Source organism: Mycolicibacterium sp. MU0053 (genome assembly GCF_963378095.1).
In the GTDB taxonomy this organism is placed as follows: domain Bacteria; phylum Actinomycetota; class Actinomycetes; order Mycobacteriales; family Mycobacteriaceae; genus Mycobacterium; species Mycobacterium burgundiense.
Map to the genome: position 1 here is coordinate 4,550,295 of NZ_OY726397.1, position 57,671 is coordinate 4,607,965.

At 69.3% G+C, this 57,671-nt stretch carries 48 protein-coding genes and 1 pseudogene (2 of these 49 cut by a window edge); 26 read left to right on the forward strand and 23 right to left on the reverse strand.

Annotated elements, in window-relative coordinates; translation table 11 throughout:
- Together RCP80_RS21675 and RCP80_RS21680 are read left to right on the forward strand one after the other, a co-directional pair.
- Positions 1-994: the 3' portion of an FAD binding domain-containing protein gene (locus tag RCP80_RS21675; RefSeq protein ID WP_308479636.1), read on the forward strand. It extends 227 nt beyond the left edge of the window; 994 of the gene's 1,221 nt are visible here — the last part of the coding sequence; its start codon lies beyond the left edge, outside the window; it ends in the stop codon at positions 992-994.
- Between the two features lie 32 nt (positions 995-1,026).
- Positions 1,027-1,461, forward strand: coding sequence for a cupin domain-containing protein (locus RCP80_RS21680; protein WP_308479637.1), 435 nt, complete (start codon positions 1,027-1,029; stop codon positions 1,459-1,461).
- A 12-nt stretch (positions 1,462-1,473) separates the two neighbouring features.
- Here RCP80_RS21680 and RCP80_RS21685 read toward each other — a convergent pair whose 3' ends face one another.
- On the reverse strand, positions 1,474-2,658 hold the full coding sequence (locus tag RCP80_RS21685) for a glycoside hydrolase family 3 N-terminal domain-containing protein (RefSeq protein ID WP_308479638.1): 1,185 nt from the start codon (positions 2,656-2,658) through the stop codon (positions 1,474-1,476).
- 174 nt (positions 2,659-2,832) lie between these two features.
- Here RCP80_RS21685 and RCP80_RS21690 point away from each other — a divergent pair, with 174 nt between their 5' ends.
- The 5 genes and pseudogenes from RCP80_RS21690 to RCP80_RS21710 all read left to right on the forward strand — a co-directional run bounded on the left by RCP80_RS21690 (position 2,833) and on the right by RCP80_RS21710 (position 10,145).
- Positions 2,833-3,294: a universal stress protein gene (locus tag RCP80_RS21690; RefSeq protein WP_308479639.1), complete on the forward strand. Its 462-nt coding sequence runs from the start codon at positions 2,833-2,835 to the stop codon at positions 3,292-3,294.
- 58 nt (positions 3,295-3,352) lie between these two features.
- On the forward strand, positions 3,353-3,526 hold the full coding sequence (locus tag RCP80_RS21695; protein ID WP_308479640.1) for a DUF2613 domain-containing protein: 174 nt from the start codon (positions 3,353-3,355) through the stop codon (positions 3,524-3,526).
- Between the two features lie 73 nt (positions 3,527-3,599).
- A complete protein-coding gene (locus RCP80_RS21700; RefSeq protein ID WP_308482971.1) occupies positions 3,600-7,811 on the forward strand; it encodes an alpha-(1->3)-arabinofuranosyltransferase domain-containing protein in 4,212 nt (1,403 codons plus the stop codon).
- Between the two features lie 60 nt (positions 7,812-7,871).
- On the forward strand, positions 7,872-8,849 hold the full coding sequence (locus tag RCP80_RS21705) for a phosphotriesterase family protein (RefSeq protein WP_308479641.1): 978 nt from the start codon (positions 7,872-7,874) through the stop codon (positions 8,847-8,849).
- A pseudogene (locus RCP80_RS21710) lies at positions 8,849-10,145 on the forward strand (AMP-binding protein). The gene RCP80_RS21705 and the pseudogene RCP80_RS21710 overlap by 1 nt, the downstream one beginning before the upstream one ends.
- Here the strand turns inward: RCP80_RS21710 and RCP80_RS21715 are convergent.
- Positions 10,111-11,307, reverse strand: a complete 1,197-nt coding sequence (locus RCP80_RS21715; protein WP_308479642.1) for an acyltransferase family protein — start codon at positions 11,305-11,307, stop codon at positions 10,111-10,113. The pseudogene RCP80_RS21710 and the gene RCP80_RS21715 sit on opposite strands and share 35 nt — an antisense overlap.
- Positions 11,308-11,450: 143 nt before the next feature.
- Here RCP80_RS21715 and pgfA point away from each other — a divergent pair, with 143 nt between their 5' ends.
- Positions 11,451-12,677 (forward strand): cell envelope lipid trafficking protein PgfA, encoded by a 1,227-nt coding sequence (gene pgfA / locus RCP80_RS21720; RefSeq protein WP_308479643.1) that lies wholly within the window; start codon positions 11,451-11,453, stop codon positions 12,675-12,677.
- A gap of 5 nt (positions 12,678-12,682) precedes the next feature.
- Positions 12,683-14,398 (forward strand): MmpA family trehalose lipid delivery protein, encoded by a 1,716-nt coding sequence (locus RCP80_RS21725; protein ID WP_308479644.1) that lies wholly within the window; start codon positions 12,683-12,685, stop codon positions 14,396-14,398.
- On the opposite strand, the gene RCP80_RS21730 is transcribed toward RCP80_RS21725, so the two are convergent.
- On the reverse strand, positions 14,382-15,542 hold the full coding sequence (locus tag RCP80_RS21730) for a glycosyltransferase family 4 protein (protein ID WP_308479645.1): 1,161 nt from the start codon (positions 15,540-15,542) through the stop codon (positions 14,382-14,384). The genes RCP80_RS21725 and RCP80_RS21730 overlap by 17 nt on opposite strands.
- Before the next feature lie 57 nt (positions 15,543-15,599).
- Between RCP80_RS21730 and RCP80_RS21735 the strand changes: the two genes are divergently transcribed.
- From RCP80_RS21735 to RCP80_RS21745, 3 genes are all read left to right on the forward strand, one after another.
- On the forward strand, positions 15,600-16,373 hold the full coding sequence (locus RCP80_RS21735; protein WP_308479646.1) for a class I SAM-dependent methyltransferase: 774 nt from the start codon (positions 15,600-15,602) through the stop codon (positions 16,371-16,373).
- A 44-nt stretch (positions 16,374-16,417) separates the two neighbouring features.
- Positions 16,418-17,899, forward strand: coding sequence for an aldehyde dehydrogenase (locus tag RCP80_RS21740; RefSeq protein ID WP_308479647.1), 1,482 nt, complete (start codon positions 16,418-16,420; stop codon positions 17,897-17,899).
- Between the two features lie 179 nt (positions 17,900-18,078).
- Positions 18,079-19,266: a thiolase family protein gene (locus RCP80_RS21745; RefSeq protein ID WP_308479648.1), complete on the forward strand. Its 1,188-nt coding sequence runs from the start codon at positions 18,079-18,081 to the stop codon at positions 19,264-19,266.
- A 62-nt stretch (positions 19,267-19,328) separates the two neighbouring features.
- Here the strand turns inward: RCP80_RS21745 and RCP80_RS21750 are convergent, their stop codons facing one another.
- The 3 genes from RCP80_RS21750 to RCP80_RS21760 all read right to left on the reverse strand — a co-directional run bounded on the left by RCP80_RS21750 (position 19,329) and on the right by RCP80_RS21760 (position 21,755).
- Positions 19,329-19,628 (reverse strand): hypothetical protein, encoded by a 300-nt coding sequence (locus RCP80_RS21750; RefSeq protein ID WP_308479649.1) that lies wholly within the window; start codon positions 19,626-19,628, stop codon positions 19,329-19,331.
- An 11-nt stretch (positions 19,629-19,639) separates the two neighbouring features.
- Entirely contained in the window at positions 19,640-21,139 is a 1,500-nt protein-coding gene (locus tag RCP80_RS21755) for a class I adenylate-forming enzyme family protein (RefSeq protein ID WP_308479650.1), read from the reverse strand.
- Between the two features lie 91 nt (positions 21,140-21,230).
- Entirely contained in the window at positions 21,231-21,755 is a 525-nt protein-coding gene (locus RCP80_RS21760; protein ID WP_308479651.1) for a dihydrofolate reductase family protein, read from the reverse strand.
- Positions 21,756-21,904: 149 nt separating this feature from the next.
- On the opposite strand from RCP80_RS21760, the gene RCP80_RS21765 reads away from it, so the two are divergent.
- Both RCP80_RS21765 and RCP80_RS21770 read left to right on the forward strand, forming a co-directional pair.
- Positions 21,905-23,062 carry an acyl-CoA dehydrogenase family protein gene (locus tag RCP80_RS21765; protein ID WP_308482972.1) on the forward strand — a complete coding sequence of 386 codons (1,158 nt, stop codon included), beginning with the start codon at positions 21,905-21,907 and terminating at the stop codon, positions 23,060-23,062.
- A 28-nt stretch (positions 23,063-23,090) separates the two neighbouring features.
- On the forward strand, positions 23,091-24,161 hold the full coding sequence (locus RCP80_RS21770) for an acyl-CoA dehydrogenase family protein (protein ID WP_308479652.1): 1,071 nt from the start codon (positions 23,091-23,093) through the stop codon (positions 24,159-24,161).
- 9 nt (positions 24,162-24,170) lie between these two features.
- Here the strand turns inward: RCP80_RS21770 and RCP80_RS21775 are convergent, their stop codons facing one another.
- Positions 24,171-25,037 carry an arylamine N-acetyltransferase family protein gene (locus RCP80_RS21775; RefSeq protein ID WP_308479653.1) on the reverse strand — a complete coding sequence of 289 codons (867 nt, stop codon included), beginning with the start codon at positions 25,035-25,037 and terminating at the stop codon, positions 24,171-24,173.
- 66 nt (positions 25,038-25,103) lie between these two features.
- On the reverse strand, positions 25,104-25,889 hold the full coding sequence (locus tag RCP80_RS21780; protein ID WP_308479654.1) for a crotonase/enoyl-CoA hydratase family protein: 786 nt from the start codon (positions 25,887-25,889) through the stop codon (positions 25,104-25,106).
- A gap of 108 nt (positions 25,890-25,997) precedes the next feature.
- Between RCP80_RS21780 and RCP80_RS21785 the strand changes: the two genes are divergently transcribed.
- Together RCP80_RS21785 and RCP80_RS21790 are read left to right on the forward strand one after the other, a co-directional pair.
- Positions 25,998-26,819 (forward strand): 1-acyl-sn-glycerol-3-phosphate acyltransferase, encoded by an 822-nt coding sequence (locus tag RCP80_RS21785; protein ID WP_308479655.1) that lies wholly within the window; start codon positions 25,998-26,000, stop codon positions 26,817-26,819.
- 2 nt (positions 26,820-26,821) lie between these two features.
- Entirely contained in the window at positions 26,822-28,072 is a 1,251-nt protein-coding gene (locus tag RCP80_RS21790) for an alpha/beta hydrolase (RefSeq protein ID WP_308479656.1), read from the forward strand.
- Here the strand turns inward: RCP80_RS21790 and RCP80_RS21795 are convergent.
- Together RCP80_RS21795 and RCP80_RS21800 are read right to left on the reverse strand one after the other, a co-directional pair.
- Positions 28,069-29,493: a WS/DGAT/MGAT family O-acyltransferase gene (locus RCP80_RS21795; RefSeq protein WP_308479657.1), complete on the reverse strand. Its 1,425-nt coding sequence runs from the start codon at positions 29,491-29,493 to the stop codon at positions 28,069-28,071. The genes RCP80_RS21790 and RCP80_RS21795 overlap by 4 nt on opposite strands.
- Positions 29,494-29,546: 53 nt before the next feature.
- Positions 29,547-30,770, reverse strand: coding sequence for an alpha/beta hydrolase (locus RCP80_RS21800; protein WP_308479658.1), 1,224 nt, complete (start codon positions 30,768-30,770; stop codon positions 29,547-29,549).
- Between the two features lie 172 nt (positions 30,771-30,942).
- Here RCP80_RS21800 and RCP80_RS21805 point away from each other — a divergent pair, with 172 nt between their 5' ends.
- From RCP80_RS21805 to RCP80_RS21815, 3 genes are read left to right on the forward strand one after another with little or no spacing between them, the layout of a single operon-like run.
- Positions 30,943-31,848, forward strand: a complete 906-nt coding sequence (locus RCP80_RS21805; protein WP_308479659.1) for an alpha/beta hydrolase — start codon at positions 30,943-30,945, stop codon at positions 31,846-31,848.
- A complete protein-coding gene (locus RCP80_RS21810) occupies positions 31,845-32,945 on the forward strand; it encodes an acyl-CoA dehydrogenase family protein (protein WP_308479660.1) in 1,101 nt (366 codons plus the stop codon). Before RCP80_RS21805 ends, RCP80_RS21810 begins: the two co-directional genes overlap by 4 nt.
- Positions 32,945-34,093 (forward strand): acyl-CoA dehydrogenase family protein, encoded by a 1,149-nt coding sequence (locus tag RCP80_RS21815; protein ID WP_308479661.1) that lies wholly within the window; start codon positions 32,945-32,947, stop codon positions 34,091-34,093. Before RCP80_RS21810 ends, RCP80_RS21815 begins: the two co-directional genes overlap by 1 nt.
- Here RCP80_RS21815 and RCP80_RS21820 read toward each other — a convergent pair.
- The 3 genes from RCP80_RS21820 to RCP80_RS21830 are packed head-to-tail and all read right to left on the reverse strand — an operon-like array spanning position 34,082 to position 37,439.
- Positions 34,082-35,428 (reverse strand): amidohydrolase family protein, encoded by a 1,347-nt coding sequence (locus RCP80_RS21820; protein WP_308479662.1) that lies wholly within the window; start codon positions 35,426-35,428, stop codon positions 34,082-34,084. The two genes, RCP80_RS21815 and RCP80_RS21820, sit on opposite strands and share 12 nt — an antisense overlap.
- Positions 35,422-36,510, reverse strand: coding sequence for a CoA transferase (locus tag RCP80_RS21825; protein WP_308479663.1), 1,089 nt, complete (start codon positions 36,508-36,510; stop codon positions 35,422-35,424). The genes RCP80_RS21820 and RCP80_RS21825 overlap by 7 nt, the downstream gene beginning before the upstream one ends.
- A gap of 20 nt (positions 36,511-36,530) precedes the next feature.
- Positions 36,531-37,439 carry a hotdog family protein gene (locus RCP80_RS21830; RefSeq protein ID WP_308482973.1) on the reverse strand — a complete coding sequence of 303 codons (909 nt, stop codon included), beginning with the start codon at positions 37,437-37,439 and terminating at the stop codon, positions 36,531-36,533.
- Positions 37,440-37,586: 147 nt separating this feature from the next.
- Here RCP80_RS21830 and RCP80_RS21835 point away from each other — a divergent pair, with 147 nt between their 5' ends.
- On the forward strand, positions 37,587-38,738 hold the full coding sequence (locus tag RCP80_RS21835; RefSeq protein ID WP_308479664.1) for an acyl-CoA dehydrogenase family protein: 1,152 nt from the start codon (positions 37,587-37,589) through the stop codon (positions 38,736-38,738).
- Between the two features lie 2 nt (positions 38,739-38,740).
- The gene (locus RCP80_RS21840) at positions 38,741-39,469 is read left to right on the forward strand and encodes a GntR family transcriptional regulator (protein ID WP_308479665.1); all 729 of its coding nucleotides are present in this window, start codon (positions 38,741-38,743) and stop codon (positions 39,467-39,469) included.
- A gap of 31 nt (positions 39,470-39,500) precedes the next feature.
- On the opposite strand, the gene RCP80_RS21845 is transcribed toward RCP80_RS21840, so the two are convergent.
- From RCP80_RS21845 to fadD4, 3 genes are all read right to left on the reverse strand, one after another.
- The gene (locus RCP80_RS21845; protein WP_308479666.1) at positions 39,501-40,343 is read right to left on the reverse strand and encodes a type IV toxin-antitoxin system AbiEi family antitoxin domain-containing protein; all 843 of its coding nucleotides are present in this window, start codon (positions 40,341-40,343) and stop codon (positions 39,501-39,503) included.
- 92 nt (positions 40,344-40,435) lie between these two features.
- Complete coding sequence (locus RCP80_RS21850) at positions 40,436-41,374, reverse strand: enoyl-CoA hydratase/isomerase family protein (RefSeq protein WP_373693390.1); 939 nt, start codon at positions 41,372-41,374, stop codon at positions 40,436-40,438.
- Positions 41,374-42,891, reverse strand: coding sequence for a fatty-acid--CoA ligase FadD4 (gene fadD4 / locus RCP80_RS21855; RefSeq protein WP_308479667.1), 1,518 nt, complete (start codon positions 42,889-42,891; stop codon positions 41,374-41,376). The genes RCP80_RS21850 and fadD4 overlap by 1 nt, the downstream gene beginning before the upstream one ends.
- Before the next feature lie 139 nt (positions 42,892-43,030).
- On the opposite strand from fadD4, the gene RCP80_RS21860 reads away from it, so the two are divergent.
- A complete protein-coding gene (locus RCP80_RS21860; protein ID WP_308479668.1) occupies positions 43,031-44,218 on the forward strand; it encodes a mechanosensitive ion channel family protein in 1,188 nt (395 codons plus the stop codon).
- 130 nt (positions 44,219-44,348) lie between these two features.
- A complete protein-coding gene (locus tag RCP80_RS21865) occupies positions 44,349-44,993 on the forward strand; it encodes a Crp/Fnr family transcriptional regulator (RefSeq protein WP_308479669.1) in 645 nt (214 codons plus the stop codon).
- On the opposite strand, the gene RCP80_RS21870 is transcribed toward RCP80_RS21865, so the two are convergent.
- The 5 genes from RCP80_RS21870 to RCP80_RS21890 all read right to left on the reverse strand — a co-directional run bounded on the left by RCP80_RS21870 (position 44,895) and on the right by RCP80_RS21890 (position 50,902).
- Positions 44,895-45,404: a S26 family signal peptidase gene (locus tag RCP80_RS21870; protein WP_308479670.1), complete on the reverse strand. Its 510-nt coding sequence runs from the start codon at positions 45,402-45,404 to the stop codon at positions 44,895-44,897. The genes RCP80_RS21865 and RCP80_RS21870 overlap by 99 nt on opposite strands.
- A 3-nt stretch (positions 45,405-45,407) precedes the next feature.
- Positions 45,408-46,010, reverse strand: a complete 603-nt coding sequence (locus RCP80_RS21875; protein WP_308479671.1) for a DUF6448 family protein — start codon at positions 46,008-46,010, stop codon at positions 45,408-45,410.
- A 159-nt stretch (positions 46,011-46,169) separates the two neighbouring features.
- A complete protein-coding gene (locus RCP80_RS21880; RefSeq protein WP_308479672.1) occupies positions 46,170-47,990 on the reverse strand; it encodes a phosphoenolpyruvate carboxykinase (GTP) in 1,821 nt (606 codons plus the stop codon).
- A gap of 390 nt (positions 47,991-48,380) precedes the next feature.
- On the reverse strand, positions 48,381-49,916 hold the full coding sequence (locus RCP80_RS21885) for a hypothetical protein (protein WP_308479673.1): 1,536 nt from the start codon (positions 49,914-49,916) through the stop codon (positions 48,381-48,383).
- Positions 49,913-50,902: a hypothetical protein gene (locus RCP80_RS21890; RefSeq protein WP_308479674.1), complete on the reverse strand. Its 990-nt coding sequence runs from the start codon at positions 50,900-50,902 to the stop codon at positions 49,913-49,915. Before RCP80_RS21890 ends, RCP80_RS21885 begins: the two co-directional genes overlap by 4 nt.
- A gap of 123 nt (positions 50,903-51,025) precedes the next feature.
- Between RCP80_RS21890 and trmB the strand changes: the two genes are divergently transcribed.
- The 3 genes from trmB to mmpL3 all read left to right on the forward strand — a co-directional run bounded on the left by trmB (position 51,026) and on the right by mmpL3 (position 55,664).
- Positions 51,026-51,802: a tRNA (guanosine(46)-N7)-methyltransferase TrmB gene (gene trmB / locus RCP80_RS21895; RefSeq protein WP_373693391.1), complete on the forward strand. Its 777-nt coding sequence runs from the start codon at positions 51,026-51,028 to the stop codon at positions 51,800-51,802.
- A gap of 43 nt (positions 51,803-51,845) precedes the next feature.
- Positions 51,846-52,562 carry an NYN domain-containing protein gene (locus tag RCP80_RS21900; protein ID WP_373693551.1) on the forward strand — a complete coding sequence of 239 codons (717 nt, stop codon included), beginning with the start codon at positions 51,846-51,848 and terminating at the stop codon, positions 52,560-52,562.
- A 105-nt stretch (positions 52,563-52,667) separates the two neighbouring features.
- Entirely contained in the window at positions 52,668-55,664 is a 2,997-nt protein-coding gene (gene mmpL3, locus RCP80_RS21905) for a trehalose monomycolate exporter MmpL3 (protein WP_308479677.1), read from the forward strand.
- Positions 55,665-55,735: 71 nt separating this feature from the next.
- Here the strand turns inward: mmpL3 and RCP80_RS21910 are convergent, their stop codons facing one another.
- The gene (locus tag RCP80_RS21910) at positions 55,736-56,587 is read right to left on the reverse strand and encodes a fumarylacetoacetate hydrolase family protein (protein WP_308479678.1); all 852 of its coding nucleotides are present in this window, start codon (positions 56,585-56,587) and stop codon (positions 55,736-55,738) included.
- A 189-nt stretch (positions 56,588-56,776) separates the two neighbouring features.
- A protein-coding gene (locus tag RCP80_RS21915) for a DUF3500 domain-containing protein (protein ID WP_308479679.1) crosses the window boundary here: on the reverse strand, positions 56,777-57,671 show its 3' portion. Its footprint extends 278 nt past the window's final position; only the last 895 of its 1,173 coding nucleotides appear in the window; its start codon lies off the right edge, out of view — the gene reads right to left on this strand; its stop codon occupies positions 56,777-56,779.

Genomic DNA, 57,671 nt, shown 5'->3' on the forward strand with positions numbered 1-57,671 from the left:
TCCCCAGCAGGTCAGCACCTCCACCCACTACGTGCAGTACCTCGACCGTTCCAACGGGATCATCCACCGCGACCCCACCCCTTGGAGTTACACCTCGTGGGGCACGTTCTATCGGGCATTGCTCGCCGATTTCGGCACCGACGACTATCACCTAGGGCAATACGCGGCCGGATTCGATCAGGACGCGGACGGCGTCGAGGTGCGGTTCGCCTCCGGTCGTCGTGAACGCGGCGACCTGGTGGTGTTCGCCGACGGAATCGGCTCCCCGAGCCGCCGACGCATTTCCCCGGGAGCCGAACTCGAATACTCCGGTTACATCGGCTGGCGGGGCACGGTTCCCGAAAGCGAGATGTCCCCGGAGGCATTTGAGCTCTTGCACGATTCGATCACCTACAGCGTGGCGCCCCATACCCACATCAACGTGTATCCGATTCCGTCGCCCGATGGTGGTTTGGTCGCCGGCGAACGACTGCTGAACTACGTCTGGTACCGCAACGTGCCGGAGGGCCACGAACTCGACGAACTGATGACCGACAAGCGCGGCTTCGTCGCCAAGGTATCGCTACACCCGGGTGCTGTGCAGGGTCGGTTCATCGACGAAATGCGCGTGGCCGCAGGCCAATTGCTGGCTCCGGCCGCGGCTGAGGTGGTCCAGCGCACCGAGCAGCCGTACCTGCAGGCGGTGTACGACGCCGGGGTCGACCGGATGGCGCTGGGCCGGGTCGCCCTGATCGGGGACGCCGCCAGCGCCGCCCGGCCACACGCGGCGGCGGGCACCGCGAAGGCCGCGGCCAACGCGTGGGCGCTGTACGACGCGCTCGCGCGGGCCGACGACATCACCGAAGCGCTGCAGAAATGGGAGCCCGGCCAGCTCGAACTGGGCAAACGATTGCTGCGCCGGGTCAAGGAGATGGGCACCCGTTCCCAGGTCGACTGCACCTGGACCCCGGGCGACCCCGATCTGCGCTTCGGTCTGCACGGCCCGGGCCGCTGACACCGTTGGAACCGAGACGACTGGAGAAGATGATGACGAATGTTCAACCGCACCTGACGGACGCGCCGCTGGCCGGCACCCGCGTGGGCACGGACTACAACGGTTGGTCTCCCGAACTGCGCGCCGAATTCGAAACCTACGCGTACGACGGACATGTGGGCTCCCGCCTGCTGTCCGCGAACGACCGGGTCCGGGTCTGGGAGATCCGGCTGGGCCCGGGCGAGCGGTTCCACGCCCACCGGCATGTGCTCGACTACTTCTGGACCGCCGTGAACGCCGGGCGCAGCCGACAACACACTGCGGACGGCACCACCCGAGAGGTCGCCTACGAGGCCGGCGAAACCCGACATTTCACCTTCGGTGCGGGCGAGTTCCTGCTGCACGACATCGAGAACGTCGGGACTCAGGAACTCGTGTTCACCACCGTCGAGCACCTCGACTCGGCGAACCCACCGCTACCGCTTTGAGGCGTGCCGCCACTAGCAGCGAGCGGGCCCCTTGATCCCCGCGACCCGGTGCAGCGACGCCTCGACCGCCGGCAGCTGCAGTTCGCCGGCGGCCACCGCCGCTTCGAGGCGATCCAGGACCGCCGGCACCTCGCCGGTGCTCACCCACAGCGCGACGTCGACCCCGGCCTGCAGGCTGCGCAGCACCGCCTCCGGGACCCCGAAGCGCTGGTTGATGGCCCCCATCGAGGACAGGTCGTCGCTGAAGACCGGACCGTTGAAGCTCGGTCCGCCGTACGCGCCGTTGCGCAACAGCGCGACCGCGGCGCCGCTGAGGCTGGCCGGGTCAGCGCCGGTCAGGCCCGGGACCTGCATGTGGCCCATCATCACCCCGACCGGGCCCTGTGTGGTCAGCGTGCGGTACGGCACCAGATCGGTGGCCTTGAGTTCTTCCAGTGGCGGGGTGACCACGCCGCTGACATGCGAGTCGCCGGAGGCGTTGCCGTGGCCGGGGAAGTGCTTGAGGACCGGCAGCACGCCGCCGTCGCGCAGGCCGCGGGCATAGGCACCCGCGTACTCGGTGACGACCGCCGGATCGGACCCGAAGGACCGGTCGCCGATCACGGTGTTGTCGGCGGCGTCGGTCACGTCCACCACGGGTGCGAAGTCGACGGTGATGCCATGGCCGCGCATCTTGCGGCCGCGCTCCAACGCGATCTGATAGACCTCGTCGGGGGTCTTGGTGTCGGCCAGCACCCGCGGCGAGGGTTGGCTGCCGATCAGCGCGGACAGCCGTTGCACGCGCCCGCCCTCTTCGTCCACGCTGACCGCCAGCGGCAACGGTTGCGCATTGGCCGCGATCTCGGCGAGCGTGCCGTCGGTGAGCATCGACCGGTCCGTCCAGCTGCCGATGAAGATGCCGCCGACGCGGTGGTCGGCGACCACGGCCCGGGCGTCGGCCCCGCTGGTGACCCCGACCATCAGCAGTTGTGCCAGCTTGTCGCGGGTCGACAGCGTCGACAGGTCGCCGCAGATCGCCGGCGCCTGCGGAATCGGGTTGCTCAGCGGCACCGAGGCCGGCGACGACTGCGCCTGGGCCCCGGGTGCCGCCGCGGGCTCCGCGGCGGGCTGCTGGGTTGCCGGTGCGCACGCCATCAGCAAAGCCGGGAGCGTGGCCACCGAGACGACTGCGCGGGTGAGCGTCGAGGAGAAAGCCATACCTCATGCTTTCATGTGATCTGCGTCCAGTCAGCGTCCGGTTGCTGTTCGCCGATCGGTTAGGGTGCGGAAACGGCTCGGAAGCGCGCGACACGCCGTTTTATTCTTGGGCGTCCAGCCGATGAATTTCGCAGTCCTGACCGGAGCCGCGCCGCCAGAAGGGGATCATGGGGCATGTCTGTCGTACTGATCGCCTACGACGGAACCTCCAATGCGCGCCGGGCCGTCAACTATGCGGGGCGCTTCCTGAGCGCCAAGCGCGTGGTGGTGCTGACGGTGTGGGCGCCGATCCGCTCGGGCCCCGACCCGATCAGCGTCGATCTCGACGGCCCGCCCGATCCGGTCGATGATCCCGATGACGAACACGACATCGCCTACGCCGACGCGCTGCGCACCAACGCCGAGGGCACCGAACTCGCGGCCGCGGCCGGGCTCAACGCGGAACCGATGTGCGTGCCCGTCCAGGGCACCGTGTGGCGGGCGATCATCGACGCCGCCGACCGCATCGACGCCGACCTGGTGGTCTCCGGGACGCGCGGCACCACCGGATTGCGTTCGTTGCTGCAGTCCAGCGTCGCCGACCATGTGCTGCGGCACGGCCGGCGCCCGGTGCTCATCGTGCCCCCGGGACACTGATCCCGTCGTGCTAGGTTGGCGGACGAACAAAACCGATCCATCACGCTGAGGAGCCCCCATGACCCGGTTCGTGGTGCCTGCCGCCGCCAGCATTGTGGTCGGTCTGCTTCTCGGCGCAGCGGCCGTGTTCGGGGTCTCCCTGATGGTTCAGCAGGACACCAAGCCGCCGCTGACCGCGGGCGACCCGGGGTCGTCGGTGCTCAACCGCGTCGAATACGGCGACCGCAGCTGACCTGAGCGCCTCACCGGTAGCGACCCGTCCGGGAGGGTCGATCGCCGTGCCGCACACCAGCACCTTCGAGCCGCTGTCCCGCCGCTGGTTATGGGTCGCTGGTCTGATCGCGCTGCTGCTGACGCTCGCGCAGTCGCCCGGACAGATCGCGCCGGACACCAAACTCGACCTCACCGCCAATCCGTTGCGGTTCCTCAGCCGCGCCGCCGACCTGTGGAACAGCGACCTCCCGTTCGGGCAGGCGCAGAACCAGGCCTACGGCTACCTGTTCCCGCACGGGGCCTTCTTCCTGGCCGGCGATCTGTTGGGCGTGCCGAGCTGGATGATCCAGCGACTGTGGTGGGCGATCCTGCTGACCGCCGGATTCTGGGGCATCCTGCGGGTCGCCGAGGCGCTCGGCATCGGCACCACCTCCTCGCGGGTACTGGCCGGTGTCGCGTTCGCGCTGTCCCCGCGGGTGCTCAGCACCCTGGGTTCGATCTCCTCGGAAACCCTGCCGATGATGCTCGCCCCGTGGGTGCTGCTGCCGGTCATCCTCGCGATGCGCGGCGGACACGGGCACTCGCTGCGCATCCTGGCCGCGCGCTCGGCCGTCGCGGTCGCGCTGATGGGCGCGGTGAACGCCGTCGCCACGCTGACGGCGTGCCTGCCCGCGTTGCTCTGGTGGGCCTGTCACCGGCCCAACCGGCAGTGGCTGCGGTTCAGTGGGTGGTGGCTGCTGGCCACCGCGCTGGCGGTGACCTGGTGGGTGGTGGCGCTGGCCTCATTGGGCCGGATCAGTCCGCCGTTCCTGGACTACATCGAATCCTCCGGGGTCACCACGCAGTGGACCTCGCTGATCGAGGTGCTGCGCGGCACCGACAGCTGGACGCCGTTCGTGGCGCCCAACGCGACCGCCGGCAGCTCGCTGGTCACCGGTCCGTTGGCAATTCTGGCCACCACGCTGGTGGCCGCGGCCGGGGTGGCCGGTCTGGCGCTGCGCACGATGCCGGCGCGCGGGCGCCTGGTGACCATGCTGCTGGTCGGGGTCACGCTGCTGGCGGTCGGCTATTCCGGTGGCCTGGGCTCGCCGGTGGCCGGCTATGTGCAGGCGTTTCTGGACGCCGAGGGCGCCCCGCTGCGCAATGTCCACAAGCTCGAGCCGCTGGTGCGGATCCCGATCGTGCTCGGCATCGCCCATCTCCTGGGCCGCATCCCGCTGCCGGGCAGCGCGCCCCGGCCGACGTGGCTGCGCGCCTACACCCATCCCGAGGACGACAAGCGCGTCGCGGTCGGGATCGTGGTGCTCGCTGCACTCACCGCCGCCACGTCGCTGGCCTGGACCGCGCGCCTGACCCCGCCCGGGTCGTTCTCGGCGATCCCGGACTACTGGCACGAGGCCGCGGGCTGGCTCACCGAACACAACACCGGTGCGCCGACGCCGGGCCGGGCGCTGGTGGTCCCGGGCGCCCCGTTTGCGACGCAGATCTGGGGCAACAGCCGCGATGAGCCGCTGCAGGTACTCGGCGAAAGCCCCTGGGGAGTACGCGATTCCATTCCGCTGACCCCGCCACAGGCCATCCGCGCGCTGGATTCGGTGCAGCGGCTGTTGGCCGCGGGCCGGCCCTCGACGGGCCTGGCCGACACCCTGGCCCGCCAGGGGGTGTCCCATCTGGTGCTGCGCAACGACCTGGATCCGGAGCACTCCCGCTCGGCCCGCCCGATCCTGGTGCACCGCGCCATCGAGGGGTCACCGGGCCTGACGAAGGTCGCCGAATTCGGCGATCCGGTGGGACCGGGAACGCTGGAGGGATTCATCACCGACAGCGGTCTGCGCCCCCGCTACCCCGCGGTCGAGATCTTCCGGGTCGAACCCGCCCACACCGGCGTCGAGAACCCCGGCGCGCCCTACCTCGCCGACACCGCCGACCTGGCGCGCATCGACGGCGGTCCCGAGGTGCTGCTGCGTCTCGACGAACGCCGCCGGTCCGCCGGCGACTCCCCCTTGGGGCCGGTGCTGCTCACCCAGGACGCGCGCGCCGCGGGCCTGCCGACCGAGTTGGTCACCGTCACCGACACCCCGGTGGCCCGCGAAACCGACTACGGCCGGGTCGACGACCATTCCTCGGCGGCGCGCGCCGAGGGCGATGAACGACATACCCACAACCGGGTGCCAGACTATCCGAGCCCCGGCGCGCAACCGCGCCACGGCGCGTGGACCGGCGGCCGGATCACCACCTCGAGTTCGGCCGCGGACGCCACGGCGCTGCCGCATGTCGCGCCGGCCGCCGGTGCGGCCGCGGCGATCGACGGCGACTCGGCCACCAGTTGGGTGTCCAATTCGTTGCAGGCCGCGGTCGGCCAGTGGTTGCAGATCGACTTCGACCACCCCGTGACCAACGCGACCATGACGATGACCCCCAGCGCCTCGACCATCGGCGTCCAGGTCAGCCGGATCGAGATCGCCACCGCGGGCGGCACCACGACGCTGCGGGTCGACGAACCCGGTCAGCCGGTGACCGTGGCGCTGCCCTACGGCGAGACACCGTGGGTGCGGATCAGCGCCGCGGCCACCGAGGACAACTCCGGGGGCGTGCAGTTCGGCATCACCGACCTGGTTGTCAACCAGTACGACGCCGCCGGATTCGCGCATCAGGTCGACCTGCGACACACGATGGAAGTGCCCGGCCCGCCGCCGGATGCGGCGGTGGCCCGCTGGGATCTCGGTTCGGAGTTCCTGGGCCGGTCCGGATGCATCGCCGGCGTCGAGGCCGTGCACTGCGCCTCGGCGCTGGCGCTGGCACCCGAAGAGCTGGTCAACCTGAGCCGCACCCTGACTGTCCCGCAGCCGATTTCGGTCACACCGGCGATCTGGGTCCGGCCCCGGCAGGGCCCGGCGCTGGCCGAGCTGGTGCGGGAGCCCGAAACCACCCGCGCCGACGGCGATTCCGACTCCTTCGACGTACTCGGCACGGCCTTCGCCGCCACCGATGGCGACCCCCGCACGTCCTGGACCGCGCCGCAGGGCGTGATCCGCAACCACGGCGCGCCGACGCTGACGATCACCCTGCCCGAGCCGACCGAGGTGGGCGCGCTGCGGCTGACGCCGAGTTCCTCGGACCTGCCCACCACTCCCACCCTGGTGGCGATCGACCTCGGTCACGGTCCGCAGGTGCGCCCCCTCTACGGCGACGGCCGGCAGACGCTGCAGCTGCACCCGACCGTCACCAGCTCCATCAAGCTGAGCATCCTGGAGTGGGAAGACGTGATCGACCGCACCGCACTGGGTTTCGACCAGATCAAGCCGCCCGGGCTGGCCGAGGTGCAGGCGTTGCGGCCGAACGGGACGCCGATCGCGGCGGCCGACGCGGCACGCAACGGAGCGCGCGCGATCACCATCGGCTGCGACGCCGGCCCGGTGCTCGCGGTCGCCGGCCGGTTCGTGAACACCTCGGTTTCCACCACGGTCGACGAGCTGCTGGACGGCGGCCCCTTGCGGGCCACGCCGTGCGAGTCGACGCCGATCGCGCTGCCCGCCGGTCAGCAGGAGCTGTTGGTCAGCCCGGGCGCGGCGTTCATCGTCGACGGTGTGCAGTTGTCCGGCCCGGCGGCCGGGCAGCTGCGGGCCGCAGCCACCGCCGCCGCGCCCGCTGCGCAGTGGTCCGCCGACAGGCGCGAACTGCACGTGCCGGGCGGCGCGGCCGAGCGGGTGCTCGTCGTCCCCGAGAGTGTGAACCCGGGCTGGACCGCGCGCGCCCCCGACGGCACCGCGCTGACGCCGGTGACCGTCAACGGCTGGCAACAGGGCTGGGTCGTGCCGGCGGCCACGGCGGGGACCGTGACACTGAGCTTCGCCGCCAATTCGCTCTACCGCGCCGGGCTGGCGGGCGGTCTGGCGCTGCTGCCGCTGCTGGCGGCGTTGGCGTTGCTGCCGAGCCGGCGACGACGCACCGAGGAGCCGGTGCCGACGTGGCGGCCCGGCCGGTGGACGGCGGTCGCGGCGGCGACGGCGGCCGGCACGCTGATCTCCGGGGCCGTGGGTGCGGTGGTCTTCGCGGCCGCGGCGGGCCTGGTGTACCTGCTGCGGGATCGTCCCCGCGCGGACCGCTGGGTGACCCTGGGTGGCTCGTCGGTCGCGCTGACGCTGGCCGGCGCGGCGCTGTCGCGCTACCCGTGGCGTTCGGTCGACGGCTACGTCGGCCACTCGCCCGGCGTGCAACTCCTGGCCCTGCTCAGCCTCGCCCTGCTGGCCGCCACCCTCCCCCGCTTCGCCCAATCTCACCGTTCGGCCACAAAGGTCGAGTAGCTTCCGGCATTACGTCGGTTTCGGCGCCCCGCGTCGGGCCTGCGCCTAGCATCTGCCGTTGTGACACAAGTCAACACCGTGCGTGGTCCCCTCGACGTCGACGGCCTCGGCGCCACCCTGATGCACGAGCACGTCTTCGTGCTGTCGCCCGAGATGATGCAGAACGATCCGCAGGTGTGGGGCGACGAGCAGCACCGTCAGGCCGACGCCGTCGCCCGGCTCAACGAGCTCAAGGCGCGCGGGGTGGACACCATCGTCGACCTGACGGTGATCGGCCTGGGCCGCTACATCCCCCGGATCGCCCAGATCGCGGCGGCCACCGACCTCAACATCGTCGTCGCGACCGGCGTGTACACCTACCACGACGTCCCGATGTACTACCACTTCCAGGGCCCGGGCACGGCACTGCCCGGACCGGACCCGATGGTCGACCTGTTCCTGCGGGACATCACCGAGGGCATCGCCGGCACCGGCATCAAGGCCGCGATCCTCAAGTGCGCCACCGACGAGCCGGGGCTGACCCGCGACGTCGAACGCGTGCTGCGCGCCGTGGCCCAGACGCACCGGGAGACCGGGGTGCCGATCTCCACCCACACCCATGCCGCCACCCGGCGCGGCCTCGATCAGCAGCGCGTCTTCGTCGAGGAGGGCGTGGACCTGACCCGGGTGGTCATCGGTCACTGCGGGGACACCACCGACCTCGACTACCTCGAGGAACTCATTGCAGCCGGGTCCTACATCGGTATGGACCGCTTTGGCGCCGACGTCTATCTGCCGACCGCCGAGCGCGTCGACACCGTGGCCCGGATGTGCGAACGCGGCCACGCCGAGAAGATGGTGCTCTCCCACGACGCCTCCTGCTTCATCGACTGGCTGCCCGAGGAGATGCTGCCGGTGGCCCTGCCCAACTGGCACTATCTGCACATCCACAACGACGTCCTGCCGGCGTTGCGCGAACGCGGCGTCACCGAGGCGCAGATCCACGCCATGCTCGTCGACAACCCCCGCAAGATCTTCGCCACCCAGGGCGGGTATTGATGACCACGATGACCACGCCCCCGATTCCCGTCCAACTCGCCGCGCTCGCGCGCGCCGCTCCCCAGGCCCCGGCGCTGACGTGTCAGGGCGTCACCGTCAGCCGCGCCGAGCTGGACACCTCGACGAACCGGCTGGCCCGCGCGTACGCCGAAAAGGGCGTCGGCCCCGGCGATTACGTCACGATCATGCTGCCGAACTCGATCGAATGGATTCAGGCGGCCATCGCGTGTTGGAAGCTCGGCGCCGTTCCGCAGCCGCTGACCCCCGCGCTGCCGGACGCCGAACTGGCCGAGATCCTCGACCTGCGGCAGCGCGCACTGCTGGTCGGTCGCGACGACCCGCGGCCAAGTGGACAGTGTCCCAGCCGGTTTCGCTCCCGACCCGACGCTGCCGGCCGAACCGTTGCCCGAGGCGGTGTCGCCGGTGTGGAAGGCGATGGCCTCCGGCGGCAGCACCGGGCGCCCCAAGTTGATCGAAGCCGGCGGCGACAGCCGCGTCACCTTCATGGCGACGGTGCCCACCATCATGCAGCGCGCGCTGGCGGTGTACCGCACCGATCCCGGCGCCTACGACCTGTCCTCGATCCGGCGGCTGTGGCATCTGGCCGCGCCGTGCCCACCGGCGATCAAACAGGCCTGGATCGACCTCGTCGGACCCGAGGCGGTGTGGGAACTCTACGGCGGCACCGAATTACAGGCCCTGACGTTCATCTCCGGCACCGACTGGCTGACCCACCGCGGTTCGGTCGGCCGGGTGGTGACCGGCCAGATGAAGGTCCTCGACGACGAGGGTCACGAATGCGCGCCCGGCGAAGTCGGCGAGATCTATCTGCGTCCGGACCCGGGCAGCGGCCCCACCTACCGCTACATCGGGGCGACCGCCAAGAGTCGAAACGGTTGGGACTCCCTGGGCGACCTCGGCTATTTCGACGACGAGGGCTACCTCTACCTCTCGGACCGCCGCGTCGACATGTTCACCGTCGGTGGCAAGAACACCTATCCGGCCGAGATCGAGAACGCGCTCAACACCCACCCGGAGGTGTTGAGCGCCCTGGTGGTCGGCGTCCCGCACGACGACCTCGGGCAGGTGCCGCACGCCCTGGTGCAACTCGCGGCGGGCACCGCACCGGATGCCGAGGGGCTGCGCGAGTACCTGCGGCAGCGGTTAGAGGCCCACAAGGTGCCGCGCACCGTGGAGTTCGTCGACCATCCGCTGCGCGACGACGCCGGGAAGGCCCGCCGGTCGGCGGTGCGCGCCGAGGTCATTTCGCGACGACAGGCTCCGGCTGGTCGGTGACCGAACTGTCCAGCGGGGGAACCGGATTGGCGCGGCGGTACTCCCAGTTGCGCAGCGCCTGCCGACACGGGTTCTCCACCAGCGCATAGCTCACGGCGGCCATCGCGATGCCGAACACCAGGGTCAGCAGCAGCACCACCGGCATGGCGCCGTTGAACACGAACTTGCCCACCAGCGGGAAGGCCATCGCCAGCGCCGCGAGGTGCCACACGAACAGCCCGTAGGACCAGCGGCCCAGCGTCACCATCACCGGGCTGCCCAGGAACCGGTGCGGCGTGTCGGGCCGGTCCAACACCAGCGGCGCCAGGAGGCCCCAGGCGATCACCGCTCCCATCGCGGTGCGCACCACGAACTGGTCCAGCCGGGCCGGGGTCATCCCCTCCGGCCCGGCCAACGGCGAGGCGGAGATCAGATAGGCCACCACCACGATGCCCGCCATCAGGACCCGGCGCTGCGCGAGCCGGTGCATCCAGCCGGGCGGGCTCACGGTCCATTCCGCGAGCAGCATCCCGGCCGCGAACCACGACGCATAGGCCGGCGGCCAGTTCAACGGGTTGACGCCCTCAGGGGTGTCGATCGGCAGCAACCCCCAGGCCAGGCTGGCGGCCGCCACCCCGGCGATGACGGGAATCCGGGCCCGTACCGGCAACCGCCGCGCCAGCAGGGCCAGCAGCGGCAGCGCCAGATAGAAGGTGACCTCGACCGACAGGCTCCACATCTGGGTCAGTCCCGGGGTCAGCGTCAGCGGCACATAGATCTGGGTGAGCGTCAGATTGGCCAGCCACACCGTCGGACTGGCGCCCATCGCGTCGGGCAGGAACAACAGGATGATCACGACGGCCAGCAGGTAGCCGGGCATGATGCGCACGATGCGGGACCGCAGATAATGCCCGGTCGGGGGCCGGTCCCGCAGGTCGCGGGCCGCCGCGGCATGGCCCCGCCACAGCAGAAAGCCGGACAGCGCGAAGAACACCGCGACCGCCAGATCGAAACGCGCCCAGAGCCGCCCGGTGATCCCGCCGGACTGCGCGGTCTGAAACGCGACGTGGGTGATCACCACCCCGATGGCGGCGCAGGCCCGCAACCCCTCGACGGCCGGCAGGAAGCTGCGCGTGCCGCCGACCTCCGCGGGCGCGGGGTGCCGACCGGATACCTCGTTCACCCGAACCAGTCTGCCCGCACCGCCGCGATGAGATTCGCCGAACCCCGGGTAGAGCGATGGAATTGGTGGGCACTCTAGTGTCTGCTGTTAGGGTCGAACGGGTTTGCCTCAGCTGCCCGGACCGGAAGGAAGGTACGCGCGCCTTGAACCGAGCAGTCATGTTGCGTGTCGCCGCGTGCGGCCTGCTGGGGCTGGGTGCTGCCCTGCTGGTCGCGGCGTTGCTGCTGTCCACGTACACCGCGGGCAAGATCAAGAAGATTCCGCTGGATCTGGATGCCACGCTGGTCAGCGACGGCACCGGCACGGCACTGGATCCGGCATCGCTGGCCGGCGAGGTGTTCGTCGTCGACCAGGGGGTGCCGGTGGTGTCCCAGCAGCAGATCAGCGTCGAGTCCCCGGCCAACGCCGATGTGGTGACGTTGCAGGCCGGCACTTCGGTGCGTCGGACCGACCAACAGAAGGACACCGGCCTGCTGCTGGCCATGGTCGACACCGTCACCGTGAATCGGTCCACCGCGATGGCGGTTTCCGACGACGCCCATCCGGGCGGGTCGGTGCAGAAGCCACGTTCGATGGAGGACACCAAGGCGCCGACCAACGTCGCGCTGCCGCATGAGGGGTTGTCCTACCGCTTCCCGTTCAGCACCGAGAAGAAGACCTACCCGTTCTTCGACCCGATCGCGCAGAAGCCGTTCGACGCCAACTACGAAGGCGAAGAAGACGTCAACGGGCTGACCACCTACAAGTTCACCCAGAACGTCGGCTACGACGCCGACGGCAAGCTGGTGAAGCCCATCCGGTACTCCTCGCTATACGACAACGACGAGGACGCCGAGGTGACCGCCCGCGCCATGCAGTGGGGCGTGCCCGGCGAACCCGAAGACCCGGTCACGATGACGCGGTACTACGCGGCCCAGCGCAACTTCTGGGTGGATCCGGTCTCCGGCACCATCGTCAAGGCCGAGGAGCGGGCCAACCACTACTACGCGCGGGACGCCCTCGAGCCCGAGGTGGCGCTCGCCGACTACAAGGTGAGCTTCGACGAGGACACCGTCGAGGCGCAGGTCGAAGCGGCCCGCACCGAGCGTGACCAGATCGGCCTGTGGTCGCGGATCCTGCCGATCACGTTCACCGCCGCGGGCCTGATCGCCCTGGTGGCCGGCGCGCTGCTGGGCTCGTTCAGCCTGCGCGCCGAGGCCGAACTGATCGATCCGGGCCTCGACGGCAAGGAGGGCGGCTTCTTCGGTGGGTTCGCCAGCCGCCGCGGCGAGGACACCGGCCCGATGCCGGCCGCGGAGGCCGAAACCGAGAAGCTGCCGGCCCAGCGGCCGGACCTGCACCCGGACCAGGGCCCGCCCGACCGGACGTGACCCTGGTGGGCGCACCGGTGCCCAGGGTCCGCGCCGCCTCGCTCGCGGTGCCCGGGTATGGGCTGCTGCTGGCGTTGCTGATCACCGCTCCCCTGCTGGGACCGGGTTATCTGCTGCTGCGCGATGCGGTGTCGACGCCGCGGTCCTACCTGTCCGACGCCGCGCTCGGGCTGTCCGAGGCCGCGCCGCGGGCGCTGCCGCAGGACTTCCTGATCGCGCTGACCTCGTCGGTGCTCGACGGCGGCGTGGTGGTCAAGGCGTTGTTGGTCGCGGGGTTGTGGGCCGCCGGCACCGGCGCCGCGCGGTTGGCCGCCGCGATACTTCCGGAGGCCGGTCTGCCCGGCCAATTCGTGGCGACGACGGTGGCGGTGTGGAACCCGTACGTCGCCGAGCGGTTGCTGCAAGGCCATTGGAGTCTGCTGGTCGGCTACGGCTGCCTACCGTGGGTGGCGCTGGCGATGCTGCGGCTGCGGTCCGGCGCACCGGGCTGGTGGGCGTTGGCGTTCTGGATCGCGCTGGCCGGGCTCACCCCGACGGGTCTGCTGCTGGCCGTGGTCGTCGCGGTGGTCGCCGCCGCGGCGCCGGGTGCCGGTACGCCGCGCTGGCTGGGCGCCGGGGGCGCGACCCTGATCGGTCTGTCGGCCGCGCTGCCCTGGTTGGTCGCGGCGCTGCTGTCCGATTCGTTGTCGGGCTATCAGGCCGGCGGCGTGGGCACCGCGGCGTTCGCCGCCCGGGCCGAGCCGGGCCTGAGCACGCTGGTCAGCCTGGCCGGGCTGGGTGGTATCTGGAATGCGCAGGCGGTACCGGACTCGCGCACAACGCTTTTCGCGGTGCTGGCGACCGCGGTGCTGGTGGCGGTCGTCGCGCTGGGGTTGCCGGTCGCGCTGCGCCGCGGCGCCGCGGTGCCGCTGCTGGTGCTGGCGGGCGTCGCGGTGGTGCTGCCGGCGCTGGCGGCCACCGGTCCGGGGTTGGCGCTGGTGCAGGCGGTCTCGGAGGCGGTGCCCGGACTCGGGGTGCTGCGGGACGGCCAGAAATGGGTGGCGCTGGCCCTGCCCGGTTACGCGGTGGCCGCGGCCGCGGCGGTGCTGACGTTGGCGCGGTGGCGCGTCAAGCCGGCCGCCGCGGCGGCCGGGTGCTGCGTGGCATTGATCGCGGTGCTACCGGATCTGGCGTGGGGCGGGTGGGGTCAGGTCCGGCCGGTGCAGTACCCGCCGGCCTGGACCGCGGTCGCGGAGCGGATCAACGCCGACCCCCGTCCGGTGGCGGTGCTGCCGCCGGACTCCATGCGGCAGTTCGATTGGGCCGGTGCGGCCCCGGTGCTGGATCCGTTGCCGCGCTGGCTGCACGCCGACGTCTTCTCCACCGGCGACCTGACGATCTCGGGTGCGACGGTGCTGGGTGAGGGCGGCACCGCCCGGGCCGTGCAGGAGTTGCTGCTCACCGGGGCCCCGCCGCACGAGCTCGCCGGGGCGGGCGTCGGCTGGGTGGTGGTCGAATCCGGCGCCGGCGGCGACAATGGCCTGGCGGCAAGAACTTTGGAGCAGCTTCCGGTGGTCTACGGCGATTCGGAGCTCACCCTCTACCGCGTCGACCCGGCGCCGACGCCGCGACCGCACCCCGGTCGGACCGCGGTGATCGTCGCGCACCTGATCTGGTTGGCGGTGCTGCTGGGCGGTGCAATCGGGACGGTGGGGACCGCCCGGTTCAGATCACGCCGCTGACGCGCCGGCCGGACTGCACCGCAGCCAGCACGTCGTGCATGGCGGCCGCGCTCTGCCGCCACGAGAACTCTCCGGTGCGGGCCTGCGCCTTGCGGCCCAACTCGTCGCGCAGCACCGGATCGCTGAGCAACTGCTCGAGCCGGTCGATCAAATCGTGGCGGTCGTCGACCAGGATCCCGGTGACGCCGTCGACGATCGAGTCGGTGAGCCCACCCGAGGACCGGTAGCCGACCGTGGGCACGCCGTGCTGGGCGGCCTCCAGCACCGCCAGCCCCCAACCCTCCTTGCGCGACGGCAGCACATGCACCCAGGCACGTTGCACCACTTGGTGTTTCACCATCTCGTCGACGTGACCGTGGAAGGTCACCGCATCGGAGATGCCGAGCGCGGCCGCGTGGTCGACCAGGCGGCGCTGCCACCAGCCGCCGCCGATGACGTCGAGATGCAGGCCCGGAATCCGCGGCCGCAAGGCGGCCACGGCGTCGAGTGCGTCCTCGATCTGCTTGTGCGGCACCAGTCGGGACAACACCACCACGCGCGGGGCCGCCGAGCGCGGGCGCGCCAGGGTGGATTCGGGAGCGTCGTCAAGTCCGTTGCGCACCACCGCGATCCGGTGCTGACCGACACCGAGTTCGGCCAGATCCCGCATCGAGGGCAACGACACCGTGACGTACTGGTTGTCGCGGTGCAGCCACGGCGAGAGCTTGGATTCGACGAACCAGCCGAACCCGCCGGTCCAGCGTCCGGCGACCGGCCACTGATCGCGATGACAGTGGTGCACCAGCACCACCGCGCGTCGCCCGTAGGCCAACCGGGCCAGGAACGGCACCCCGTTCTGGGTGTCGATCACCACGTCCGGGCGGGCCCGGCGCAGCGGGCCCAGCCCGAGTCGCGCCAGCACCATCGCCAGCCCGGCCCAGATGTACACCGAATACGCGCCGCCGCCGCGGCTGATCTGCACGCCGTCGATCACGCCGCGCCGCGGAGCGCCCGGGTAACGGGCCGTGCGCAGGGTCACCGCGATGCCGGCTTCGGCCAGTTGGGCGCCGATCCGCTGCAGGTACGTTTCGCTACCGCCGCCCTGCGGGTGGCCGGTATCGCGCCAGCACAGCATGAGCACTGAGCGGACGGGCTGGTCAGACATCCCTGTCAGGGTAACTGCCGCACTGACCGGCGCGATCAGCCTGCGTAGGGTTGGCCGGTGCCCATCACCGACCTGTATGCCCGCCGGGCGACGTTGGCCCGGTCGGTACGACTGCTCAGTGAGTTCCGCTTCGAGCAGACCGAGCCCGCGCGCTTCTACGGCGCGCTGGCCCGGGACACCGCCGCCATGGTCGTCGACCTGTGGACGGCCGCCGGTCGGCAACCCGCCGGTGCCACGGTGCTCGACGTGGGTGGCGGCCCGGGTTACTTCGCCGACGCGTTCGCCGCCCGCGGGATGAACTATGTGGGCGTGGAACCGGATCCGCGGGAGATGCACGCCGCGCCCACCCTCGAACGCGCCGGCGGGGCGTTCGTGCGGGCCTCCGGGATGGCGCTGCCGTTCGCGGACGGCAGCGTCGACATCTGCCTGTCCTCCAACGTCGCCGAGCATGTGCCCGAACCCTGGCTGCTGGGCCGCGAGATGCTGCGGGTCACGCGACCCGGCGGGTTGGCGATCCTGTCCTACACCGTGTGGCTGGGGCCGTTCGGTGGCCACGAGATGGGTGTGACGCACTATCTCGGCGGGGCCCGGGCCGCCGCGCGCTACACCCGCAAACACGGCCACCCGCCGAAGAATTACTACGGTTCGTCGCTGTTCGCGGTGTCGGCCGCCGCCGGTCTGGACTGGGCCCGCAGCACCGGTGCGTTGATCGCCGCATTCCCGCGCTACCACCCGCGATGGGCCTGGTGGATGACCTCGGTTCCGGGGTTACGGGAGTTTCTGGTGAGCAACCTGGTCCTCGTGCTCCGGCCGCAGCACGCCCCGGACTGAAACAGGTTCTCGTGCCGCCCGCGCGAGTGGGTATTCTGTGCGCTATGACACAGACTGCGGGCACCGCCCTCAAGACCGAGTACGACAAGCTGTTCATCGGCGGGCAATGGGTCGACCCGTCGTCCTCCGACGTCATCGAGGTGTTCTCGCCGGCCACCGGCGAAAAAATCGGCCAGGTTCCGCTGGCCGTCAAGGCCGACGTGGATGCGGCCTTCGCCGCGGCCCGCAAGGCGTTCGACGAGGGCCCCTGGCCCCGGCTGACCCCCAAGGAACGCGAGGCCGTCATCGCCAAGGCGACGGCACTGATCGAGGAACGCGCCGACGAGTTCAAGGCGCTGCTCAAGCTCGAGACCGGCCAGCCGCAGACCATCGTCGACATGATGCAGTACGGCGCGGCCATGTCGACGCTGCAGTTCTACGCCTCGGCGGCCGACAAGTTCAGCTGGCAGGACATCCGCGACGGCGCCTACGGCCAGTCGTTGGTGCTCAAGGAGCCGATCGGGGTGGTCGGCGCTGTCGTCGCCTGGAACGTGCCGTTCTTCCTGGCGGCCAACAAGATCGGCCCGGCCTTGCTGGCCGGCTGCACGATTGTGCTCAAGCCCGCCGCCGAGACCCCGCTGACCACCAACCTGATGGCGGAGGTCTTCGCCCAGGCCGGCCTGCCCGAGGGCGTGCTTTCGGTGGTGCCCGGTGGCGTCGAGACCGGCCGCGCGCTGACCGACAACCCCGAGATCGACAAGTTCACCTTCACCGGATCCAGCGCGGTCGGCAAGGAGATCGGCAAGATCGCCGCCGAGAAGCTCAAGCCCTGCACCCTGGAGTTGGGCGGCAAGTCCGCGGCCATCATCCTGGAGGACGCCGACCTGGACTCCACGCTGCCGATGCTGCTGTTCTCCGGCCTGATGAACACCGGACAGGCCTGCGTGGGTCAGACCCGCATCCTGGCACCGAGATCGCGCTACGACGAGATCGTCGAGAAGATCGCCAACAGCGCGGCGGCCATGCCGGCCGGTCTGCCCGACGACCCCTCGGCGATGATCGGGCCCCTGATCAGCGAGAAGCAGCGCGAGCGCGTCGAGGGCTACATCAAGAAGGGCATCGAGGAAGGTGCCCGGGTGGTCGCCGGCGGTGGCCGGCCCGAGGGCCTGGACAGCGGCTGGTTCGTACAGCCCACGGTGTTCGCCGATGTCGACAACTCGATGACCATCGCCCAGGAGGAGATCTTCGGGCCCGTGCTCGTCGTGATCCCCTACGAGGACGAGGCCGACGCGGTGCGCATCGCCAACGACTCGGTCTACGGCCTGGCGGGCTCGGTGTACACCACCGACAACGCCAAGGCGCTGGAGATCGCCAAGCAGATCCGCACCGGCACCTACGGCATCAACATGTATGCCTTCGATGCCAGCGCCCCGTTCGGCGGGTACAAGAACTCCGGCATCGGCCGCGAGTGCGGAACGGAGGGCATCGCGGGGTACTGCGAGTCCAAGAGCGTGCTGCTGCCGTTCGGGTACACCCCGGAGGACTAGCCCCGTTATTGCCGCGAGCAGACGCAAACTTCCCCATTTCGGCCTCGAAATGGGGAAGTTTGCGGGGGTCCCCCGCTTGCAGGGGCCTGCTCGGCGGTCGGTGGCGGTCGCCGTTACGGTAATATCGTTCTCTGTAAACTAGAAGCCTCTTCTCGGCAACCTCGGATCTCGGAGAACTCATGACTGCAAGCAGCAAGGCCGCCATCATCGCGGCAGCCCGCAGTGCCCTCGGCACCGCCCGCAAGGGCACCCTGGCCAACATGCAACCCATCGAGGTCGCCAAGCCCATCGTGGCCGCCGCGGTCCAACGCTCCGGCCTGGCCGCCACGGACTTCGACGACCTGGTGCTGGCCGAAAGCCTGCAGGGCGGTGGCGACAGCGCCCGCTACATCGCGGTGGACCTGGGCTTCGAGGATCTGCCCGGCGCCGCGGTGAACCGACAGTGCGCCTCGGGCCTGACCGCCATCGCCTTCGGCGCGGGTCAGATCGCCGCCGGGATGAGCACCGCGATCCTGGCCGGCGGCATGGAGTCCATGTCGAACATGCCGCAGTTCCTCAAGCGCAAGGCGTTCACCTCCGGCAAGGAGGCCGGCGATTTCGAGCGGTGGGCCCCGATGGCCAACCCCGTCGACACCCCGGACGCGCCGCCCTACGACATGTCGATCACCGTCGCGCACAACTGTGCCGTCGAGTACGGCCTGACCCGCGAGGATCAGGACGCCTGGGCGCTGCGCAGCCACCAACGCGCGGTCAAGGCCATCGACGCCGGATCCTTCGTCGACGAGATCGTGCCCATCGAGGTGCCGCAGCAGGACGGTTCCACCCTCACCTTCGCCGTGGACGAGCACCCGCGCCGCAACTCCTCGGCGGAGTCGCTGGCGGGCCTGAAGGTGCTGCACCCGGAGATCGAGGGCTTTTCGGTCACCGCGGGCAACTCCTCGGGCACCAACGACGGTGCGGCCGTCGTGGCGCTGGCCGCACCGAACACCACGCAGGAGGTGCTGGCCAACATTCTCTCGTGGTCGCAGGTCGGGGTGCCGCCCAAGCGCACCGGCAGCGGACCGATCTACGCCATCCCGAAGGCACTGGACCTCGCGGGCCTGAAGCTCTCCGACGTCACGCTGTTCGAGATCAACGAGGCCTTCGCCGCCCAAGCCGTGGCGTGCACCCGGCAGCTCGGCCTCGACGAGGACCGGGTCAACGTGTACGGCTCGGGCATCAGCCTCGGCCACCCGATCGCGGCTACCGGCGCCCGGATGGTCACCTCGGCCATCTATGAGCTGCGTCGCCGCGGCGGCGGCATCGGCGTGCTGTCGATGTGCGCGGGCGGCGGCATGGGCGCGGCGATGGTGATCGAGGTCGCCTAGCTCTTCGCAGACGTAAAAGCACCGCCCCGGACTGGAGTCCGGGGCGGTGCTTTTTGGTCGTGTCAGTCGCTGGCGGGCAGCGGCTTGGCCTCCTTGAGGCTCAGCGGCGTGGTCCCGATGGACAGCGTGCCCTGGCCGGCCTTCGTCACCAGCACCTCGGCACCACCGTCGTCGACGTAGCGCTTACCCATCGCGGTGCCCTCGGAGAACTCCGGATCGATTGCCGCGCTGGACTTCTCGGCATCGAGCGCGACCATCGGCGCACCGCCGCAGCGCAGCTCGTCCAGCGCGTCGGAGGTCTTCACGACAATGACCTGGGTGTCGTCCACCTGGCTCTGCAGGCGGGTTCCGTTCTTCACCATTTGTGCTACCCCTATGTTTGTGTGGCGGTGTCGTTGAGACTGGCGACGATCTCTCGCCGCAACAGCTTTCCAGTGGCGTTGGTGGGCAACTCATCCCGGAAGACCACCCGGTCCGGCGTGCGCGAACCGCGCAGGTGCTTGCGGACGTGGGAGCGCAGTTCCTCGGGGTCCGGATCGACCCCGACAGCCGGAACCACCACGGCCACGATGGCCTGGCCCCACTGCGGGTCCTCGACGCCGACGACGGCGACCTCGCGGACGTCGGGATGTTCGATCAGGACGTCCTCGAGTTCGGCGGGGGCGATGTTCTCGCCGCCGCGGATGATGGTGTCGTCGGAGCGGCCCGTGATGAACAGGTAGCCCTCGTCGTCCAGGGTGGCGATGTCCTTGGTGGGGAACCAGCCCTCGTCGTCGAGCACCGAGCCGATGCCGGTGTACTTGCCCGAGACCTGCTCGCCGCGGACGTACAGTTCGCCGGGTTCACCGGGTCCGAGCACCGTGCCGTCCTCGGCGCGGATCTGCACCTCGATGCCGGGGACCGGCTGGCCCACCGAACCGAGCCGTTTGGCCACGGCGTCCTCGGCGCTGCCGTGCGCCGCGCGGTGATCGTCGGGCGTCAGCACCGCGATGGTCGATGAGGTCTCGGTCAGCCCGTAGGCGTTGACGAAGCCGACGTGCGGCAGCAGTCCGAGCGCCCGGCGCACCAGCGGCAGCCCCACCTTGGAGCCGCCGTAGGCCAGCGTGCGGAGGCTGGGCAGCGGATGCTGCCCGGTTTCCAGCACGGTGACGATGCGGTCCAGCATGGTCGGCACCACGGTCGCCGAGGTGACGCCCTCGTCGCCGACCAGCCGCACCCATTCGGCGGCGTCGAAGTTGGGCAGGTACACCATTTTTCGGCCGGCGTACAGATTCGACAGCGCGGCCGAAACCCCGGCGATGTGATAGGGCGGCACGCAGATCAGCGCGGCGTCGTCCGGTTCGGCGGCACCGAATTCCACGGTGCCGGTGATGTAGGACGTCAGGTTGTTGTGTGAGAGTTCGACGGCCTTGGGCGCCGAGGTGGTCCCGGACGTGAACAGCACCACGCCGACGTCGTCGGGGTCGGCGAATTCGGCCACCGCCTCGGCCGACTTGGCCGCCTGCAGGAATTCGGCGGACTCCAGGACCGCCACCGCGGCCTCGCCCACCATGTCCCGGTAGCGCTCGTCGACGATCACCAGCGGCTTGGGCAGTCGCTCGATGAGCGCCTGGATGCCCTCGGCCGAGAGTCGATAGTTGATCGGGGTGAAGGTCCGCGCCGCGCGCGCCGAGGAGAACAGCAGCAGCGGCAGCAGCAGACCGCCGGTGCCGACGTAGACCACGTGCTCGGCGCCGGTGGCGGCGATGACCCCGGCGCCACCGTCGGCGAGGTCGGACAATTCCTGGGTGGTCAGCCGAGTATCGTCGGAGACCACGGCAATCCGCTCGGGGTCTCCCGACAGCGCCATCTCCAGCAGCAGCGAGATACTCATCGTGACCGCCCCAGAGCGGCGTTTTCGTAAATGAAGAACATGGTTCTCCAATTATACCCACATCACAACACCCAGCTAGTGGTGCTAGGGATCACGTCGTCCGGCGCCAGCGCGCGCACACGAAGTCACCGTTGATCGCCGAGTCCACCAGCGCCCATTCCGAGCGCAGCGGCAGCACCCTCGCACCGGCGCCCAGGCTGCACGGCGCATAGCTGACGATCATCTCGTCCACCAGGCCGGCGGCGACGAACTGCGCGGCGACGTCGCCCCCGCCGACCACCCAGACGTCCTTGCCCGCGGCCGCCTCGACCAGCCTCGGGTGCAGGTCGGTCACCGCACCGGTGAAGGTCTGCACCGGGTGCCCGGCCTCGACGATCTCGGGGCGATGCGTCAGCAGCCACGTCGGCTGGGTGTACATCCACTCGCCGGGTTGGTTGCGGACGATCCACTCGTAGGTGGCCGAACCCATCACCAGGGCGCCGATCGATGCGATGAACTCGTCGTAACCAAAAGGTCCGTCCTGCTGGATGTTTCGGGAGGTCAGCCAGTCCAGGCTGTCGTCGGGGTCGACGATGAATCCGTCCATGCTCGACGCGGTGTAGTAGACCGTCGCCATCAAATGTCTCCCCCTCATCCAGTCCATTGGTGCTGCGCTCACAGCATCTGAGTATGGTCCGCGAACCCGGCCGCCGACACCACGATTCCGGATGTCCCGCCCGTGCGATCATGGGGTGCCGCATTCACGGGATGACACGAGAGCAGGGCATGAGCAGCTTCGACGCACTCTGCGCCAACGAGCCCGAACTGGCCGTGCTGCGCGCCGCGGTCCGCGAGTTCCTGACCGCAGACCGCGCCGAGTTCGGCTGGCAACCCGGGGTGGACACCTGGCTGTCGCAGTGGGACGAGGGGTTCAGCGCCCGCCTCGGCGCTGCCGGATTCCTGGGCCTGACGATTCCGCCCGAGTACGGCGGGCGCGGGCTGGGCCATCTGCATCGCTACGTGGTGACCGAGGAACTGCTGGTGGCGGGCGCCCCGGTGGCCGCGCACTGGATCGCCGACCGGCAGGTGGCGCCGGGCCTGATGGCCTACGGCAACGAGGAGCAGCGCCGCCGCATCCTCCCCCGCATCGCCGCCGGCCGGTTCTTCTCGGCCATCGGGATGAGTGAACCGCAGTCCGGGTCGGACCTGGCCGCCGCGGCCACCCGGGCCACCCGCGCCGACGGCGGCTGGGTGCTCAACGGGCGCAAGGTCTGGACCAGCGGTGCGCATCTGGCCCATCAGGTGGTGGTGCTGGCGCGCACCAGCGCACCCGACCCCGACCACCGGCACGCGGGGTTCAGCCAGTTCCTGGTGCCCACCGATGCGGCCGGGGTGCACATCGATCCCATCGTGTCGATGGACGGTGAGCACCACTTCAACGAGACCATCTTCACCGACGTCTTCGTCGCCGACGCCGATGTGCTCGGTGAGATCGGTAACGGTTGGCATCAGGTGACCGCCGAATTGTCGTTCGAGCGCAGCGGACCCGAGCGCGTGCTCTCGACCGTCACGGTGATCCTGGCGGCGATCCACGCGCTGGTGGACCGAAGCCAGGATGACGCCACCGCGGCCGCCGTCGGCGATCTGATCGCCCGCCTGGTCTCGCTGCGTCAGCTCTCGGTGTCGGTGGCCCGCGCGCTGACCGCTGGCGAATCGGCGGCCAACCAGGCGGCGTTGGTCAAGGATCTGGGGACCCGCTTCGAGCAGGATTCGGTGGCGTTGGTCGCGGACCTGCTCGACTACGTGGACCCCGCGTCGGACCTGTACGCCCGTCTGCAGCGGATGCTCGACATCGCCCGGGTGCATTCGCCGATGGTGACGCTGCGCGGCGGGACCAACGAGGTGCTGCGCGGTGTCGTTGCTAAGGGCATGGGGTTGCGATGAGCGCTTGCGCGAAGAGCGGAGGGCACCGATGAGCGACGCGTTGGCCGGCGGCGTCTTCGCGGCGTCGACGGGCGCCGACGAGCAGGCCGAACTGCGGCAGCTGGTCGACGACATCGGCCGCCGATCCTTCGAGGCCCGGATCGGGCAGCGAAGCCTGCCCGAGACGTTCGACGTCGACGCCTGGCAGGCCCTCGAGGACACCGGCTTGAGCCGGCTCACCGGCACCGCCGAGCTGGGGGCGGGCCCCACGGAGGCCGCCGTCGTGTTGCGCGGGTTGGCCCGCCATGCCGTCGCGGTCCCGGTGGCCGAAACCGATCTGTTGGCGGGCTGGTTGGCCGGCACCGCCGGGCTGGCGCTGCCGGATTCCGGACCGCTGACCGTCGCGCTCGGCGACGCCGACGGCACGGCGCGCGACGTGCCGTGGACGCGCGCCTGCGCGGCGGTGGTGCTGGCCGTCCGCACCGGCGACGGGTGGCGCGTGTCGGTGGCCCGACCCGAGGACCTGGAGATCACCGAGGGCCGCAACCTCGCCGGTGAACCCCGCGACACGGTGCGGTTCGGTCCGGTCGCCGACGCCGTCGAGGTGGGATTCGACGTGGGCGCGGAACTGCTGCGCCGGGGCGCCTGGGCCCGCTGCGTGCAGGTGATCGGTGCGTTGGACGCCGCCGCCGAGATGTCGGTTGCCCACACCCGCGAGCGCGTCCAGTTCGGCCGCCCGCTGAGCAAGTTCCAGGCCGTCCAGCATGCGCTGGCCCGGCTGGCCGGCGAGGTCGAACGTGCCCGGGCGGCAACCACTCTCGCGGTCGCCGCGGCCGCCGACCACGGCTTTTCCAGCGCCCAGGCCGACTACGCGGTGACGGTGGCCAAGGTGGTCCTTGGGCGCGTGGTTCCCGCCGTCACCACCACGGCACATCAGTTGCACGGCGCGATCGGGGTGACGATCGAGCATCAGCTGTGGTCGGCCACCTTTCGGGCGCACGCCTGGATCGGCGAGTTCGGCAGCACCGGGCAGCACGCGCGGCACCTCGGCCGACGGGCGCTGGCCGCGGCCGACGGCGGCGACGGTCCGCTGTGGGACGCGCTGACCTGGGCACGTTAGGCACAACCCTCAGTTGTCGAGCACCTCGGTGACCCGGGCGTGCACGTCGCCGATGCCTCCGACATCGAGGCCGAAGGTGTTCATCAAGGTGAGTAGCACCTGCGAGGCGGTCTCGAATCGGATCCGTTCGCTGGCCTCGCCGGGCCGGTGCACCGCGAGGTGGCGGCCGCGCAGATTCCAGCGCGCACCGTCGATGATCATCGACGCGCTCAGCCCGGTCACGAATATCGAATCCGGATGCGTTGAGACGTACCAACTTCCGACCTGCAGGTCGATGTCCGGCCGTGGGACGTCGGCGAAGATGTACAGCGGCTTCCAAGTGTCGCCGATCAAGGTCTCCAGGAAGTACTCGTCGCCTCGGACGCCGATCCGGTACGGCTCGTTCGGGGTCTGGGCCACCACGCCGGGGACAAATTCGATCGGCGCGGTCAGCGTCTGGCCCCCGAATCCGACGTCGACGAGGTAGCGCCGGGCGTCCCCCGGCATCCGGACGACCAGCAGTTGGTGTGTCAGCGGGGCGGGCGGGGCATCGAGCCCGGCCGGATTCATCCAGACCACCCGCGCGGTCAGCGTCTCGACCGCGTAGCCGAGGGCCTCGAGCGCGTACCGCAGCAGTGAGTTCTGCTCGAAGCAGTACCCGCCGCGGCGGCGCTGCACCAGCTTCGCCGACAGGGCTGCGGCGCTGAGGTCGAAAACCGGTGACCCCATCATCGGGTCGAGGTTCTCGAACGGGATGCGTGTCAGGTGCGCCGTGACCAACCCGCGCAGGGTCGCCAGGGTGGGGTCCCTGGCCTCCCGGTAGCCGACCCGCGCGAGGTAGGCACCGACGTCGAGCCCGTCGCGCCGCCGTTGCGGCTGGAGCGTCTGGGTAACCATGACGCCCATCGTCGCGCCTGAACCGGGGTTGAGGTCAAGCGGATTTCCGACGCGTAGTTGCGTCGCTCAGGTGCCGGTCCACTGAGGGGCGCGCTTCTCGGCGAACGCGATCGCGCCCTCCTGGGCGTCCTTGGACATGAACACCGGGGCGAGGATCTTCATCTGCTCGGTCCACTGTTCCTCGGGGCCCCAGTACCGCGCCTCGACGATGATCTTCTTCGTCGCCGCGACGGCCAGCGGACCGTTGGCGGTGATCTTCTCGGCCAACGCGATCGCGGCGTCGAGCGCCCCGCCCGGTTCGGCCAGCACGCTGACCAGCCCCAGCTCGTGGGCGCGCTCGGCGGACAGGTTGTCGCCGGTGAGCGCGAGTTCCATCGCGACGGCATACGGGATGCGCTGCGGCAGCCGCAGCAGACCGCCGCCGCCGGCCACCAGGCCGCGCTTGACCTCGGGGATGCCGAAGGCGGAATCGCGCGCCGCGACGATCAGGTCGGTGGCCAGTGCCACCTCGGTACCACCGGCCAGCGCGTAGCCCTCGACCGCGGCGATCAGCGGTTTGGCGGGCGGGGCCTGGGTGAAGCCGAGTCCGCGGCCCTCGATATCGCAGCGCTCGCCGCGGGCGAAGGCCTTGAGGTCCATGCCCGCACAGAACGACCCGCCGGCACCGGTGAGCACACCCACCGACAGCCCGGGGTCCTCGTCGAGTCGGTCCATCGCATCGGCCAGCCCCTGGCTGACGGCGAGGTTCACGGCGTTCTTGGCCTTGGGACGGTTGATGGTGATGACCAGAATCCGGTCACGCTGTTCGACCAGGACTGCGGGTTCGGTTGATTCGTCGCTCACGCCCGACATCGTAAACCCCTACAGTAAGGCCATCGGGTGAGGACCCGTCGAACTCGACCGCCCGGCCGGGTAGCATCGTAACTAGAACACGTTCCAATTCCGCCCCAGGGGGACCCGGTGAGCCCGACCGACATCGACGACAACGAGATCCTCGCCGGGGAAATCACCAAATTCGATCCCACCCTCACCGAGCAGGTGATGGGCGTGCTGAGACCGTTCCTCAAGCTCTATCACCGCTCCGAGGTCCGCGGCCTGGAGAAGTTCCCGCCCGGCGGCGCGTTGGTGGTGTCCAACCACTCCGGCGGCATCTTCGCGATGGACGTGCCGGTGTTCGCGGCGGGGTTCTACGACCACTTCGGTTACGGCCGACCGGTTTACACGCTCACCTTCGACCTGGTGTTCACCGGGCCGACGGCGAACTTCTTCCGCAGGACCGGCTTCATCAAGGCCAACCACGAGAACGCCGACGAGGCACTGCGCTCCGGCGGGGTCGTGGTGGTCTTCCCCGGCGGCGACTACGACGTCTATCGGCCCAGTTCGGAGCGCAACAAGATCGACTTCGGTGGACGCACCGGCTACATCACGGCCGCGCTCAACGCCGGGGTGCCGATTGTTCCGACAGTCGGTATCGGTGGACAGGAAAGTCAGCTGTTCCTTTCCCGCGGAACCGAATTGGCCAAGCTGCTGCGGTTGGACAAGATGTTCCGCGCGAAGATCCTGCCGCTGTCGTTCGGTTTCCCGTTCGGTCTTTCGGCGGTGGTCCCGGTGAACGTCCCGCTGCCGACCAAGATCGTCCAGCAGGTGCTCGAGCCCATCGACATCGTCGCCGAGTTCGGCGAGGACCCCGACATCGACGAGGTCGACGCGCACGTCCGCCGCGTCATGCAACGCGCGCTGGACCAGTTGGCCGACGAGCGTCGGCTGCCGGTGATCGGCTGAGCATGCGCAGATCCGACCGAACCCTGCTGCGCGCCGCGGCCGAACTCGCCAACGCCGCCAACGGGGTGCGTCCGCTGGGCCGGCAGGGCTACAGCTCCATCCCGGCGTTCTTCCTGGGCTGGCCCACCAGCGAGCTGGCACCGCTGTACCTGGGCGGTTCGGTGCTCGACGCGCTGCGCCGCGGTCTGCGTGGCGACTTCCGCGGCGGCAAGGGCCGAATTGCGTTGGCGCTGCATGCGATCGGCTGGGCGTTGCTGGTGCTCATCGCCCGCCGCAATGTGCGCTCGGAACCGTATTTCGAGGCCGGCCTGCGCGAAACACTCGGCCCCGACTACCGGGAACTGGCGTCGACCTCGGACCCCGCCGCGCAGGCCCGCCGCCGCGCCGGCGTGTTCTCGACGGGGTGGTCACGGCGACGCTACGTCCAGAAGACCTCCACGGTCCGTTACGGGCCGCACGGCGGGGCAAATCTCGCCGACATCTGGCGCCGCGCCGACCTGCCGAAGGACGGCAAGGCCCCGGTGCTGCTGCAGGTGCCCGGTGGCGCGTGGTCGATCGGGATGCGCCGGCCGCAGGCCTATCCGCTGCTGAGCCACTTGGCCGAGCGGGGCTGGATCTGCGTGTCGATCGCCTACCGGGTCAGCCCGCGCAACACCTGGCCCGACCACATCGTCGACGTCAAGCGCGCGCTGGCCTGGATCAAGGAGAACATCGCCGACTACGGCGGCGACCCCGACTTCGTCGCGATCACGGGCGGCTCGGCGGGCGGGCATCTGACCGCGCTCGCGGCGTTGACGCCGAACGACCCCGAATTCCAGCCCGGCTTCGAGGACGCCGACACCTCCGTGGTCGCCGCGGTCCCGGTCTACGGACGCTACGACTGGTACAGCGACGACGGCCCGGGGCGTCGCGAGTTCGTCGGCTTCCTGCGGCTGCTGGTGACCAAGCTGGACCCCAGGACGCATCGGCAGGTGTACCTCGACGCCTCGCCCATCGAGCGGATACGGCCCGACGCGCCACCGTTTTTCGTGCTACACGGCGTCAACGACTCGCTCATCCCGGTGCCGGAGGCCCGCGAATTCGTCGACGCGTTGCGCAAGGTGTCCGCCGACGTCGTCGCCTACGCCGAAATTCCGCACGCACAGCACGCCTTTGACATCTTCGGCTCCCCGCGGGGCCACTACACCGCGCAGGCCATCGAGCGGTTCCTGTCCTGGGTGGACGCCCGAAAGCCGGCCGACGCCGGCGACTAACCGACCTGCGCCAGCGCGTTCTCGACGGTCGTCAGCTCCTCGGAAAGACCGGCGGCGCGGCGGATTTCGATCAGTTCCTGCACCATCGCCGAGGTCACCTCGTGGGCGTCGTCCACGGAGTCGTGGTCGGTGAGCACCGAGATGTTGAGCTGATCGACATAACTCCACACGGTGATGTTGACACCGCTGGCGGCGGTGATCGGCCCGACGCTGTAGAGCTCGGTCACCAGCGCACCGCCCACCCGGCCACGCTCCGTCGGTCCCGGCACGTTGGAGATGTTGAGGTTGAGGATCTTGTTCTGACCCTCGAACTTCGACAGCCTCCGGAACAGCGCCTCCATCCCCGCGGGGGGCATGTAGTTCGACCACCGGCTCACCAGTTCGGGCCCGATCAGGTGATTGCTCTCCTTGGCCAGGATGGCATCGTCGTGGGCCTGCTGCACCCGCTGCAGCGGGTCCTCGAGGTGGATCGGCAGCGGCATCATCACGCCGGTGAAGTAGTTGCCCGAGATCCGCTCGGAGGAGAAGTCGAAGCTCACCGGAACCGACGCCAGCAGCGGACTGTCGGCATGCCCGTCGTAGTGCAGCGACAGCTTGCGCAGCGCACCGGCGGACAGCGCCAGCACCAGGTCGTTGATCGACACACCAAGTTGTGCCTTGGTCTCCTTGACGTCGGCCAGCGACAGCGAGGCCGTCGCAAATCGACGTTCGGGGGTCAGCACATGGTTCATGAAGCTCGGCGGCGGGGTGAACGGCCGGGTCAGGTCCGGGGCCAACTTGCGGGTGCTGCGCCGCACCCGGTTGATCCCGGCCACGGTGTAGGCGACGGTCGACGGCACCCGCGCCATCGAACGGAAGTGATCCCGGAAGGCGGTGCGCACCAAGGTGGATCTGGTCGGCGCCGGGTCGGTCTCGTAGACCCGGTCCTCGGCGTCGGGCGCCGCCTGCAGGTCCATGCCGCGGGCCAGCAGGTTGGCGGCCGCGACCCCGTCGGCCAGCGCGTGATGGATCTTGTTGACGACGGCGATGCGCCCGCCTTCCAGACCCTCGACGTAGTACATCTCCCACAGCGGGCGGCTGCGGTCCAGCGGGGTGCCGGCGATCTCGGCGATCGCGTCGTCGAGTTCGCGACGTCCGCCCGGCGCGGGTAGCGACCACGGCCGGACGTGATAGTTCAGGTCCACCTCGACGTGCTCGCGCCACATCGGGTGGTGGAACTTGAACGGGATGTCGACGAGTTGATAGCGCAGCGGTTCGAGCTTGTGCAGACGGCTGTGAATGACCTGACGGAACTCGTCGACCCCGAACGTGCGGTCGCCCGTCGCGCTGATGTCGACGATCGCGATCTTCAGCGTGTGCATGTGCACATTGGGCGCCTCGGAGTACAGCAGGAATGCGTCCCAACCGGTGAGTCTCTTCATTGCCGCCCCTTGCCGCTTCGGTCCCCTGCCGAAACCCTACAAGCGGGACCGGCTCAGATGGCCTGTTTGGTCTGCATTGCCGCGCGAGTTCGGTGAATCTGGTTGAGAAACAACCCGATTGCCGTCGCGGCCGCGCCGGTGCGGGCGCCGTCGGTGAGGTCGAAGCCGTGCCCGGCGCCGGGCAGTTCCAGATACCCGACGGGCGCGCGCGAGACGTTCCGCAGCCGGGTGACGAAGTCGCGGGCCTGCTCGACGGGGATGATGGTGTCGCCGCTGCCGTGCAGCACCAGGAACGGCGGCGCCTCGGCGTGCACCCGGGCGATCGGGGAGGCGTTGCGGAACACCTCGGGGTCGCGGTCCAGGCGCTGGTTGACCACGACGCGTTCGAGGAAGTCGACGAACCGTTGCCGTTCGACGGTCGAGCGGTCCTCCCAGCAGTAGCGACCGTAGACGCCGATCACCGCGTCCACGGCGGTGTCCGAACCCGCCGGCAGGTGCGCCTGATAGTCGGGGTCGCCGGCGGTGAGGCCGGCCAGCGCCGCCAGGTGTCCGCCGGCCGAGCAGCCGGCGACGGCGACGAAATCGCGGTCGCCGCCGAACCGGTCCACGTTGGCCCGCGCCCACGCGATCGCGGTCTTCACATCGCGGATGTGCTGTGGCCACCGGTGACCGGGGGCCACCCGGTACTCGACCGACAGGCAGACCCAGCCCAACTCCGCCAGGTGTGACATCAGCGCATAACCCTGCAGGGCCCGGCCGCCATGCACCCAGGCGCCGCCGGGCAGGAAGATCAACACCGGTGCCGGTTCCGTAGGCATGTCCCGGCGCCGCCACACGTCGAGCAGCTGGGTCGGTTCCTCGCCGTAGCGCACCGCCGAGCGGTGCAGATGCCGGCGATGCTCGTGGGCGCGCAGCAGCGGCGGCGTGCGGTCGGGTGCGGGCCAGGCGATATCCAGATCGGCGTCGCCCACGATGCCCCGCAGCGCGGCCTCGGACGCCGCGTGCGTCCGATCCCGGTCGGCCTGCCGGATCTTCCCGATCCCCGGGGTGAACCACGACTTGGTGGCCGAGGAGAGAATCTCCGGGGCATGCCGGCCCGCCCACATGCTGATCGCCGTGTAGCCACCGAGCTGCTCGAGGTGCTTGCCGATCACCGGCAGTTGCGCGGCCGCCGAGCTCGCCGCCAGCAGGCAATCCGCGGGGCTCGTGCGGAGCAGCGATTCGGCCCGCGACCACAGCGTCGGTTCGGGGGCCCGGGACTGCGATCCTGCCGTCATGGCGCGACTCTACCTCTGTCGTACCCCCCGGTTGGGGCAGAAGTGAGCAAATTTCGCGAAGTGTCGGCTCGTGACACGATCTGGGGTGCCTGTAAACCGTCGACGGCCCAGGTATGCCCGCATTTCGGCCCCCTTGACACCTGTCAACTATCTGGCCAGTACCCTCAGTTCGATGAGCATCAAGCACGTCCATCCTGAGCTGCGCAAACTCGCGCGGGTGGTCCCCAAGGCCCCGATTCGGGCCGCCACCCTGCCGCTGTTTCGGGTGGCTTCGCGGATGCAGAGCAAGGTTCCGGCCCGCGGTGTCACCGTGCTGACCACCAGCGCCGGCGTCGAAGTGCGCCTGCATCGGCCCAGCACAGTGGTCCAGGGCGCCCCGGCCATGCTGTGGATCCACGGCGGTGGCTATGTGATCGGCACCGCAGCCCAAGACGATGTGTTGTGCCGCAAGTTCGCCCAGCGCCTCGGGATCACCGTGGCCGCCCCCGAGTACGGCCTGGCTCCCGAACATCGCTACCCCGACGCGCTGGAACAGTGCTACTCGACGCTGCTCTGGCTGGCGTCGCTGCCCGCGGTCGATCCGACCCGGATCGTGATCGCCGGCGGCAGCGCCGGGGGCGGGCTCGCCGCGCAACTGGCGTTTCTGGCCCGCGATCGCGGCGAGATCGCGCCGGTGGCACAGCTTTTGGTGTACCCGATGCTCGACGACCGGTCCACCGCGGGCACCAATCCCGGCTTCCGGCTGTGGGACCACCGCAGCAACGCGTTCGGCTGGGACGCCTATCTCGGCGACGCCGACCGCGACCAGGCGGTACCGGCACGTCGCACCGACCTCGCGGGCCTCCCGCCGACCTGGATCGGCGTCGGCACCCTCGATCTGTTCCACGACGAGGACGTCGCTTACGCGCAGCGGCTCACCGAGGCCGGCGTGCCCGCCGACATCGAGGTGGTGGACGGCGCGTTCCATGGCTTCGACCAGATTGCCGCCAAGACGCTGGTGGCCCGGGACTTCTTCGACCGACAGTGTGAATTCCTGAGCGAACGGTTCACCCCGACGACAACCGAGGCAAGTTCATGAGCAGCGAGATCAAGGCCCTGCGGGAAGCCGTGGCCGCACTGATGCAGAAGCGCTCCGGCGAGGAGCAGGTGCGCGAGGTGATGGCCACCGACACCGGATTCGACGAGGCCATGTGGGCCGAGCTCGCCGAGATGGGCCTGCTCGGTTTGGCGGTGCCCGAGCAGTTCGACGGCGCCGGGGCCGGTCAGGTGGAGATGGGCGCGGTGTGCGAGGAGATGGGTCGCGCGCTGCTGTGCGGACCGTTCTTCTCCACGGCGGTCCTGACGCCGGCCCTGCTGGCGGCCACCGGGGATCTCGACGAGCAGGCCGAGGTGCTTTCCGCGGTCGCGCAAGGCACTTCGGTGACGGCGCTGGCATTCGCCGAGGGCACCTCGGCCACGCTGCCGGAGCAGCCGGCCACCGTGGCCACCGAGTCCGCCGGACACTGGCACCTGAGCGGTGAGAAGAACTACGTGCTCGACGCCGGCGCCGCCGACGTCCTCTACGTGCTGGCCACCGCACCCGAGGGCCCGTCGGTGTTCGCGGTGAACCGCGGCGCCGCCGGATTCGAACCCGTCCCGTTGACCGGCGTCGACCTGACCCGCAAGCTGTACTGCGTCCGGTTCTCCGACACCCCGGCCCGGCGGGTCGGGCAACCCGGTTCCGGCACCGCGTCTTTCGCCGCGGCGCTGGAGGCCGGTGGCGTGGCGATGCTCGGCGAGCAGGCCGGCGGCACGTACCGCGCCATGCAGCTGGCCGTGGACTACGCCCGCACGCGATTCCAGTTCGGCCGGGCGATCGGCAGTTTCCAGGCCGTCAAGCACATGTGCGCCGACATGCTCCTCGAGGCCGAGTCGGCGGTCTCGGCGGCCCGCCACGTCGCGGCCGCCTACGACGCCGGTGCTGCCGACCGCGCCGCTGATCTCGCACTGGCGCAAGCCTATTGCGGGGACGCCTACGTGACGGTGGCCGCCACCAGCATCCAGGTCCACGGCGGTATCGGCTTCACCTGGGAGCATCCCGCACACCTGTACCTGCGGCGGGCCCGCACCGATGCCCAGTTGCTCGGTGACCCGGCCTGGCACCGCGAACGTTATCTGCAGCTGAAGGGGGCGTGATGGACGACATCCGCGCACAGGTCCGAGAGTTCCTGACCGCCAACTGGACACCCGGCATGGACCGGGGACAGTGGGCGAACCTGGTGTTCGACAACGGCTGGGCGGTGCCCAGCTGGGAGCCCGAGTGGTACGGCCGCGGCCTCAGCGACACCGAATCACGGCTGGTGGCAGCCGAATTCAAGGCCGCTGGGGCCCCCGGCACCGGCCACGACCGGTCCAACCTGTTCGCGTGCACGCTGCACGACGTGGGCACCGACGAGCAGAAGCGGCGCTTGATCCCGCCGTCGCTGCGCGGCGAGTCGAAGTGGTGCCTGCTCTACAGCGAGCCGGGTGCCGGATCGGATCTGGCGGGCCTGCGCACCCGTGCGGACCGGGACGGGGACCGCTACGTGGTCAACGGGCAGAAGGTGTGGACGTCGTTTGCCGCCAAGGCCGACTACGGCCTGCTGGTGGCCCGCACCGACTGGGATGTGCCCAAGCACAAGGGCATCAGCTTCTTCATGTTCCCCATGCGCCAGCCCGGCGTCGAGGTCCGGCCCATCCACCAGATCACCGGTGAGTCGGAGTTCAACGAGGTGTTCATCACCGACGCCGAGGTTCCGGCCGAGAACCTGATCGGCGAGGAGGGCGGCGGTTGGGCGGTGCTGCAGACGGCGCTCGGCTACGAGCGGCGCCTGATGGGCGACCTGGCCCGGACCTCGCGCGGGTCGGGTCAAACCGACGGCGGCCGCGAAACCCTGATCAGCCTCGCCGCCGACCACGGCAAGCTCTCCGACAGCCATACCCGCCAGCAGATCGCCCGGATCGACGGGCTGGCGGCGGCGAACCGCTGGAACAACCAGCGCGCCAAGGCCACCGGCGGTCTGCAGGCCGCGGCGCTGCTCGCCCTGAGCAAGATCGCGATGTCGCGAATCCTGCACGAGACCGCACGGGTGCAGACCGAGATCGTCGGCGCCGAATCAATGCTGGCCGGCCCCGATCATCCGGTCGGTGACGGCGTGACGTTCCGCACGCTCAACGCCTACTTCACCTCGATCGGCGGCGGCACCGACCAGATTCAGCGCAACATCGTCGGGGAAAGGGTGCTGGGCCTGCCCAAGGAGCCGGAGCCCTATCGCGAGACCGCGTTTCGCGATCTACCGCACTGATCGGTAGACCACCTCACCGCCGATGACGGTCGCGGCCACCAGGTCCGCGTCCAGGCGGGCCAGCGCCTGTTCCGGCGCGGCCGTCAGCACGCACAGGTCGGCCGGTGCGCCGGGTTCGAGCGTGCGGATCCGGTGCGGTTGATCGGCGCGGCCCAGAAACATCGTCAACGCGGTGTGGGCCGGCACCCGCTCGCGTCCGCCGAGCACCGCACCGCTGGGTGTTCGACGTGACACCGCGGCCCGCATCGCGGCCCAGGGATCGCCCGCCCCGAACGGCACGTCGGTGGACAGCGCCACCCGCACCCCGGCCGCCAGCAGCGAGGCGAGCCGCCAGAGCTGATCGTGTTCGGTGGCCGGAATGTCGGTGCGGTACTGATCGCCGCGCTCGGCGACGAAGTTGGGCTGGGTGACCACGGTGACCCGCAGGTCCGCCAGGTCGGCGATGAGGTCGGTCGGCACGATCGCGGCGTGTTCGATGCGGTCGCGGGGGTGGGCGCCGGCCGCACGCAGGGCCGCGAGCGTGACCACGAGTTGGCTGTCGGTCACGCAGTGCACGGCCACCGGATGGCCTCGGGCGTGGGTGCCGGCGATCCAGGCCGTGAGCCCGTCGAGGTCCAGGCTGTCGTCGTCAAGGATCTTCTTGGCCGGCCCCAGCGTCAGACCCACGATCGGCTGCTGGGCCGCATCCGCCGGCGCCATACAGTGCAACCGCTGCGGCAGGTCTCCGGATCGTCGTGCCGCCGCGAGGTTTTCGAGGTCGTCGCGGTCCTGGTCCGGGGTGGCGTCGGTGACGCCGGTGATGCCGAACCGGCTGAACTGCGCGCCGAGTGCCCGCAGCGACGGCGGGCGATCCGGCAGCGTCAGCGCGCCGTCGCCCCGGTGGAACCGACCGTCGGGATGATCCTCGAGGCCGAGTTTGCGCAGCGCCGCGGAGTTCAGGGTCCACAGCGCGCCGCTGCGGTGTTGGACCCGAACCGGATGTCGCGGGGCCAGCGCATCGAGGAGCCGACGATCGAGTGGACCGGCGACCGCGTCGTGGTAGCCGACCGCACGAATCCAACCGTCCTCGCCCGGTGCCGCGGCCCTCAGGATGTCGGCGAGGTCTTCGGCGGTGTGCGCCTTGCCCGGACCCACCCGCACCGAGGTGGCCGCCACGGCGGCGGCCCGCAGGTGCAGATGGTGGTCGTGCAATCCCGGCAGCACGGTGCCCCCGGCCGCGTCGAGCACGTCCTCACCCGCCTGCGGGGTCAGGTCGGCCCCGATCTCGTCGATGACGTCGGACACCCGGATGTCCACCACGTCACCGTCGAGCAGTGTCGCTTTGCGGATCAGCATGTGGCCCCGAGCCTTTGGCTCACCAGGTGGTCCACCGCACCGTTGTCGGCACCGAGTTCGGGTGCCGGCAGGAGGATTTCGGGCGCCCGCGGGGAGACCGCGGACTGTGCCGTCGCGCCCACCGCGTAACCGGCCGCGACCCCGGCCATTGACACCTCGATCAGCTCACCACCACCGCGGCGCAGCGAATCGAGCACGGCGACATAGGCTTCGATGCCGGTCAGCGGGTCGGCGAGGGCATCGCCCATGAACACCGGGCCGGTCTCGTCGCGGCAGACCAGTCCCCCGGCGACGGCGGCGTCGTCGCCGAAGGCCACCCGCCCGGAGTTGTCCCCGTCGTCGCCGTGCCCGCTGATTCGTGCCCACACCCGTCCCGGCCGCGCCGGCACGTCCCGCGGACCGAGACCCCGCCGCGTCAGTGCCGTGGGCCGGGAACCCTCCAGGACGATGTCGGCGGCGCTCAGCATCGCCCGCAACGCGCTGCGGTCGCGGTCGAAATCCGCGGCATAGCCCAGCTTTGCGCCGTTCATCCAATCGAAGAATCGTCGATCGCCGGCCCGGGTGCCGTCGGGTCGACGTGGGCTTTCCACCTTGACCACCACCGCGTCCGCGCGCGCCAACAGTTGGGCGCACAGCGGCCCGGCCCACATCGAGGTCAGGTCCACCACCAACAGCCCGGCGGGGTCGCCCGGTGTGCCCGGCACCCCGACGCGCTGGACTGCGGGCGCGCCCGGGTCGGCCTCGCCCAGCACCGCGACCGGCAGGTCGAGCAGCCGGGCCCGGTCGCGGACCTGCTCGGCGTTCCGGCCGTCGGCCCAGCGGTGCAGCTGCGGCCACGGATCCTCGCCGGCGGTGTCGGTCTCGAGCAGCGCCGGCACGCAGGCGATGTCGTCGTCGCGCGACAGCGTCAGTGCGCACCAGCCGTCGCGTGCGCGCAGCAATTGCGTCGCGCCACCGGCCGAAATTCGGCCCCGGGAGGTCAATCCGAGCAGCGCGGCCCGACCGGTCAGCAGCACCTCGGCGTCGTCGACCCGTTGACGCGCGCGGTGCAGCACGTCGTCGGCGATGACCAGGACACCCATCGCACCATTGTCCCGCGTCCTCAGAACATCAACGCGGTGAACCGCCAGTCCAGTACCTGGCGGTCGGATTCGCCCGCCGCGTAGACCAGCGACCGCAGCATCAGTACCCCACCGCGGTCGTTGGGTTCGGCGGCCTCGATATGCAGTTCGCTGTGCAGGGTGTCGCCCTCGTACACCGGACCGGTGTGGTCGCACGACTGCCAGCCCAGCACGGTCACCAGATTCGGCAACAGCCGGCTGGCCTGCGCCAACGCCAACCCGATGGTGTGGCCGCCGTACACCAGGCGCTGGCCGCCCACCCGCGAATCGTGGTGCGTGGCCGCAATGTTGAGGCTCAGCCGGGCCAATTCGGGCGCGCTGCTGACGACGTCGCCGGTGCTGCGCAGAACCACGCCCGCCAGTTCGGGGTCGAAATGCGCACCGGGTACCCGCCGGCGGAACTCGGCGGCATTCCAGGATGCGGTCGGATCGGGCACCGGGGCCTGGTCGGCGCCGATCGTCGACAGATCGTCGTTGTGGCCGGTCTCCCCCGCCGCCGGGCGCACCGGGAGCATCGCGCAGCGGTGAAAATCGAGCACCAGGCGGTCGGCGTGGTCGATGGTGATCATGCGCAGCGCCGCCAGCCCGGTCGGGGCGCGGCCGGGCTTGGTCGAATTCTGCTTGAGCCCAACCACTTCGGTGCGGGTGTACAGCGAGTCCCCGATCACCGGGAAGCGGTGGAAGCGCAGGCCGCGGTAGAAAAGGTTGGCCTTGACCCGCTGGGTGACCAGGGTGGTCTGGCCGATCGCCACGTCACAGACCAGGGCGGGGTGCGCCAGCGCGGCGCCGGCGCCCGTCACGGCGTGGCTCAGCCCGGCATCCAGGGGCAGTCGCATCCGGTCACCGATGATGGCCTGATGGGTGGCCGCGGCCCCCGAGGTCAGCGTCATCGACGGGGCCCAGTCGAACACCTGGCCCACGGTCAGATCGTCGAAGAAGGGGCCGCCCTCAATATGGCCGGACAAAGTCACAGGTTCACATGCTGGCAGTAGAGGTCCCGGTGTGTCAATATGGCCGTACATTTACGAGCCGACCGGATGGATGACGTGAACGACGAAGAACAGATGCTGGTGCAGACGGTGCGGGCGTTCATCGACCGTGAGGTCAAGCCCACCGTGCGTGAGGTCGAGCACGCCAATCAATATCCCGAGGCGTGGATCGAGCAGATGAAACACCTCGGCATCTACGGCCTGGCCATACCCGAGCAATACGGCGGCACCCCGGTCTCGATGCCCTGCTACGTCGAGGTCACCCAGGAACTCGCGCGCGGCTGGATGAGCCTGGCCGGCGCCATGGGCGGGCACACCGTGGTCGCCAAACTGCTGACCCTGTTCGGCACCGACGACCAAAAACAGCGCTACCTACCCGCGATGGCCACCGGCGAACTACGCGCCACCATGGCCCTGACCGAACCCGGCGGCGGCTCCGACCTACAAGCCATGACCACCACCGCCCGCACCGACGGCGACGACCTGGTCATCACCGGCGCCAAAACCTGGATCTCCAACGCCCGCCGCTCCGGCCTGATCGCCCTGCTGTGCAAAACCGACCCCACCGCAGTTCCCAAACACAAAGGGATCTCGATCGTGCTGGCCGAACACGGCGACGGCCTCACCGTCTCCCGCGATCTACCCAAACTCGGCTACAAAGGCGTCGAGTCCTGCGAGCTGGCCTTCGACAACTACCGCATCCCGGCCACCGCGATCCTCGGCGCCACCCCCGGCCACGGCTTCGCCCAAATGATGAAAGGGCTGGAAACCGGACGCATCCAGGTCGCCGCCCGCGCCCTCGGGGTGGCCACCGCCGCCCTCGAAGACGCCCTGGCCTATGCCCAACACCGCGAAAGCTTCGGCCAACCCATCTGGAAACACCAATCGGTCGGCAACTACCTCGCCGACATGGCCACCAAACTCACCGCCGCCCGCCAACTCACCCACCACGCCGCCACCCGCTACGACAGCGGCGCCCGCTGCGACATGGAAGCCGGCATGGCCAAACTCTTCGCCTCCGAAACCGCCATGGAAATCGCCCTGAACGCCGTACGCATCCACGGCGGCTACGGCTACTCCACCGAATACGACGTCGAACGCTACCTACGCGACGCCCCCCTGATGATCGTCGGCGAAGGCACCAACGAAATCCAACGCAACGTCATCGCCGCACAGTTGGTCTCACGCGGAGGGCTATAGCCGTGCGTCCAGCGCCCGCCTACCAGGTCCTGAGTCGGCAGCTGCGCGATGAGATCGCGGCCGGCCGGTACCGGGACGGCGCGCGCCTGCCCACCGAGTCGGAACTGGTGGAGCGCCACGGCGTCAGCCGGCAGACCGTGCGGCGGGCGTTCCAGGATCTGGTCGCCGAGGGCGTGGTGTACCGGGTCCCGGGCCGCGGCACCTACGCCGACGAGTCCGCCGTGCGGTATCTGCGCCAACTCGGCTCGATCGAAGACCTGATGAGCCTGTCCGAGGACACCACGATGGAGGTGCTGCGCGGATTGGCGCGCCGCGTCGACGTCGATGCGGCCAGCCGGCTGCGCCTCGACGACGACGTCGTCTACACCGTCGTGTTCCGGCGACTGCACGGCGGGATCCCATTCGTCCTGACCCGGGTGCACCTGGTCGAGGACGTCGCGGCCGCGGTGCTCGACGCACCGGAGCTCGCCACGGGCGCGGTGAGCCCGCACACCATCATCGGTCTGCTGGAACCGCAGCTGCGCTACCCGATTACCGAGGCGGCGCAGTCGATCACGGTCGCGGCCGCCGATGCCGAGGTGGCCGCCGCGGTGGGCTGCGAACTGGGGCATCCGATGTTGCGGGTGGATCGGCTGTATTCGGACTCCACCGGCAACCCCGTCGAACTGTCCGTCAGCCACTTCCTGCCCGAGCAGTACACCTACCGGGTGACGTTGCGCCGCTCTCAGTGATTTCGGTGCGCCTGGGGGCGCTCAGCGCGTCTCAGCGCACCGAAATGGCCCGGCGAATCTCGGCGATCACGCGCTCGGGCCGTTCGATCAGATCCCACCAGGTGAATCGCAGCACCTGCCACCCGCGTAACACCAGGAAGTTCTGCCGACTCCGATCCGCCACGAACTCCTCGACACCGCTGTGGAAGGCGAAGCCGTCGATCTCGATGGCCACCTTGGGTTCGGGGAATGCGAAGTCAACGAAGAACGGCCCCACCGGAAAGTTGGCCGCCCATCCGGTGATCGCGGCGTTCTGCAGTAGCCGCACCACGATCCGTTCGGCCTTTGACCGACTTCCGTCGTCGGCCGCGAGCAAGTTGATCCGCGCCCGCGGCGCGCCGTAGCGACCCTTGTTCCGCACGTGCGTGCGCCAGAGCTGCTCCAGTTCCGCTTGACCTTGCAGCGCGCGGTCGAGCACGCGTGCCGAGTTCTCCACCGCCGTCAGTGGCAGCGAGGTCACGCGCAGTCCCCGGCGTTCGACAATGTCCTTGGCGCACAGGTCACGTCGACGGATGCGGGTGCCGGGATGCTTTCTGCTGTGGGCGGTCCTGGGCAGGGTGACGTCGACGACGTCGGGTACCGATGTGCTCAGATCGTGCCACCAGGCGGCGGCCGCCCCGCTGGCCACCGCATCGGCGCCGTGGCCCCACACCGCGGCCCGGATTCGTGCCGCAGCGGTGAAGGGCCGATCGTCGGCGAAGTACACGCCGCGCGCAACGCGGCGCCATCTCCCCGACTGCACGCGGCGCCGCACCGCGTCCTTGCTCAACCCTGCCTCCCGGGCTTGGGCCAACGTGATGACACCGTCATGGCTTCGAAGTAGGTGGTCTTCCATGCCTACTTTTGACGGCAGCCGCGCCGTTTTGGTTCCGTTTCCGGCGATTTCGGTGCGCTGGGAGGCGCGTAGCGCCCCCAGGCGCACCGAAATCACTCGATGGCGTCGACGAGGCCCCACCGCAGCGCGGTCGACGGGTCGATCGTCGCGCCGGAGAGCACCAGATAGGCCGTGCGCCACCGCCCGATGCGACGGGTGATGCTCACGGTGCCGCCCGCGCCCGGGATCAACCCCAGCGCCAGCTCCGGCAGCCCCAGCACCGCGTCGGGGGCGCACACCACTTCACCGCAGAAGGCGGCCATCTCTAGCCCGCTGCCCAGCACCTGGCCGTGCACCTCGGCACGGCAGGCCCGTCCGAGGCGGCGGGTCACCGCGTCCAGCGCCAGCGCCGGGCTGTACCGGGTGCGGGCCAGATGCGCCGAGGACGGATTCTCGAAGCTACCGAACTCGGCCAGATCCCCTCCGCTGCAGAATGATCGGCCGTTGCCGCCCAGCACCACCGCGTCGATGTCGGTGTCGAGCAGCGCCACCTCCAGCGCCTCCAGCAAGGCGGCGCGGGCGTCGGTGCTGAACGCGTTGTGCCGCTGCGGGCGGTTGAACCGGATGTGTAGCGTGGCGCCGTCGCGGTGCGCGACCACCGGGTCGGGCAGCGCGGGCACCGTCGCCGGTCCGCGTTCGGCGAGCCACCGGGCGAACTCCGGGCCCGACTGCAGCGTCGAATACGCCAGCGATTCGGTGATCACGCCGGGAAACGCCGGCGCGTCCACGTCCAGGGCACGCAGCACGTCGTCGCAGACCGCGGCGGCCTGCGGCCACGTCGCGACGCGTTGTGACAACTCGGCCAGCGCGTCCGGCACCGACGGCACGGTCACGATCCGCCGATCCTCGACCACCGCCTCGGTGAGCGCGAAAGTCGCCCGTGTCAACCAGAATTCGGCATCGGCGGCGGCGGGGTCGCCGACGGCGATCAGCACGTCCGGCGGTCCTGGCGGCGTCGGCGCGGGCGGTTCCGCCAGGTCGACGACGCGCACTAGGACCCGTACTTCTCGATCAGGCTCTGCTTGTAAAGCTTGCCGGTGTCGGTGCGCGGCAACTGGGCCTCGAAGGAAATGGTGCGCGGACACTTGTAGTGCGCCAGCCGGTCCCGCAGCCATCCCAGCAGTTCCTCGCCGAACTCCGCGGTGGCGTCGGCCGGGTCGACGGTTTGCACCACGGCCTTGACGGCCTCGCCCATGTCGGGGTGCGGGATGCCGAACACCGCGGCGTCCATCACCTTCGGGTGGGTGACGAGCATATTCTCGGCCTCCTGCGGGTAGATGTTGACCCCGCCGGAGATGATCATGTGGTGGCGGCGGTCGGTCAGATACAGGTAGCCGTCCTCGTCGACATAGCCGATGTCGCCCACCGTTTTCCAGCCGTGGGAGTCCCGCGAGGCGGCGGTCTTCTCGGCGTCGTTGAGGTACTCGAAGTCGAAGCCGCCCTCGAAGTACACCTCGCCGGCCTGCCCCGGCGGCAACTCGTTGCCGTCCTCGTCGAGGATGTGCACCGCGGCCAGCATCGGCTTGCCCACCGAACCCGGGTGCTGGAGCCACTCTTCGGCCGTGATCAGCGTGGCCCCGATGGCCTCGGACGAGGCGTAGTACTCGTCGACGATCGGGCCCCACCAGTCGATCATCTGCTTCTTGATGTCCACCGGGCACGGCGCGGCCGCGTGCATGACCCGCTGTAACGACGACACGTCATACGAATTGCGCACGTCCTCAGGCAGTTTCAGCATGCGGGTGAACATCGCGGGTACGAACTGACCGTGGGTGACCCGGTACTTCTGGATCGCGTCGAGGCAGCCCTCGGCGTCGAACTTCTCCATCACCACGGTGGTGATACTGGCGGCCTGGATCTGCATGGACCACACCGACGGCGCGGTGTGATAGAGCGGGGCCGGACTCAGGTACACCGCGTCCGGGGTCATCCAGAAGCCGATCAACCCGGCCATCATGCCGGGCTCCTCGGACGGGGGCACGTGCGGCAGGGGTCGCTTGATGCCCTTGGGCCGGCCGGTGGTGCCCGATGAGTACTGCAGCAGATCGCCCTCGATCTCGTCGTCGATCGGGGTGTCCGGCAGGTCGGCGACGGCCTCGGGGTAACGCTGCCAGCCGTCCAGGTCGCCGTCGGCGATCAGCAGCACCTCGGGCAACCCGTTCGGCAGTTCGGCGCTCAGGCCCGCGAGCGTGTCCCGCAGCGCGGCCGAGCCGATGATCGCCGATGCGCCGCAGTTGTCGACGATGTAGGCCGCCTCGGCGGCGGTCAGGTGCGTGTTGATCGGCACGTAGTACAAACCGCTGCGCCGCGCACCCCACATGACGGCATGCATGTGCTGGTTGTTCTCCATCAGGATCGCGACGGAGTCGCCCTCCTTGAGGCCGTTGGCCCGGAAGAAATGCGCGAGCCGATTGGCCCGGGCCTCGAGCTCGGCGAAGCTCAGAACGGTCCCGGAGGGATACATCACAATGGCAGGTTTGTCGGCGCCGACATGCTCACGGATCTGCATGGGGTGACTCTACGATGCGGACCAGTTGACGGGTGTCAAGAGGGTCGGTTTTTCGGATGCTCTAGATTCATCGGCGCACAAGTGGGTAAGCAACCCCCGCGCTCCGCGCGAACCCCGCCAAACCAACCCGAAAGCAGTCATGCCTGAGGAGTCCACAATCGAGTCCGCCACAGATCTCGCCTTCACACTGGCCTGGGTGGCCGGGGCCGTGGTCGCCACCTACTTTCTCGGCGTCGCGCTGTCCTGGGTAGTGCAGCGCATCGGCCGGCGCAGCGCGGTGGTCCGCGCCATCGAGGTGCTGACCCGGATGCCGGTGCGCACCCTGTTCATGCTGATCGCTGCGACCATCGCACTGGGCCGGACCTCCGATCCCGACGCGTCCTGGCGCAGCGCGGCCGACCACACCCTGCGGGTCCTGATGATCGCCGCTGTGACCTGGCTGATCGCCAACCTCGTGCGGCTCGCCGAGCGACGGATGATCGCCCGCTTCGCCGGCGGCGCCACCGGCCTCACCGACGCCGACGTGCACCGCCGCAAGGTGCAGACCCAGTTGACGGTGCTGCGCCGGCTGGCCGTGGCCATCGTGGTCCTGCTGGGCATCGCCGCCGCACTGATGACGTTCCCGGCCTTCGCCGATATCGGCACCACGCTGTTCGCCTCCGCCGGTGTGTTGTCGGTGGTGGCCGGTCTGGCCGCCCAAACCTCGCTGGGCGCGGTCTTCGCCGGGCTGCAGATCGCCTTCACCGACGCGATCAAGGTCGGCGACGTCGTCGTCATCGAGAAGGAATGGGGCCGGATCGAGGAGATCACCCTGACCTACGTGGTGGTCACCATCTGGGACGAGCGCCGCCTCATCCTGCCGTGCACGTACTTCACCACCACCCCCTTCGAGAACTGGACGCGCAACGCCACCGAGGTGATGGGCATCGTGGAACTCGACGTGGACTTCACCGTCCCGCTCGAGGAAATGCGCGCCGAACTCAAACGGATTCTGGCCGCCAACGAACACCTATGGGACGAGCGCCTCGGCGTCCTGGAGGTCACCAGCGCCATCAACGGTCACGTCCGCGTCTGGATCACCGTCAGTGCGCCGAATTCCAGTGCGCTGTGGGGGCTGCGGTGCGCGGTCCGCGAGGCGATGATCAATTGGCTGCAGCGCCGCGAGTCGGCCCTGCCGCGCTGGCGCTTCGAACCGGCACCCGCCCCGGAGCCTGACCACCGGCCCGTACCGCCCAGTTCCCGAGTGGCCAGCGAGGGCGTGTTCACCGGCAGCGAGGAGGCCGAGGAACGGGCCCGGGCCTTCGAAGGAGAAGACGAGCGGGTCTGATCCGCGGTCGGCCGCAGCTGGCCCGGGATACCCTGCGAGTACGTCCGGTTCCAGCAGAGGAGCAACGATCACCTCGCAGCATCTCCGCGGCGACGCCTCGCACGATCACCGGCTCCGGTGTCTGAGTCTGGTGCCACTGTTCGCGACGCTTTCGGTCGACGACCGACAGCGGGTGGCCGAGGCGGCGTTCACCCGGCGGTACGAGCGCGGCGAGCACGTGTTCCAGCCCGGGGACCAGCCGGGCCTGTACATCGTCCATGTCGGACGGGTCAAGGTGTACCGGCTGCCCGAATCCGGCACTGAACAACTGATCCGCATCCTGGGGCCCGGTGAATTCCTCGGCGAAGCCGCGGTGCTCGGCGACATCCCGGTGGACCACTTCGCGGTGGCCCTCGACCGCACCGAGGTGTGCTCGATCGACCGGCGCAGCATCCTGGACGTGCTGGCCGAACGGCCCACGGTCGCGGTGACGATGCTGCAGACCGTCTCTCATCGGCTGTCGGAGGCCGAGCAGATGGTGTCGTCGCTGACCGGGCGTTCGGTCGAGCAGCGCCTGGTCGGAGAGCTGCTGCGGTTGGCGCATGAGTCCGGGTCGGCACAGTTTCAGTTGCCGTCCACCAAGAAGGACCTCGCCTCCTATCTGGGCACCACGGCCGAAACGTTGAGCCGTCGCCTGTCATCGCTGCAGGACACCGGAGCCATCCGGCTCGGTCCTGGGCGGTTCGTGGAGATCCTTGATGAGCAGGCGCTGCGTTCCGGTGCGCTTTCCGGCTGACCGGCGGGGAAAGCCGCGAACGACCCGGCCGCGGATCGCGGCGATCGGCAGGAACGGCCTGTCCCAGTGCCGGCTGTCGTTGGAGTACGCCCGATTGTCACCGAGCAGGTAGACCTGGCCGTCGGGAACGGTCGTACCGCCGAGCCGGTCCCCCGGCAGCCCCGCCACCCGCTTGACCAGCGTGCGGTTGAGTTCGGTGCTGTCGATCACCACCACGTGGCCGCGGCGGATGCGGTGCTTTCGGCGCCGCACGACGGTGAACACCCATTGCCCGGGTCGCAGCGTCGGCCACATCGACCACGACTCCACCCGGGTGACGAAGAACAGCTGGCGGCGCAGCAGCATCGCCACCGCCGCAGCGAGTGCGACGGTGGCGATGGCCGCCAGCGATGCAGCCAGGATTCCGGTCATGGCTCAGTGGTGGACCAGGTCGGCGTGCCGGTGACCGTGCTGGTGGTGATCGTGGTCCTCGCCCTCGACGAACTTGAAGAACCGGACGTAGGCGGCGATGTAGGCGCGGCCCGCCGCCACGTCGTCGACGTCGTAGTTCTTGAGCGCGATAGCGTTGTCGAAGCGGCGCTGCAGTTCGGGCCATTGCTCGGCGGGCACCAGGCCCGCCAACGGATCGAGCGAGCCGACCTCGATGCAACGGTCCGCGGCGAGCACCTTCTCGTCAACCGCGGCACCCGACGGCTTCAGCCCGTCGAATCCCGCACCCTCGCCGGCGCGGTGGATCCGCACCAGGTTCTCCAGGAAGTAGCGGTCGGCGAGTTCTCGGGCGTCGTCGTTCAGTCCGCGAACTGCCCTGCTGTGGTCGAACGCCGCCCGCAATTCCGCCTCCCCGTCGGGTTGCACCCAGGAGGCCGCGTAGTTGACGTTGCCGTGTTCGAGTGCCAGCCGACCCGCCTGCACCACGGGACCGTCCATGGTGTCGCAATGTGCACTGGCGCGAAGAGGCTTCAGCAATACCATTGCGGCAGCGGCGATTCCGAGTACGACGAGCAATACGGCAATCATTGCCTTCTCCTTCGGTGATATCCGGATCGCTTTCCCGCGACCCATCTCCATTTCACCGAATTCCGGCCACCGGCGCCTTGACGTAGATCAAGAACCCGGCCGCAATAGCCAGAAACGCCCAACTCCCGTGGGGAATTGGGCGTTCCGGTCAGAAAAAAATCAGGCCAGGCGTTCCTTGAGGGCCTCGAACTCGTCCTTGACGCCGGTGGGCAGCTTCTCGCCGACGAACTCGAACCACTCCTCGATCTGCGGGAGTTCGGCGCGCCACTCCTCGACGTCGACCGCCAGCGCCTCGTTCACGTCGGCGGCGTCGACGTCGAGCCCTTCCAGATCCAGATCGGCGGCGGTCGGCACGATGCCGATCGGGGTGCTCTGACCGTCGGCCTTGTTCTCGATGCGCTCGATGGCCCACTTGAGCACGCGGCTGTTCTCGCCGAATCCAGGCCACAGGAACCGGCCGTCGTCGCCGCGGCGGAACCAGTTGACGAAGAACACCGCGGGCAGCTTGGACTCGTCGGCGTTCTTGCCGATGTTGATCCAGTGCTGGAAGTAGTCGCCGACGTTGTAGCCGAGGAACGGCAGCATCGCCATCGGGTCGCGGCGCACGGTGCCGACCTTGCCCTCGGCGGCGGCGGTCTGCTCGGAACCGAGCGTGGCGCCGATGAACACGCCGTGCTGCCAGTCGCGCGCCTGGGTGATCAGCGGCACGGTGGTCTTGCGGCGGCCGCCGAACAGGATCGCCGAGATCGGCACGCCCTGCGGGTCGTCCCACTCCGGGGCCAGCGTCGGGCACTGCGAGATCGGGGTGCAGTAGCGCGAGTTCGGGTGCGCCGCCTTGGTTTCCGTCTCCCGCAGGTGCCAGTCGTTGCCCTTCCAGTCGATCAGGTGATCGGGTTCGCCCTCCAGGCCCTCCCACCACACGTCGCCGTCATCGGTCTTGGCGACGTTGGTGAAGACGGTGTTGCCGCCCGCGATGGTCTTCATCGCGTTGGGGTTGGAATCCCAGTTGGTGCCGGGCGCGACGCCGAAGAAACCGAATTCGGGGTTGACCGCGTACAGCCGACCGTCCTTGCCGAACCGCATCCAGGCGATGTCGTCGCCGACGGTCTCGGCGCGCCAGCCCGGGATGGTGGGCTGCAGCATCGCGAGGTTGGTCTTGCCGCAGGCCGACGGGAACGCCGCCGCAATGAAGTAGGCCTTGTTCTCCGGCGAGATCAGCTTGAGGATCAGCATGTGCTCGGCCAGCCAGCCCTCGTCGTGGGCCATCGCCGAGGCGATCCGCAGCGAGTAGCACTTCTTGCCGAGCAACGCGTTGCCGCCGTAACCCGAACCGTAGCTCCAGATTTCGCGGGTCTCGGGAAAGTGGGTGATGTACTTGGTGTCGTTGCAGGGCCACGGCACGTCTTGCTGACCGGGCTCCAGCGGAGCGCCGATCGAGTGCAGCGCCTTGACGAAGAATCCGTCGGTACCCATCTTGTCGAGCGCGGCCTGGCCCATCCGGGTCATGGTGCGCATCGAGACGACGACGTACTCCGAGTCGGTGAGCTCGACACCCAGCTTGGGATCCTCGGCGTCCAGCGGACCCATGCAGAACGGGACGACGTAGAGGGTGCGGCCGCGCATCGAGCCGCGGTACAGGTCGGTCATGATGCCGCGCATCTCGGCCGGGTCCATCCAGTTGTTGGTGGGGCCGGCATCGATTTCGCGTTCGGAACAGATGAACGTGCGGGACTCGACCCGCGCGACGTCGGAGGGGTCCGACAGCGCGAGGAAGGAGTTGGGCTGCTTCTCGGGGTTGAGCCGCTGGAAGGTACCCGCCGCCACGAGGTGGTCGCAGAGCCGGTCGTACTCCTCTTGGGATCCGTCAGCAAACACCACTCGATCGGGCTGCGTCAGCTCGGCAACTTCGGTAACCCACGCGAGCAGACCCTCATGCTTGGTCGGTGCGGTGTCCAGACCCGGAATAGTCGCTGAAGTCATGAAAATCTCCTGCTCAGGTTTGTTCGCATTTCAACTACGAGGACGCAGGCCCTCGCCTGGCGGACGACGCGTATCGACAGCCATCACTAATACGAGGTTAACGTGGGTGACCGAAGCGCGGACCATCGAGGGCATGTCCGATGACTCACAGGAACGATTCAGACTGCGCAACCTGGCGGGTTCAGCCGACCCGGATGTGACCCAGATCGCGTTTTCGATCCGACGGCCGCCCGCGACACAGCTGTGTCCGCTCTTTCGCCAGGTTCTGCTACCCCACCGCGGAATCCATGGCGTTCGCACCGCCCGGATCGGACCGGATCGCGCCGGTACGCCCGTGTGGCACCGGCCGGTATGCGGGCAGCGCGGTCGATGGCCGGACCGGCTCCGCGTTCAGTCGCTCGGGCCGGCTGGTTCGGCAATGACGTTTGCCGGGTCGACGGCGCCCTCAGCTAACGATCTACCGTTGCGTTCGGGCGCCGGATCCGGGTCGCCCAACTCCCCACGCACGGCCGACAGCGCCGCGCGCACGGCCGGTCCGGCCGCATCGCGGAGCACCTTGGCCTGGGTGCGGGCCGCCTCGTGCGCGCGCAGTTCGGCATCGATGCGCCGGAGACGCTCGGCGACCCTGGCCTGATCCGCCTCGGCCTGATGCGACAGCGCCGACGTCATCGACATCTCGGCGGCCAGCACCCGGGTGGCCACGGTCTGGTCCAGGGCCGCCCGCAGACCCGCGGTCCGTTCCCCGAGCCAGCGATCCAGCACCGCACGGTCGTGGAGCAGCGCGCGGGTGCTGACCATCCAGACCGCGACCGCCACCCCCAGCAGCAGACACCCGACCGCACCCAACGCCGTCAGACCGGGTGCGAGGTCGGCGAACAGACGACTCAGCGTCAACGCGATCCCCAACCCGAATCCGGCCCCCACCAACACCATCAGCCGGGTCTCGAGACCACGCGACTTCAATGGCGGCGGTCCCACCGTGGGCCGGGCCACCAGCGGCGTCGCCATCCCACCGGCGGTGCGATCGGCGGGTACGCCCAACTCGGCCGCCATCGCGGACAGGTGCTCGGTGATCCCGGCGTCCACCTCGTTGACGACGGTGGCCAACCGCTGCTCGGTATAGGCCAAGAACTCCGGGAGGCCCCGCCGGTGCACCCGCGCGGCGTCCTCCTGCAGTTCGGTGCGCACCGAGGTGCAGCGGTTGCGGGCGAAGTACGACAACTGCACGCGAGCCTGTTGAACCTGACTGCGCAGCGCGACCGCGCGCTCGGACCGGGTCACCCGCGCGGCACCGAGCACCTCGGCCCGCTCGGCCCGCAGGGCGCTCATCCGGATCTCGCGACCAGCGCCGTCCACCGCGATGTCGTACTGACGGGCGGTACCCACGAGACGGAATTCCCAGGCCCGCAGTCGGTTTCGACGCTCGATCGCGTCTTCGGCGAGCGCGGAATCCAGCGCCGCCAGCAGCTCCGCGTCACGCGGCCCGCCCAGGTCGGGTGCCGCGGCCACGGCCACCCACGGCACCTGCGCATACCGCGGCGCAAACGACGCGAGCGTTGCCCGATCGGCGTCGAGCACCTCGCGCCAGTTGCGGTGGGCGTCGATCTTCGACAGCGCGCAGATCACCACGTCCGTGTGCGCGGCGGCCATGTCCAGCACCGCGCAATCCGACGGGGTCAGGGGCGCCGCCGCGGACGCGACGAACACCACCGCCACCGGCACCTGCCCCGGCCCGAGGTCGTCGGCCTCGACGAACTCCACATCGGGGCGGCGCTCCCGCAGCAACGCCGCCACACTGCTGGTCCCGGCCAGCCACGGGCCGGTCACCAACACCGCGTCGCGGCGGCGCACCGCGGGCGGACGCACCTCCGGCGCCAGCGCGGCGACCATCCGGTCCACGGCCCGCACGGGGTCCGGTTCGGTCATCGCGGCGTCCCGCGCTCGAGCAACCGCAGCGAACCGCGGGCGATATCGAGTCCGCAGCCGCGGTGCAGCCCCGAGACGGGTCCGGCGGCATACCGGCGCCAGCGCAGGGCCGTGGGCAGCGGCGCATCGTCCGCCGGCGGCAGCCCGGCGACAGCCACCACCTCGAGCGCGGCGGCCATCCGGCCCAGCACCACGTCGTCGCCGGCGAGGAATTCGGCCGTCGAGGCATCCGTGATGGCCCGCAGCTCCAGTTCCTGGCACAGCGCCACCATTCGGCGGTAGCGCGCCGCGGCCCCGGCGAGTTCGACCGCGCTGCGCAGCTCATCGAGGCCGCCGGCGGCGGCGAACAGTGTGCGCAGCTGCGCCAGGGGGGTCTCGGGGTGGTCCCGCAGCTGCACCACGGCGTGCGCAATGCCGAACAGGTCGAGCGTCGCCACCAGCCGGCGGCGCGTGGCGGTCGGCAGCGGGTGGGCGGCGGCGACGAAGGCGTCGGCCGAGATCATCGGGGCCGGCGCGGTCACCAGCGTGCGCAGCGCCGCGAGCAGTTCGTCGTCGAGGCGCGCCGGGTCCGCGGCCGCCAGCGCGACCGGGGCGACGAGGGCGTGCGTCGGGACGCCGATGGCGGCGCTCAGCGCCGCGGCCTGCCGACGGGCCCGCTGCATCGGCCCGGCCGGGGCCAGCCCCACCAGATCGGCCTTGTTGAAGACGACGACGTCGGCCGGCTCGGCGGCCAGCGCGCGGCGGTCCTCGGGTTTGCAGACCTCGGCCACGACGTAGAGGCGCACCTCGGCGCCAGCGGACTCGCGGTAACCGGCGGCGCGCAGCGCGGCGGCCACGCTGGTGACGCCGACGCCGCGCCGGCCCCGCACCTCGATCCGCAGCGGCGCCGTCGTCGCATCCGCGAGCGCGGTCAACTCGGGATCGGCCCGCTGCGCTGCATAGCGCCCCAGCGCATCGGTGAAGATCTGCTGCCCCTGTCCGCTCATCTCTGGGTGCCATCGTGGCATCTGCGGGGTCCCTGCGCGAGCCACTCCCCGGCGCCTTGTGCACAGCGCGCAAGGCAACTGTTGGGTATCAATCCGTCCCACGATGCAGGCCCTCTTGCGCGCATGGGAGACGATATAGGGATGCGCGCGCAACCTGGAACCGATTCGGCGGAGCATTCCGTCGACCCGGGTGAACGGTCCGCGGCACCTCAGCACCGCCGGGTGACCAGCTTTCGCACCCGTCGTTCGACGTTGAGCGACCACCAGCACGCCACGTGGGAACGCCGGTGGCCGGAGCTCGGCCGGGTCGCCCGCTCGGGTGCTGACGGCGCCGAACCCGAACCGTTGGACACCGCCGCCTGGTTCGGCCGCAGCGCGCCGGTGGTGCTGGAGATCGGCTGCGGGACCGGCACCTCGACGTTGGCGATGGCCCAGGCCGAACCGGAGATCGACGTGGTGGCCGTCGAGGTCTACAAGCGGGGCCTGGCGCAGCTGCTCAGCGCGATCGACCGGGCGCAGGTCAGCAACATCAGGTTGATCCGCGGGGACGGCGTCGATGTGCTCGAGCACCTGTTCGGCCCGGACTCGCTGACCGGGGTGCGGGTCTTCTTCCCCGATCCGTGGCCCAAGGCGCGCCACCACAAGCGTCGGTTGCTGCAGCCGAGCACGGTCGCGCTGATCGCCGACCGGTTGCGGCCCGGCGGCATCCTGCACGCCGCGACCGATCACGCCGACTACGCCGAACAGATCGCCGAGGTCGGTGACGCCGAACCGCGCCTGCGCCGCATCTCGGCCGCCGCGGCGCTGCCCATTTCGGTGCAGCGGCCCACCACCAAGTACGAGTCGAAGGCGCATACCGCCGGCAGCGCGATCACCGAACTGCTGTGGGAGCGATCGTGACGATGACCGAACTGCTGTGGGAGCGATCGTGACGATGACCGACATGGATGCGGTTGCCCCCGCCGAGGACACCGACCCGGACCTGTTGGGCGTACCCAAAGATGACGATTCGGTGAACCCCGCCGCCGCGGTGCCGCTGTTGCGGGTGCTGCTGGTGTGGGATGCGCCCAACCTGGACATGGGGCTCGGCGCGATCCTGGGCGGCCGACCCACCGCCGCCTACCGGCCGCGCTTCGATGCGCTGGGACGCTGGCTGCTGGCCCGGACCGCGGAGGTCTCGGCCGAGCATCCGGGCCTGATCGTCGAGCCCGAGGCCACCGTGTTCACCAACATCGCCCCTGGCAGCGCCGATGTGGTGCGGCCGTGGGTGGAGGCGCTTCGTAACGTCGGCTTCGCCGTGTTCGCCAAACCGAAGGTCGACGACGACAGCGACGTCGACGGCGACATGTTGGCGCACATCGCGTTGCGGCGCTCCGAGGGCCTCGGGGCGCTGTTGGTCGCATCCGCCGATGGTCAGGCGTTTCGGCTGCCGCTGGAGCGAATCGCCGCCGAGGACGGCACCGACGTGCAGGTCCTCGGATTTCGCGAACATGCCAGCTGGGCGCTAGCGTCGGATACCTTGGAGTTCGTCGACCTGGAAGACATTCCTGGTGTCTTTCGGGAGCCGCTCCCGCGAATCGGCCTTGATTCGCTGCCGGAAGAGGGAGCGTGGCTGCAGCCGTTCAGGCCGTTGTCCTCGCTGCTTACGTCACGGACATGACTGCGACCCGTCCGGTGAGGGACAACTTCAGATACTTGAGAAACGTCACAACCAGTGCGCGCCGCGCGTGCACCTACAGACTTTAAAAGAGCGTTAGGAGCCTACGTGTTCGCCTGGTGGGGCCGAACGGTATTCAAGTACCGATTCATCGTCATCGCGGTCATGGTGTCGTTGTGTATCGGTGGCGGCATCTTTGGCATGAGCCTGGGTAACCACGTCACCCAAAGTGGTTTCTACGACGACGGCAGCGAATCGGTCCAGGCCTCGGTGCTGGCCGATGATGTCTACGGTCGCGACCGACTCAGCCACATCGTGGCCATCCTGGACGCGCCGGAAGGCAAGAAGGTCAACGACCCGGCCTGGTCCAAGAAGGTGGGCGAGGAGCTGGACAAGGTCGCCGAGGATCACCCCGACCAGGTGTTGATGTGGCGCGGGTATCTGACCGACCCGAGCCAGGACCCGTTGACGAGCCCGGCCGCCGAGATTTTCAACACCGAGGACGGCACCCGGACCTTCATCATCATGCCGCTCAAGGGCGACAACGACGATGAGATCCTCAACAACTACAAAGACCACGTCAAAGCGGACCTCGAGCAGGTCGACGACGGCAATATCGAACTGGCCGGCCTGCAGCCGCTGGCCAACGAGTTGACCGGGACGATCGCCGAGGACCAGAAGCGCGCCGAGGTGCTGGCGCTGCCGTTGGTGGCGGTGGTGTTGTTCTTCGTGTTCGGCGGGGTCATCGCGGCGTTCCTGCCCGCCATGGTGGGTGGTCTGGCCATTGCCGGGTCGATGGGCATCCTGATGCTGGTAGCCCAGTTCGGTCCGGTGCACTATTTCGCCCAGCCGGTGGTGACGCTGATCGGGTTGGGCATCGCGATCGACTACGGGTTGTTCGTGGTGAGCCGATTCCGAGAGGAACTCGCCGAGGGCTACAAGACCGAGGCCGCGGTGCGGCGCACGATGATGACCGCCGGGCGGACCGTGGTGTTCTCCGCGGTGCTGATCGTCGCGTCGCTGGCCGGTCTGCTGCTGTTCCCGCAGGGCTTCCTGAAGTCGCTGACCTATGCCGGCATGTCGTCGGTGATGCTCGCGGCGATCCTGTCCGTCACCGTGCTGCCGGCGATCCTGGCCATCCTGGGTCCCAACGTCGACGCGTTCGGCGTGCGCACGCTGTTGCGGGTGCCGTTCCTGCGCAACTGGGGCTTCTCCCGCGCGATCATCGAGTGGCTGGCCGAGAAGACCCAGAAGACCAAGACCCGCGAAGAGGTCGAGAAGGGATTCTGGGGCAAGCTGGCCAACCGGGTCATGAAGCGGCCCCTGCTGTTTGCCGTGCCGATCATCATCTTGATGATCCTGCTGATCGTCCCGCTCGGGAAGCTCGCGCTCGGCGGCATCAGCGAGAAGTACCTGCCGCCGGACAACCCGGTCCGGATGGCGCAGGAGGACTTCGACCGCACCTTCCCCGGCTTCCGCACCGAGCAGTTGACACTGGTCATCCAGAACGCGACGCCCGATCAGATCGAGCAGATCGCCACGCGCGCCGCGCAGATCCCCGGGTTCAGTTCCGATGAGTGGGCCGAGCGCGCGGTTGCGCCCGACGTCGACAATCCGAACGTCACCCAGGAGAAGACCGACCCGAACGTCACCGTGCTGCAGAACGGGCTCGAGGTACGCAACGACGCCGCCAAGAAGATGGAGGAGTTGCGGTCGATCTCGCTGCCCAAGGACGTCACGATGTGGGTGGGCGGGGTGCCTGCGCTGGAACAGGACTCGATCGCGTCGCTGTTCCACAAGCTGCCGCTGATGATCCTCATTTTGCTCAGCACGACGACGGTGTTGATGTTCTTGGTGTTCGGATCGGTGGTGTTGCCGATCAAGGCCGCGGTGATGAGCGCGCTCACGCTGGGGTCCACGCTGGGCATCTTGACGTGGATCTTCGTCGACGGGCACGGCTCGGGCATCCTGAACTTCACCCCAACGCCGTTGACGGCCCCGGTGATCGGGCTGATCATCGCCGTGGTCTACGGCTTGTGTACGGACTACGAGGTCTTCCTGGTGTCCCGAATGGTGGAGGCCCGCGAACGCGGGATGTCCACCACCGAGGCGATCCGGATAGGCACCGCCACCACCGGCCGGTTGATCACGGCGGCCGCCCTGGTGCTGGCCGTCGTGGCCGGTGCGTTCGTGTTCTCCGACCTGGTGATGATGAAGTACCTGGCCTTCGGTCTGCTGTTCGCCTTGTTGCTGGACGCCACGGTGATCCGGATGTTCCTGGTGCCCGCGGTGATGAAGATGCTCGGCGACGACTGCTGGTGGGCTCCGCGCTGGATGAAGCGCTGGCAGAACAAGATCGGGCTGGGCGAAATGCACCTGCCCGACGAGCGCAAGCACATGGTCAACCCCGAGCCCGAGGACGATCCCGCCCTCGTCGGGGCGGGAGCCTCGGTTCCCGACCGCCGGCCGCCGCACGATCCGACCCACCCGGCCGCCGAGGGTGCGACCCGGTCGCGGTCGGAGGCCCGCACCCGGGCGTTGCCGGAGGCCCCGAACGCCGGCACCAGCCGGATCCCGACCCCGCAGCATGGACCCGGTCCCGAGCCGAGCGCAGCCGAAAGTGAGGCGCCCACAACGCGTTTCGCTTCGGCACGCAATGCCATGCGCAACGCGGTGACCAGTGCCATCCACACCGGCGGTGCCGCGACCCAGCGGCAACCGCAGGCGCCTGCCGGGCCGACTCCGCCGCCGGCGACCGGTGAGCGGGAAATCGAATCGTGGCTGGGCGAGTTGCGCGGCCGGCCCGGAACCGCCGGCCAGCCACCGCAACCGTCGACACCGTCCACGGATCCGACCCGGGCGATGCCGCCGCGGGGGCGCGGTGAAGCGTCACCGACCGATGCCACCACCGCCATTCCGGTGCAACGGCCCGACGAGGACGAACCCGCCACGCGGGCGATCCCGGTGAGCAAGCCGCGACCGAGCGACACCGACGCGGCCACCCAGAAGCTCAACGCGCCCAGCGAGGACGACAAGAAGCCGCCGCGCCGTGGCGGCGGTCTCAGCGCGGCGGACCTGCTGCGTCGCGAGGGTCGCCAGCTCTAGACGCCGGCGGGTCGCCGGGACCGCTGGCGCTGGAGTGAGCAGCTCCGAGGCCCCGGGGAACCGCCACTCACTTAGGCCCCGATCGACTTCGAGGCAACCAAGCGTTGATCGAGCGTACCGATGTGCTCCACCCAGCTGCGTAGGTGTTCACCAACCCGCAGGAAACGGGGAGGCTTACGTGCGACGCCCACTCCCGAAGGCGTCCCGGTAAAAATGACATCGCCGGGGTAAAGGGTGACAAGCCCTGAGAGATAAGCGATTAGATCGGGTACGGGATAGATCATGAGCGAGGTCCTGCTGTCCTGAACCACCTCACCGTTGATCGCGCAACCGATGTGCAAATTGTTGCAGTCGGGCAGCTCGTCGGGCGTAACCAGGACCGCTCCCATCGGCGAGAACCCCGGCAGCGATTTGGCCAAGCTCCACTGTGGGCTGCCGCCGTGCATCTGTAGGGCACGCTCTGAGATATCTTGGCCAACAGTCAATCCAGCGACATAATCCCAACCGTGCTCGGCACTGACATTGCGAGCCGTCTTGCCGATCACCGCGACCAATTCGACCTCCCAGTCGACAGCTCCCGAAGGCAACTCCACCTCAGTGACCGGGCCGGAGAATGAGCTTATGTACTTCGTAAACACGATCGGTTTATCGGGCGCGGCCTCGCCGGCCTCTGCGGCATGCTCGCGATAGTTAAGACCGATCGCGAAGACCTGACGAGGAGCCGGCACAGGCGGGCCAGCCCTTTCGGGCTCAAACGGTTCGGTGGACTCAGTCACCGTCTCCGCCCATGCGCGGAGGCTCTCAAAATCCTCGTAGGCGGCTTGCGGATCAGCTGAGAACCTACTCCCACTTGCGTGTTCGACATCGACAGCGCCGGTGCCGATCAACAGCTTCAGCCGGCCGTCGATGTTGGCGATACGCATCCTGTTCACTCCCCGTTGGACGAGCAACGAATAAACAAATAACTAGAGGCCGATCGAAATGCGCGGCTGGTTCATCAGCCTGTACGCATCCGTTCCCACAAAATCAGATTACGCCACACACGGCATTATGCACAATGCGTAGAGGCTGAGAGTCGTTTCCGCCCCGGAATGGCTGGATGCCTACACGTGTCACGGGAAATGCGCGCGGTGGTGGCGTTCGTAGTGCTGGCGCAGGATATCTTTGCCGTAGTCGTTGCCGTTGGGTGTCCGCACGATGGTGTGGGTGTGAAACGGTTCGGCCTCGTCGTTGTCGAAGAAGATCCCGCCGTGATTATCGAATTCTATGAGTATCACCGGACTTTGGAGCCGATAGTAGAACGGCCCATCGCGGTCGTCGCCACCGATCCACGCGAACCAGGTGTCGGGTAGCCAACGCTCCACTTCCTTGGACTTCGCGCGCCGTGGTCCAATCGGGAGCCGACCGATATACGTCTCGACAACATTTTGCAGCTTCTTCATTTGGCTGGCTGACAGGTCACGCGCCGGCAGCCCGGTGTAGGGAATTAACCGGTTGTCGTGGCCCGCACCCGCTAGGTGACGTCCCTCGACCAGACCCGAAAGCTCGTGCGGCAGATTACGAGCGAGCATTGACCCGTGCAGCGTAGCCGTTTCCCGCTGGCGGTCAGACAGTCCGGCGAAGAAGGCGAAGCCTGTCTCGCGTTCGGCGGTCAACGCCTCGGTACCTTCATATGTTCCCGACTCGGCGAACCACGGCTCAGCCCCCATGAAAGTGGGGGTCAGCACCATCTGGCTGCCGACTATGACGCAGTTGATGTCGAGATGGTGGCCTGAGATCTGCCAACCCCAGGGCTCCGTGATGTGCGGATCGCCGAAGACAGTGAGGAAGTACATCCATTCGGTCAGTGTGTCTGCGTAGTCGGGGACAAGCTCTCCTAGAGTCCGGTTGAGCCGCATCACATCACGGGCCGTCTGATAGCCACGCCTGCTCAAACTCGCCGCCATCAACTGCATCGCTGCTTGCCGAGCCTCATCGCCCACATTCTGTAGGCACACTCCGCTCGGG

Bases quoted from the DNA above. Each gene is read 5' to 3' on its own strand.
- RCP80_RS21680 (WP_308479637.1), top strand. From the start codon at position 1,027: ATGACGAATGTTCAACCGCACCTGACGGACGCGCCGCTGGCCGGCACC.
- RCP80_RS21685 (WP_308479638.1), bottom strand. From the start codon at position 2,658: ATGGCTTTCTCCTCGACGCTCACCCGCGCAGTCGTCTCGGTGGCCACG.
- RCP80_RS21690 (WP_308479639.1), top strand. From the start codon at position 2,833: ATGTCTGTCGTACTGATCGCCTACGACGGAACCTCCAATGCGCGCCGG.
- RCP80_RS21695 (WP_308479640.1), top strand. From the start codon at position 3,353: ATGACCCGGTTCGTGGTGCCTGCCGCCGCCAGCATTGTGGTCGGTCTG.
- RCP80_RS21730 (WP_308479645.1), bottom strand. From the start codon at position 15,542: ATGTCTGACCAGCCCGTCCGCTCAGTGCTCATGCTGTGCTGGCGCGAT.
- RCP80_RS21740 (WP_308479647.1), top strand. From the start codon at position 16,418: ATGACACAGACTGCGGGCACCGCCCTCAAGACCGAGTACGACAAGCTG.
- RCP80_RS21745 (WP_308479648.1), top strand. From the start codon at position 18,079: ATGACTGCAAGCAGCAAGGCCGCCATCATCGCGGCAGCCCGCAGTGCC.
- RCP80_RS21750 (WP_308479649.1), bottom strand. From the start codon at position 19,628: ATGGTGAAGAACGGAACCCGCCTGCAGAGCCAGGTGGACGACACCCAG.
- RCP80_RS21755 (WP_308479650.1), bottom strand. From the start codon at position 21,139: ATGAGTATCTCGCTGCTGCTGGAGATGGCGCTGTCGGGAGACCCCGAG.
- RCP80_RS21760 (WP_308479651.1), bottom strand. From the start codon at position 21,755: ATGGCGACGGTCTACTACACCGCGTCGAGCATGGACGGATTCATCGTC.
- RCP80_RS21765 (WP_308482972.1), top strand. From the start codon at position 21,905: ATGAGCAGCTTCGACGCACTCTGCGCCAACGAGCCCGAACTGGCCGTG.
- RCP80_RS21770 (WP_308479652.1), top strand. From the start codon at position 23,091: ATGAGCGACGCGTTGGCCGGCGGCGTCTTCGCGGCGTCGACGGGCGCC.
- RCP80_RS21775 (WP_308479653.1), bottom strand. From the start codon at position 25,037: ATGGTTACCCAGACGCTCCAGCCGCAACGGCGGCGCGACGGGCTCGAC.
- RCP80_RS21780 (WP_308479654.1), bottom strand. From the start codon at position 25,889: ATGTCGGGCGTGAGCGACGAATCAACCGAACCCGCAGTCCTGGTCGAA.
- RCP80_RS21790 (WP_308479656.1), top strand. From the start codon at position 26,822: ATGCGCAGATCCGACCGAACCCTGCTGCGCGCCGCGGCCGAACTCGCC.
- RCP80_RS21795 (WP_308479657.1), bottom strand. From the start codon at position 29,493: ATGAAGAGACTCACCGGTTGGGACGCATTCCTGCTGTACTCCGAGGCG.
- RCP80_RS21800 (WP_308479658.1), bottom strand. From the start codon at position 30,770: ATGACGGCAGGATCGCAGTCCCGGGCCCCCGAACCGACGCTGTGGTCG.
- RCP80_RS21805 (WP_308479659.1), top strand. From the start codon at position 30,943: ATGAGCATCAAGCACGTCCATCCTGAGCTGCGCAAACTCGCGCGGGTG.
- RCP80_RS21810 (WP_308479660.1), top strand. From the start codon at position 31,845: ATGAGCAGCGAGATCAAGGCCCTGCGGGAAGCCGTGGCCGCACTGATG.
- RCP80_RS21815 (WP_308479661.1), top strand. From the start codon at position 32,945: ATGGACGACATCCGCGCACAGGTCCGAGAGTTCCTGACCGCCAACTGG.
- RCP80_RS21820 (WP_308479662.1), bottom strand. From the start codon at position 35,428: ATGCTGATCCGCAAAGCGACACTGCTCGACGGTGACGTGGTGGACATC.
- RCP80_RS21825 (WP_308479663.1), bottom strand. From the start codon at position 36,510: ATGGGTGTCCTGGTCATCGCCGACGACGTGCTGCACCGCGCGCGTCAA.
- RCP80_RS21830 (WP_308482973.1), bottom strand. From the start codon at position 37,439: ATGACGCTGACCTCGGGGGCCGCGGCCACCCATCAGGCCATCATCGGT.
- RCP80_RS21835 (WP_308479664.1), top strand. From the start codon at position 37,587: ATGGATGACGTGAACGACGAAGAACAGATGCTGGTGCAGACGGTGCGG.
- RCP80_RS21845 (WP_308479666.1), bottom strand. From the start codon at position 40,343: ATGGAAGACCACCTACTTCGAAGCCATGACGGTGTCATCACGTTGGCC.
- fadD4 (WP_308479667.1), bottom strand. From the start codon at position 42,891: ATGCAGATCCGTGAGCATGTCGGCGCCGACAAACCTGCCATTGTGATG.
- RCP80_RS21860 (WP_308479668.1), top strand. From the start codon at position 43,031: ATGCCTGAGGAGTCCACAATCGAGTCCGCCACAGATCTCGCCTTCACA.
- RCP80_RS21870 (WP_308479670.1), bottom strand. From the start codon at position 45,404: ATGACCGGAATCCTGGCTGCATCGCTGGCGGCCATCGCCACCGTCGCA.
- RCP80_RS21875 (WP_308479671.1), bottom strand. From the start codon at position 46,010: ATGATTGCCGTATTGCTCGTCGTACTCGGAATCGCCGCTGCCGCAATG.
- RCP80_RS21880 (WP_308479672.1), bottom strand. From the start codon at position 47,990: ATGACTTCAGCGACTATTCCGGGTCTGGACACCGCACCGACCAAGCAT.
- RCP80_RS21885 (WP_308479673.1), bottom strand. From the start codon at position 49,916: ATGACCGAACCGGACCCCGTGCGGGCCGTGGACCGGATGGTCGCCGCG.
- RCP80_RS21890 (WP_308479674.1), bottom strand. From the start codon at position 50,902: ATGAGCGGACAGGGGCAGCAGATCTTCACCGATGCGCTGGGGCGCTAT.
- trmB (WP_373693391.1), top strand. From the start codon at position 51,026: ATGGGAGACGATATAGGGATGCGCGCGCAACCTGGAACCGATTCGGCG.
- RCP80_RS21900 (WP_373693551.1), top strand. From the start codon at position 51,846: ATGGATGCGGTTGCCCCCGCCGAGGACACCGACCCGGACCTGTTGGGC.
- RCP80_RS21910 (WP_308479678.1), bottom strand. From the start codon at position 56,587: ATGCGTATCGCCAACATCGACGGCCGGCTGAAGCTGTTGATCGGCACC.